We start from the raw sequence: 55,673 nt of genomic DNA, 5'->3' as shown, positions 1-55,673 counted from the left end.
GGAGAAGCTCTACATACGGCCTGAAAGCGACCCTGATGCGCTCGTCAATGGCTCGAACGTGTCGATTGAAGTGCGTTTCTACGCGGAAGACAGCATTTACACGCGGACGACATCCGACGGTGTCGTGAGCCTCGCGGGACTGCCGGCTGACGCCCGATTCGCAGTCGTCGTGTCCGCAGATGGCTACTACCGGCGGCGGGCGATCGTCGATTCACTCTTTGAGCAGCAGTCCGTGTATCTGCTCAACGACTCTAAATCGGCCGTCGAGAAGCAGTTCGTACTCAACGACGTAAGTGGCACCTTCCCAGCACAGTCGACGCGCATCTACATCCAGCGGAGCATCAGTAACTCGACCGACTACCGTACCGTGGCCGCCGATTACTTCGGCGCGACATCGGCGTTCTCGACGTTCCTCCAGACAGATCAGCGCTACCGAATCATAATCGAGAACGACCAAGGCGACCGGCGAACACTCGGGAGTTACACGCCCGTCTCTGCCAGTGTCGAGCGACTCAAAATCGAAGGCGTGGGGCTCTACGAAGAGAGCCAAGACGGATATATCGCGAATTCGTCGACGCGGCGGCTCGACAGTGGCCAGCGACAGGTCATCGTCCGCTACCACGATCCCGCAGCGGCGACCAGCCGATACGAAGTGCGCGTCCACGAGCGAGGCGACCCATCGAACGTCACCTTCGAGGAGACGGTCCGCGACGGGCCGATTCAGAACTACTCGGCGTACGTCGACGTGGCGAACGACACGAGCTACGTCGTGAACTGGACCGCAACGCGGAACGACCAGCAAATCAGCGGCGCACGTCCCGTCGGCGGCGGCGACCTCGGTATCCGAATCCCGCTGCCAGAACAGTGGCTCGGGACCATCGGGCTCGTCATCATCGTCTTCGTCGGGTCGCTCGCCGGCGAGCGCTATGCCACGCACCTCGCGCTGGCGGTCGTCGCGTTCGCGGGCGTCCTGATGTACCTCGCGGTGATTGACCTGTTCATCCCCGGCTGGTGGGGAGCGCTGCTCATCGCGTCTGGTGGCCATCTCGCCCAACGGAGGCCAGCATCATGATACAGGGAATGCGAATCGGCGTGACGATGATCGCGCTGGTGCTCGCTCTCTTCACGCTGAACGCGCTCGGCATCAGCGCCGTCGCTGGTGTCGATCCGGGAGCGGGCGGACTCCAGCGCGAAGACGTCGGTGCAATCAACGAGCAGGGGAAGAACGCCGAGATTCAGGGTACGGGCCAGCAGGACCCCGGCTTCTTCGGCGTCGCAGCGGCATCGATTCGGACGTTCAGTCAGCTCTGGACACTCATCACGAACACGAAAGGTATCCTCATGTCCTGGTCCGTGCCGTGGCCCATCGCGTGGTCGGTACAGGCGATGGTTGACTTCGTGTTCATCTACGGACTCTACCAGATCGCTCGCGGGGTGAACCTCTGATGCAGACCGACTGGTTCGAGCTGTGGCGCGACGGGCAGTGGTTCGAGGCGACGTTCGGTCCCGTCCTGAGCTTGCTCGGTGAAGAGGGAACGATTCTCTTGCTGGGCGTGCCGCTGACGCTGGCGCTCTGGATACAGACCGAATCGCTGTACGTCCCGGCGACGATACTCGTACTGTTCGCCGGATTGATAATCAGCGGTGCGCCCCCAGCGGCGGCGTTCGTCGGCTACATGATAGTCGTCACAGCGACGCTGCTGGCGTACCGCTCGATATACTCCTCGGGGAGGCCGATGTGAGATGTCACGAACACCGCGCTGGTGGCGGGCACTTCCGACGTGGGCACAGGTCCTCTGGCTCACGACGTGGCTTCCCGGTGCCGTCTGCCACGAACTGACGCACGCGCTCGTCGCCGAGCCGTGGGCATCCTCGACGCTCGATTTCGATGAGATAGCCTGTCGCTTCGAGTGGGATGGCGACTACTTCCTCGCGCGTGCCGTCGCGTACATCGCCCCGCTGGTCGTGGGCAGCGCCCTCACCGTCGGCCTCTGGCTGACGGTGGCTGGCCAGCCGGGGACGCTCGTCGAACTCGGCATCGCGGCCTACGTCTACGTCAATCTCGGCGTCTACACGGTGGCGTCGGCCGTCGACCTGCATCGATGCGCTATCTATCTCTTTGCCTGGTTTCGCTCGCGAACAACGACAGCGACACACACAGAATAATGGTAGACGATAATACACCAACGACCGACACGATTGCAGAGGGTGGCGGCGAACAGGCGCGACCAAATCTGCAAGAAATCAACGAACGGCCTGGACAGACGAGTGCGCTCGAAGCGCGGCGCGCGGTGGCCAACGAATCCGACCGCTATGGTACAGACGACTTGGTCGTCGAGGACGGCGAGGTCCGTGTCCGCGACGAGACGCTCAGACAGCAGGCTGCGGAGGACAGCATCTACGACGAGGACGAGTTGCGCGTCACCGAGGACGGCGCCGTCGAGGCCAAACGAGAGCCTGCGCCCGAGCAGGTGGACCTGACGCTGTGGGAGCCCGGCGACGGCCAGGGCGAAGTGACGTGGGTCGGGCCGGACGGTCAGCGAATCGAGACGAAAGAGAACGCTGGCGCGACCGAGGAGGACCCCTATTTCGCGAGAGTCGACGTCCCCGAAACTGAAGGGAAGTGGCGGCTGCAGGTTGGTGGCGAGACGGTCGACCGCGTCGATGTCGGTCCAGCCGGCGCAGCCCGCGACGTCAGTAGTGCCGAACTGAATCGTGGCTGGAACGGCCAGGTCATTAACCTCGACGAGGATGAGGGGACTACGACATCGTACAGTTCCCAGTCGGCGTACGCCTCGGAGAGCGACGACCCCGACACCGTCGCTGGTGCCGGTGCCGCCGAGGCACTCCAAGCTGGTGCCGAGCCCGAAGCGTTGAGCCAGCGAGGGCCGATTAGCGAGGCCGAGGGCGAACGCATCGCGGCACAGATGGCCGAGCGGCAGTCGGACTCGTCGAGAGAGACTATCAGCGACCCGAGCGACCTCGCCGACGCAGACGAGAACCAGCAGATTCGCGACCGAATCGCGAGCGACGTTGAGGGGGTCTCGGCTGACGAACTCGATATCGTGGCGACCAGCGGAGGCTACGAGGTCGTGGGTCCGGGTGGCGGCACGATATCGTCGGCCGGGAGCGGCGCCGGGGTGCCGGGGCGCCAGCCGACCGACGCGACGTACTCCGGCCCAGGGCGCTCCGTGGGGGACCGGAGTACCGGCGCTGGAACCACGGCCGCCCTCGAGGCCGCCCGCCGACAGGTCCGTACCGAGGTGGCTGGCCAGTCCGACCGCATCGACGAGCGCGACGTTCGGACAGAGGTCACCGATGGCCGAGTGCGTGGATACATTCCTGAGACAGAGGAAGCCAGAGACAGCGAGAGTGGCCGCCGTATCATTCGAGGCGAGGGAGGAGCTATCGGCGACAAGCCCCCTCGCCGAGAGGCGTACGCTGGTGGCGTGGACGTCCTACTGGGCTCGGTAGATGATGCTGTGGGTCGCGCACTTGAGGCGAACGCAGAGGCACAGCCCGGTGGAGCACCCTTCGAGGCTGGCGACGAGATGCTCGGGTCAGTCGACGAGGCGGTCGGTCGTGCGACGCGCGCCAGTGCGGCCGGGAATCGTGACGCCGCGGTGAGCAATCTCACTGGCGGGCTGGACGAGACCTACGACACGGTCGTCTCAGACACGCGCCGACTGCTTGCTGACCCACCGAGCGCGCCAGAGAGTGAGAGCACCATCGTCCCCGGTCCGACTGGAGGCGCAGTAGAGGTCGGGGCAGCGCTGGGAGAAGAGATGCGGTCTGCCGAGGTCGAGCGCGATACGACCGACCGCGTCACAGAAGGCGGGGTGCTGTCCGAAGCCGACGAGGAGCGGCTCCGGGATGCCGGCAACCAGTTCGAAGCCGACTCACAGGTCGCCATCGACGAGTATGTCAGCTCGACGCCGACAGTCGTCGCGAACAGATACATTCGCGCCGGTCTCGAAACAGTGGGTGTCGACACGGACGTCGAAACCACCATCCAAACGCCAATCGGCGAGGCGACGGTCGATACGGTTCGTGACGGTGAGGGGCCGACCGAGAGACTCAGCGAAGGCGCAGGCGAATCCGTCGCCCAAGTGACGAACGTGTTCAACATCGCCCAGGGGGCCGAGACCGGCACCGAAGTGGCGTCGAACGTCCCAGACGAAATCCAGCAGGACAACACAGCTGTCGTCGGTGCAAGCGCGCTCGCAGTTGGACGCGAAACCGGCGAATCCATCGCCACCAACGCTCGGACGGACCCGACCCAATTCGCCGGGTCGATAGCTGGTGAGGCGATCATCGGTGGTGCGGCCGGGCGTGGTCTCGGGATGGCTGCTCGGCGCACGGCCGACCGCGCTCGGACTGCTGGCGGGACCGAGATCGACCTCGGACAGGTGACCAATCCGCAGACGATGGCGTACTACCGCGGTGAGTCCGACGCCGAGGACGCGACGTTCCCCGGCGCTGACGACCCGCCGCTGTACGAGTCCGACCCACCCGAAGCCGTTCGTCGGCAGTCTGAGCGGTACACGCCGACCGTGATTGAAGACCAGTTCGAGCAGGCGGGTGTCACCGAAGGCGCTGACCTCAAGAAAGCCATCGAGACCGAACCCGACGGCCCGGGTGCGTCGGATTCCCGGATCGGCACTGGAACCGGCTTCCGAACGCAAGAAGGGGACTACGAGAGCCCTGGTGGATTCTTTGGGCCGGAACTCTCGCCGTACTTCTTCGAGATGGGCGAGCGGTCCTACAGTCCTGTGCCGGGCCTCCCGAGCATGGGTGGTCGACCAACGGGCGTCGTTGCACGCACTGACGTCGCCGCGGCAGACGTCGACACGATGGACGAGTTCAACTCCAGACTCCGTGATGAGTGGGCGGGAAGCACGACCGCGCGCACCAAGCCGCCGGGGACAGACGACTTCAACACTGGCGAGGCCGAGGTGGTCGTCCCTCCCGGGGCCGACTTCCGCGCCGTCGACGGCGTGGCCAGTGGCGGCAATCGCTTCGGTCTCGGCACGAACTTCTACACCGAGGTCGAGGGGCGTCGCGTGCCGCTTCGCCTCGTCGCGCCCGAGGACCAAGTCGACACCGGTCCCAGCGGGGCGGTGCCGGACACCGACGTCGGCGCTCAACCGCTGGAGTCGTACTACCGCGCTGCGGGCGACAGCGTCGACCGACCAGCACCGACGCCGAGTTCGCCGACCTCGCCCGCGCCGAGTCGTGGCATGTCCGGAGGCGACTCTCGCGGCGTGAGCGGTCCCATGAGCGATTCGCTGTCGGACGCGTCGCGACGGTCGGACCGTGACTCGCGTCGCGTGACCGACCCGGTGAGTGGCGGCCTCGGCGCGGCTGGTCTCGGCGAGCGGATTAGCTCTCCAGATAGAGACCGCGGAAGCACGATCACGTCTGTCGGGACGCCGGGTGGGTTCGATGAGGATCGAGTTCCGACGGGTGGCTCTGATATAGGGACTCGCGAGGACTTCGGTGGCGGTAGTACATTTAATCTCGGCAATGGTGGCGGGAGTACTGGGGACGATAGAGATTGGGGGGATGGCGGATTGGGTGATAACCGCCGTGACTTCGACTTGGAGTTCGGATGGGACACAGATGATCGGGAATACGACTTGGAGTCGTCAGTCGCACCAGTCACCTTCGCCAACCGAATCGCCTCTCCCTCCGATTTCCTCTTCTAACTCTAACAGAAGTTTTGCGTAGCGTATACGCGCACCTCTCCGTTAATCTGAGTGATGTAGATACCGTGGCCGACATTTTCCCAAGGCTCTCGGAGGATGTTCTCCTTGTGTGGTGGAGAATTCATCCAGTTGTTCGCGAGATGTCGGGCAATCTCTTTTTCTGTTGTGAGTAATACAGTTCCCTCTGTTGGACTATCTACTCGGGAAAAAGCGACCGTGTACGCGATGTTCTCCGCACCCGACAGGTAACGGTCTCCACCAGTCGACACTCGACACTGGTATCCAAATTTCTCGTAGCGATCCTCCATCGTCCCGCCACCAGGAGATTCGTGAGCGAAGTAGCCCAGTCTGGCCATATCCCTCGAATGGTATCGTGCGATTTCGATCAAGTCGCTATCCCGATCCAGCTTTCTTAATCCCCGGTTCGTTCGCTCTTCATTGATATATCTCCGCAGGTAATGCTCGATTTCGCTCCGGTTGAGATTTTCACCAGCTGTGTTTTGGTCTGGCGTCGCCGTCGCAGTAGGCGTCGCCGTTGCGTTGGTCGTGGCGGCCGCGCCGCCAGCGGAACTCAGCGCCCCACCAGCAGAGATGGAGATGGGCGTGAATAGGAGGACGCAGGCCAGCACGATGACTCCGAGGCGCTTCCATGTAATCGAGCGCCGGAACTGTCGAGCGAACACCGAGCGCGTGAACAGACGCGTGACGGGCCAGCCCTCGACCCAGTCACACTGTTGTTCGGGTTTTGCAACGTGAGGGTGCTGGTTGATGCGGTGGTAGCATCGAATGACGGTGTCGCCTGCACGCCGGGACACGCGGCGCCCACATCGCTGGCACTGCCGAGAGTGACGGGTGTCGTCGCGATGGTACCAGTATTTCGTTCGGTAGTAGGTCGCGATGAGGGCGCGGATGCCGACGTAGACGAGCAGGGCGGTCGCGACGGCGACGGTGAGACTGGCTCCGTCAGCATAGAGCATCGCGGCCGCAGCGAGGGCGAGCGCGGCAGCGAGGATAGCCTGTCGCCAGCGCATACGCAGGCGTACTGGTCAGTTGCGTGAAAAGGTAACGCTAGGTTGATTAGTGGTCGCCGGAGCTGGGAGGACTATCGCCATTCGATCGGAGAAGAGATCGCGTTTCCCAGAGGTTGAGTAGGAGTGCAGCACCGCCGATGACCATGCCAGAAAACCCGATACCCATATACAAGGCGATCAACCAAGGGCCATCTATCTGGTTCCCGATCTGTGCGGCCCATTCTACTTTCGGAGCGGTGGCTAATCCGTAGGGGAATACGCCACCGAGAACCACCCAGATAGAGTACGTGAATATCTTATTTCGCTGGCTGAATGTTTCTCTATTGATGGCAATTGGTACAAGAATCAGGCCGAGTATCGCCGGAATAACCCCGAGCGATCCAGTCAGACCTGTGATTGGTGCGCTTGCCCAAACTGTGCCTACAAGCAAGAGTGATGCAGATAGGTAGAGAAGCTTCAAACTGTTCTCTTGGTTGGTTTTTCTCACCATAGACAGATGGCGTGGGTCGATTGACATAAGAAATCCCCAAAGAGCGAAAGTAAAAACACCTAACCTACGTTTCGTCTGTTTCAACTGGAGCGACGCTTCAGGTGCGATTTGAGGTGTGCGGTGTATTTTGTTGGGTGTGACCTTCGTCACACTCCCGAAGGGGATAGTCCCGCCCCGCGGGACAGACCCGACCGCGGAGGCAGTCGGCGCCGCCGCTCCTCGATGTCGCGACGCCCACCGAACACAACCAGAGTAGACCTACGGCGCCGGAGTAACGAAACCTAATTTGCAGAAAACCGAAACCGAGATGGTGTTGCCACTCACCAGTCGTGCGCTACCGGCGCATCGAAACCTCGTGAGCTAACCGTTCAGAATCCTCACGGACGAACTCACCGTACACTGTCTCGAACGCGACGGTGTCCGGAAACCGATGCAGCGGTCGCCCCGACTTTCGCCACGCGATACGACCCCACTTGATCACCTCGGGTGCCCATTCGTAGGAGTCGGACTTACGCATCGAGAGCGCTGTACGAAGTCGCAGCTGCTCGCCATCGGCAGCATCCTCGATCTCGGCAGCGTAGCGGTTGACCCACTTCTGCCACGCTTTCCCCTTCCGGTCCAAGTCACGCGGGTCCATACCGGCGATGCGCTGGAGCGCGGCCGTCGCAGCGTCGACGCTCCGATTCATCACGTCCAAGACGTCGCGAATCTCGTCGCGAATCTTCCCTGAGATGAACTCGATCTTCCCGTCGTCGAGTCGTAGGATCTCGTCGAGCTGCTGGAGATGCCGATAGATAGTCGACCGAGACCAGTCTGTCTCCGAGCGAACCTCGTCGACGTTGGTCCCGCCGTCGGATATCGCAGTCTGCTCGAGGATGTCCTCGGCAGCACTGTCGGGATCAAGTTCGGAGAACAGCCGCATGATGGTCGTCTCTTGGCGTTGCTCGATCTCCGGCGTCGGGTCATCGACAAGCGCGACCTGTCGGCGCTCGTCAGCGAACCTGTCTCCGGAGAAGTGCCAGTCCGAAACCCACCACGGACCCGGAGAGACGGCGATGCCGGCCCATGAGGCGACGTTCAGTGCGTAGCTATCCAGTGCCTCGACCAGTTCGTAGCGACGGCGCCACGGCACGGACTCGTCGCCGTTCAAGCCCTTCTTGAACAGTGCTCCGAGCTTCGGATGGGCGAGCGGGTCACCCTCTTCGCGACCGCCAGGGTGCTCGGGTTCGTACAGCTTCAGTTGCGTTCCGATGGCGCCGGGATCGTCGTCCAAGTCGTCGTTTCGACGCTCGGCGTCGGTTGGCTCCCCCGCGCCAGTAGATGTCGAGTTATCCCCAGGATCGAACGCCTTGCGGACGGCACTCTTCGTCAGCCGTAGCTGGTGGTTCCAGCCGACGACCTTCCGGTTGTCCGCTGAGTAGACGACCTTGCTCCCCTCCTGGTCGGCGAGGAGTTCGAACAGCGATTTGAACACGCCGTCCGACCGCGTGATCTTCTCCGCGACGTCGCTCGAGGGACGAACGTACCGCTCGTGCTGGGTAATCGTCGAGTACGGATGCAGGTCACCGCAGAAGTACTCGTCATCCCAGGAGCGCCCGAGTCCCTGCGCGATCCCGCGGAGCAGGAGCGGCACGAGGTATCGAATCTGGTCCAACTCGATGTTCACCGAGTTGTTGATGTGGACCGCGACCGCCTCGCCGAGATCATTCGGTACGGACTGGGGACGACGGTCTGGACACTCGTCCCAGCCGAGTCGGGGCTTCACCTGAATCGGAAGCTTGCGTTCTTGGTCCGCGTAGGCGGTGATGTCGAACTCGTAGAGCTGGTCGACGTCGTCGCTGGGGCGTGGCTCCATCCCGCTCTTGTGGTACGAGAAGGTCACGCTCCAGGAGCGGTCACCTTCGCCGCGCCACTTCGGAATCTCGATTTCGAAGCTCTTCGAACCCTCTTCGAAAGACATGAACAGCGACGACAGCGCCCAGTAGGGTCGGTCACCGTGCTCGTCGAAAACGAGGTCACCACGGGTCTCGTGGGGCGCCGGAGCGATGTGGTCGGCGTGGTCGTCCCCCTCAACGCGGAGATGGCGCAGGGGCGACTGGAGACCGGGTTGCCCGGACGCCGGCGTGACTTCGATCACGCACTCTCACCTCGATCCACTGCGTCGAGCACCTGTTGCGCGCGCTGGCTCGGCTCGTCGCCGGTGATGAATCCGCGATGGGCCCCCTCGGCGAACGGCGGCAACTCGACGGCCGGCATCAGCGGCAGGCTCAGGTCGATCCACCGGCGCTCCCCGTCGGATTCACGAAGGAACCAGTGCGTTCCCTCGAGGTCGTCGTCGACATCGCTCCAGGAGAGACAGTAGACCTCGTGCTTGCAGCCGGTCGCGTGATAGTACGACTCGGCAGCCGGGTAACACAGCTGGCCCAGCGGATCGTCGACGTCGTCCTGAGCGTACTCGTCTTTCCGGAGCTCGGGATGTGCACGCAGGTACTGCCGAATATCGAAGGCAGTCTGGTCGGGGATAACCAGCACTTCCTCAGGCCGGACGTACCCCTCGCCGTGGCAGAACGAACACGAGTCGTCATGCATACAGCGCCCGCGCCCACGGCAGATGTCGTCCCAGCAGTTGAACCCGCGTCCGCGACAGGAGGGACAGCGCCGCGTCAGGCCGCAGTGACACTGCGGTGTCGGCTGGTTGCAGCGCCGACAGACGTTCATCGGTTCGAAGTGGTCCGTCACCGCTCGTCACCTCGGAAGATATCGGCGCCGTCGAGATCTGTCCCACACGACGAGCAGAACGAGTCGCCGTAGAGGACGCGTTGCGAGCACTCGGGACACTCGCCCTCGCAACTCTCGCGATACGTCACGCGTCCTCACCTCCGTCGGTCGCGGCGCGATAGCGGTCGGAGTCGACGTGGTTGAGCTTCCGCTCGCCACCATCCCGGTCGACCCACGTCGCTGGCGTCGACGTCGACGGCGTCGCCTCACGTCGCGCCTCGATATCGACATCGGCCATCCGCTCATCACGGTCGCCGAGCTCCTCGAGTTCCGACTCGCGCTCGTCGAGCCACTCCATCACTTTCGTCCGATGGTGCTCAGAGACGACCCCAGTCGAGGCGAGGTTACGCTCGACGGCCTTCCAAGCTCGCAGGGTCGCGATGAAGTCGATACCGCGGATGCGCGCCCGAGCGAGTTCGAGGTCTTCGAGGCGGTCGACGTCCAGGAACCGCGCAGGGTCCTCGCCGATATCCTCGGCGACGCTCGGGAACTCCTCGCGGTCCGATTGCGACCCGCCCATCATGGGCGACCACGCTCCTCGACCTCACACACGTCGAAGACGTTGGTCCACGCCAGTTGCGAGTAGTCGCTCCGACCGTCGCCGCCGTCGAGCCACGAGGGGATGAGGTCCTCGAGGACGGTCGCCGGAACGATCTTCAGCGCGAGCACGTCCCGGTCGTCGGAAGTGCAGACGGCGAACAGATACACGCCGCCGGCGTCGACGAGTGCCTTGTGCTGTTCCGGGCGGAGGTAGAATCGACCGCGCTCGCCGGTCGACATCCGGCGAACAACGCTCTTGATTTCGACGGGCGTTCCGCGGTTGACCACGCAAAGGCCGACCATCGGCAGGTCGGACGCGGGGTACACGGCGGTCGTCGCGACGGCGTCGTACTCGATGGCGACGTCGTCGGGAACGAGATTCAGTTCCGTGACGCGACTGACGACGTGCGTCTCGACACGTTCGCCCGCGCGCTTGTTCGCGGCGACGGTGCGGCTCACCGTCGCTCACCTCCCGACTGCTCACTGTCCGGAATTACTGACCGGTCGATGTCGATACAGTCAGCCAGCGCAGAACGGCGCTCACAAATCCGTTCTTCCACTCGCTCTTTCGCATCTTCGTCGATGTGCTCAGTAATCGCATCTTCGACGAGGTCTTCGAGGTACTCGCGCTCGAACTCTTTCAGCGCGTTCAGCTCGACGTTGGTGTCACGTCCCTCGGAGACGTAGCGCTGGAACCACTTCTTGATAGTCGCATCCTTGTCCGAGGACGAAGGTACCGGATTCTCGGGAAGGTCGAACCGCTCGATGTGCTCGGTGTTGAGCGCTTTCCGCTCCATGGCGAACGTCCCGTCTGCATTTGACCACGAGAACGGAGCACCGTATTCGGCGTCGTAGTATCGCGGGTCATCCGACTCCGGGAACTCGCGGGCCATCGGGATACCGTAGTACCCCATCGCATCGAGGATGCTGACGGGGGCGTGGAATCCCGACGGATTGTAGTCTCCGAAGTAGAGGATTCGAATATCTTTCCCTTCCGCGAGCGGCTCCTTCAGGCGCTCACACGCTTGGTAGACTTTCGAGTCGGACCAATCGCCGCGCGTGGCTTCGAGCCGGATGTTGTACTGCTGGCAGACAGGTTTGAACACCGACGCGAGACTCTGCTTTTCGAGCCACACCTCGACGTAGGTCTCCTGTTCGCGCCAGAAATCCTCCCAATAGTCGTTCCAAACGTCCTCGACGCGGTCAGCGAGGAAGTGCTCGGGGTCATTCCAACCGGACGACTGCGTGTGTTCTGCTGTCCGTGAGGCATCGACAATCTGACCAGGATCGATGTATCCGGCACGTCGCCCTTTCTTCACTGCCCGCTTGATGTAGCGGTACTCCCACTTGTGGCCACGAGATTCGAGGGCGTAGTAGCAGTCACGGACAGTCCGCTTCTCGCCCGAGGACAGCACGTCCTGAATCTGGGTGAGGATGGTCCGGTACTTTTTGCCCGGATTCCAGTCGCCTTTGCTGGATTCAGAACTCATCCGAAGGTCACCCCCAAGCCGTTGAATTCGAACTCGTGCGGATTGCCACACTCGGGGTAGTACACCGGCTCAATAACGCTTCCAGAGTGCTCGCTCACCGTCGCTCACCTCCCTCTATTTCGAGGTCGGCAACATCGCCGAGACATCGAAGCGCCCGCCGGAGCTTCGGCTTCGCGCTGTCGGCGTCGATGACAGTGACGAGATATCCGTCGCGATTCAGAAGGACGGTGCCGCTCGGCCGATGGAAGCGCACTTCGTCGGCCTCGAGGCCGTGTGGCTCTGGGATGACGCGGCCCTCCCTCCAGGCGACGACCGGACCGTAGCCGGTGTCGTCGCTCCGAGCCGCCCACCGGTCGGCGGCGTGGTCCGTGAGACGAACGTAGTCGTCCGTCATGTTCCCACCTCGAAGGTCTCGAAACCGCAGTTCGGACACTGATACTTCCAGTCCTCTCCGAGAGACGGGCCACCGTGTAGGTGCCGCTCGTCCCAGTCCTCGCCGCCGTTCCACGGCTCGCCGCAGTTGTGACACTCCGCGTCATCGAGTTCGTTCTCGGGCGGCAGTGGTTTCGAGCGCGGACGGAGCTTCCGTAGCTCGTCCACGGTGAGGTACTCGACCGCCAGTAGCTCGTCGACGGATCGTTCAGTACTGCTTGGCGAGTGATCGCTCACCGTCGGTCACCTCCCTCGAGGATGTCGCGATAGCGCTCGGGGATGCTCGTCCACCCGCGCCGTTCGTCGACGAACCGAATCCACTTCTCGACCGTCCCTTTTCGGAGGAACTTCCGAGGTGCCGGCTCGGTGCCCGGCTCGTCGAGGACATCGAGAACGTGGAAGAACGCACAGCGCTGGTGCAGATGGAACGCGCCTGTTTCGTCTTGCCCGATGACTTCGTCGTAGCGCGTCACCGAATCGATCTGGAGTGCGCGGGCGAGCGTCGCCGTCTCGATACCCGGCCCTGCGACGAGCGGGCCGTCCTGACCGACGTCGACGACAGTCGCGAACGTCCGCTCTTCGAGTTCCCCAATCGACCGACTGACGACGACCACGTCGCCGACCTCGAGGTCGTCCGTGGGGACGCCCTCGGATTCGACGGTGGTGCTCACTGGTCGTCACCTCCGTCGGTCGCGACCCGCTCCGACGACTCGTTTTGAAAGACTGGACCTCCGTTAGGCAGATGATCTGGTCGTTGCGAGCACCAAGACTTGTGGCCGTACTCGATGTTCTTCGTGGGCGAGCGAGTGCATCGCGCGTTGCAGTCGGTGCACCGGAATTCGCCTTGCCCGTCAGTCGGAAGCGGACCGTGCTGCCGACTCCGAAGCTCCTCGGCGGCGATATCGAGGAGCGTCACGGACGACACCTCCCGTCATCGCGGGCAGGACAGTCCTGTGGCTCCTCTTCGATACGGGTCCCACAGTACCAGCAAATGGGGTCGGGAAGATCCTCGAGTCCGGGGTCGCGGACACCCCGGCTCATTGAGTCTCACCCTGACTTAAGAAGGTACTCGCCGTGTGGCGTTTCGGGTTTATAACCGAGTGGGACCGCCCGGATTTGAACCGGGGTCACGGGCACCCAAGGCCCGAAGTATACCAGGCTAACCCACGGTCCCGCGTCTTGCTCTGCGCCGCGCGGGCGCTAAAGGATTTCGTTCAGTCGGCGCTAATCGCACACCCGTCGGTGTACTCGATGTCCTCGATGGAGTCGATAGGGTCGTCGCCACAGACGGGGCAGTCGGGGTCTTCGGCGTAGGGGACCGTCTCGAAGCTCATGTCCATGGCGTCGTAGAACAGGAGGCGGCCGACGAGCGGGTCGCCGGCGTCGAGCAGGACCTTCACGGCCTCAGTCGCCTGAATGCAGCCGACGGTGCCGGGGAGGACGCCGAGGACGCCGGTCGTCGCGCAGTCGGGGACGGTGCCGGGTTCGGGCGCTTCGCGGAACAGGCAGCGATAGCAGGGGCCGTCGGGGTGGAGCGTCGTCACTTGGCCCTCGAACTTGTAGATGGCGCCGTGGGAGACGGGAATACCGGCGAGTCGGCAGGTGTCGTTGACCAGATACCGCGTCGGGAAGTTGTCGGAGGCGTCGACGACGATGTCGTAGTCGGTCAGGAGGTCGGCGTTGTCGGGGTCGAGTCGCGTCTGGTAGGTTTCGACGTCGACGTCGGGGTTGAGGTCGGCGACGAACTCCTTCGCACTCTCGACTTTCGGGGCGCCCACGTCGGCGTCGCGGTGGATGACCTGCCGTTGCAGGTTCGAGCGCTCCACCACGTCGTCGTCGACGATGCCGATGCGACCGACGCCCGCGGCCGCGAGATACTGGATGACGGGGGCGCCGAGACCGCCGGCGCCGACGACGACCGCACTCGAATCGAGCAGGCGCTTTTGCCCCTCCGGCCCGACTTCGTCCATGATGATGTGTCGGGAGTAGCGGTCCAACTGCGTGGCGTCCAGCGAAAGCTCACTCATACCACCTACTCCGTGGTCGAGGAGGATAAATCCGCGCCGTTCGCACTCGATAAATCACATGCTACGATATGAAATCGGAATAGCGCCAGCGCGCGCCCCCATCCCAGAACGGTTTTATGGATTTAGGCCAGCCTAAACGACATGGAGCAAGAGGACACCGGGCGGTCGGCGCTGACGCGACGCGACTACGTGACTTACGGCGCCGCGGCCACCGGCTTGCTCGCCGGATGTGCGGGCACCGCCGGGGAGTCGAACGCGGGCGAATGGACGGGAGAGACGTACGAGGCGACGCTGGCGCCGGTCGGGACGGTCGAGTTCGAGGCCCCGCCGGAGAGCGTGATGGTGTACAACCTGCTGTATGCGGACATGGCCGTCGCGTACGGCCACGGCGACGCGGTGAACTCGCTCGGCTTCAGCACTGAAGTGGCGGGGGCGCTCGACGCCTTCTACGAACGGCTCGACGGCATCGCGTTCGACCACACTGGGCTCGCACAGCTCAACTCGGAGTCGGGCGGGCTGACCGTCGACCGGGAACTGTTCTACGAACTCGACAGCGACCTCCATCTCGTCGACCCGGCGCTCGTCTGCTCGTTCGACGGGTGGGACGTCGACGACGTCGAGACCATCCGAAACAACGTCGGGCCGTGGTTCGGCAACAACTACAGCCGCAACAACACTCAGCCACCGGAGCCCTATCGCGACGCCTACGAGTACTACACGCTCTGGGAAATCGCGTCACAGGTCGCCACCGTCTTTCAGGCCCGCGACCGCTACGACGCCCTGAAATCGATACACGCGGACCTCGTCGACACCATCCAGTCGAACCTGCCGCCCGAGGCGGAGCGACCGACGGTCGGCTCCGTCCTCTACATGGGGGAGACGTTCTACCCCGCGGAACTCAACACCGCCGGCTTCGCGAAGGCCCACACCCGCCCGCTCGGTGCCAACGACGCCTTCGCCGGGGACGACGTGTCCTACGAGTCGTCGTACGACTTCGAGACGCTACTCGATATCGACCCGGATATCCTCCTCCACCGCTACGGCTACTCGTACTACGACGTCGACGGTATCAGGGAGGAGATTGCGGACCACTCGGTAGGGGGCCAGCTCTCGGCCATCGAGAACGGCCGGTTCTACGCGGGCGGCAACCCGCTGCAGGGCCCGCTGATGAACCTCTTCCAACTCGAGATGACGGCGAAACAGCTCTACCCCGAGCGGTTCGGCGAGTGGCCGGGCTACGACGGTGGGGCGTACCCCGAAATTCCGCCGGACGAACGGCTGTTCGACCGCGACCGAGTCGCTAACATCGTCGGCGGCGCGTAGTCAGGAGAGAAAGCGGTCGCTGACGTCTTCGTCCGGGACGCGACACCCCTCGCGCTTTCCGAACCAGTCGTAGCGGTTGGCAGCGATGCGGTCGTACAACCAGTCCCGAACGTCTGTGGGGAGGAGCCGCGCCACTCGCGCCACCCGATACGGCCAGCCGAGATGCTCGGCGATGCGAATCGCGGCCGCGGATTTCGTGTACGCGCGGCCACCCTCGACGAGAACGACCGAGTCAATATCGCGGAGCCCGTGACGCGCGAGCAGTTCCTGTCCGGCCGCTGATTGCAGGGCGGCGAACCGGAGCCGACCCTCGGAATCGTGGTCGAGCAAGAAGTTCACGAACCCGTTACAGAGGTTACAGACACCGTCGAAGAGGACGATTGGACGGTCGGTCACGCGCGCTGGCTCCGCGACGCCACGACGTCGAGGCCGGGGCTGTAGTAGTACACCGGGTCGGTGTCGGGCCGGGCAAAGCCGTTGGCACGCACCACGGTGTCGGTGTCGACGCTCGCCTCCGCCTCGTACAGCGTCCACGGGTCGTGTCGCACGTCGGTGTAGCGGAGCGAGCCGTCGGACGCCTCGGTGTAGAACCGATAGCGCTCGACGAGGAACTCAGCCAGCGGGTCGTCGGGGGCGTCGAACGGGTCGCCGGTCGGGGCGTACGTGGCCGCGTAGCGAGCGGGGCGGGCGCCGGGGTGGCGCCGCCGACTCCGGAACCGTACCTCGCCGTCCGCTGTCTCCAGCGAAATCCGGGCGTAGTAGTAGGGGAGGTGATGGAACAGGCGAGCGCCGACGACGCTCGCGAGGCCCTGTGCGTCGAGGCTGAAGAAGTAGACGCTCGGGACGCCGTCGCGGGTGACGTAGGTCCGGACATTGAGCTCCGGGAGTCTGACCCCGAGCGCCCGGGGCGCCCCTCGCGGCCGGACGGCGACGTTGGTGAAGGGAACGACGGAGAGCCACGCGGCTCCGTCGTGCCGGTCGGCGTCGAGCGACTCCGGAAGGTGGGCGTCCATCAGGTCGGGGTCGACGGGCCAGTTCTCGAACAGCAGGTGCCGCCAACCCATCTCCAGCGGGCAGACCATGTGGCTACGTCGGGACGCATCGAGAAGAGTCCTCGCCCGTACTCTCTTGACCCCGGCGCGAGACGCAGGCCCATGTCCCTCCACGAACGCCTCCGACCGTGGCACGGCGTCCTGCTCGCCGTCTTCCTCGCCGGAACGGCCCTCATGCTGTGGCGCGCCGACGCCCTGACTACCAGAACGGCCCTCTCGGCGGTGCTCTCCGGCCTGTTCGGCACCGTCGTCTTCCAGTTCACCGTCGGCAACGTCTGGGGGTACGCCGTCGAGTATCACAACGCCGGCGGGCAGTGGACCGACTGGCCGTTCCTTCTCCCCTTCGTCGCCGCCGCCGTCTCGGGTGTCGCCGTCGCCGTCGTCACCGGAAGTGTCGCCGCCGGAGCGTGGACCGCGTTCTGGGCGTTCGTCGTCGTCGCCGGCCTCGTCGCCGTCGGGACGTGGCTCGTCGTCGGCTACCGCGAAACTGGCGCCGGTCAGTAGACGAGCGCCCGCCAGACGAGTTCGGACGGCCGGAGCGCGCCCAGCGCCGACGGACGCGCCACGTCGACGCCGACGGCGAACTCGTGACGGACGCGCGAAGCGACACGCGTCGAGTCGTCCCCCGACACGACCGTACCGTCGAACCGAACGTCGATTCGTTCGAGCGTCGCCGTCTCGGTGTCGACGACGGCGCGAACGTGTGCGGCGCTCACGTTCGAGAGACGGTCCGGCCCGTTCGGATGCGTGGCCGCGAACACCGCCTCGGGGTCGGTGAGTTCGAGGACGAGTCGGCCGTCCCCGCGCTCTGCGACGCGCCAGCCGTCGACGCCCGCCGCCGGCGGCTTGAGGCCGCCACCGGGCGCCCAGTCGTAGCGGTCGGCCCACGAGACGTAGTCCGGCGTGGCCCGGACCGTGTGCCCGTCGGCGGTCCGCGACCCGAGCGCGACGATATCGAGGCCGCGAGTCGGCGGCGACCCCGTGCCCGCCGAGGCGTACACGGACGGTCCGTGCGCCCGGCCGTCCGTCGTCTGCCGGTACTGGCGGTCCGTCCGGTCGATTCGATGCTCCACGACGAAGGGGTCGGCGTCGGGGGCGAGGACGGCGACGCGGTAGCGGTGGTCGGCGCGGAACGTGTTCGCGCGCGCCGTCGCGTAGGCGGCGTCGGGGTCGTCGGGGAGCGACGCCGCGTGTGTCGCAGTCGGGCGCAACTCCGCCGCCCGGACGCCGCCGACAGCCGTGCCGGCGGCGACGAGGACGACGAGAATCAGGGCCACGCGGCGCCAGTCGGGCGGCGACGCCTCGGCGGGCGCGGCCGCGACCGACCGGGCGGCGAGAACCGCGAGCGCGAACGCCGAGCCGAGGACGGCGATAGCGACGCCGAGTGCGAGGCCGAGGCGGCCCCCGGCGCCAATCGCCGTCGCGACGGCGACGACGAGGAGGCCCGCGAACGCGAAATGGACCGCGAGTAGCCTCGCGACAGCCGGGGGCGACTCGCCGGCGCCCACGAGCGCCGCACCGAGCGCGCGACCCGGCGAGTCGCCGGCGACGACGCGGCCGACGGCGGGAGCGGCGACGACCCAGCCGAGGAGGGTGCCGACGCTGACGCCGAGGATGGCCCCGCCGACCTGTACCGAGAGCGACGTGAGCGCGTCGCCGTATCCGAGCCAGTACAGCGCGGCGCGGGCGGGCGTATCCAGAAGGAGGAAGCCGGTCGTGCCGACGGCGACGGCGAGGGCGTGGCCACCCACCGCGACGGCGAACAGCGCCGGAAGCGACGGGCGGCCGGTGTCGTCGGAGTCGAGAGAGGGCGAGAGCGCGGCCCGAACGCTCGGCGCGGCGAGGCCGAGGACGACGACGCCGACCGGCGGGCAGAGGACGGCGAGCGGAATCGAGTCTACCAGGATAGCGCCGACCCGAACCGCCGTCTCGGCGACGGCGGCGAGCGCGGCGAGTGCGAGTAGACGGGGGCTGTTCAGGGTGGCGCGGACGGCCGGACGGAGGGCGGACACGTTTGTCAGTCGGCGAGTTCGGCCATGTCGAGGGCGTCGAGACGCTCGGGGGTGGGGACGCCGTCGTCGTCCCAGCCGCGGAACTCGTAGTACTCGTCGAGCATCGCGTCGAGTTCCTCGGGCGGGCAGTACATCCCCTCCGCCGGGCCGTCGGGGATGGGTTCGTGCATGACCCGATGAGAGAGGGTGTCCGTCTCGCGGCGGGCGACGCCGCGCTCGACGTTGATGAGGCGTTCGAGGTTGTAGATGCGCTCGCCGATGCGCTCGACGGCGGCCGTCGAGAGGTCCCACCCCGTCGCGGCGTTGATGGCGTCGCGATAGCGGTCGGTGACGCGTTTCCCCCACCCGGCCTCGCTCACGAACCGACACTGGGTGAGGGAGTCGCCGAGTGCCGTGAAGTGTTGAGTTCGGGCGGCGAACTCGGGCGTGCCGTCGGTCGTCTCGGAGTGCTCGCCCTCGTACTGGAGCGTGGGCCGGGTGTCGTGGTGTGAGCCGCCGCGGGTGGCGGTGGCGTAGCCGATGCTCATACCCTTCAGGCCACGTGGGGAGTGGGCGGCGAACTCCAAGCCTTTGACGCCGTGGAGGTATCGCTCGGCCTCGTCTGCGAGGTCGGTAGCGAGCCGGAACGAACCCTCGGCGAGTCGGTCGCCGAAGTCCTCGCGGTGGGCGGTCTGTCGGGCGAGTTCGACCAGACCCTCTGCGTCGCCGAAGTCGAGATGCGGAATGTCGTCGGGGAGCAGGCCCTTCTCGGCGCACTCGCGGGCGAAGGCGACGGAGACGCCGAAGGAGATGGTGTCCATCCCCAGTCGGTCACAGAGGTCGTTGACTTTCACCACGCGGTCGAGGTCGAACACCTCCGTCATCGTCGCCGTGCCGAAGAGGCTCTCGAACTCGGGAATCTTCGCGTCGGTGACGCCCTCGTTCTCGACGGTGACGTGTTTCCCGCAGGCGACGGCGCAGTTCGCACACGTCGTGTCCTCGGTGACGTACTCCTCGCGCAGGCGCTCGCCGCTGATGGCCTCGGCCTCCTCGTCGGCCGACTGCTCTCGCTGGTTGTTTCGGCGGCCGAGTTTCCCCATCTCGTTGATGGGGTTGACGAGGCCGCTCGTGCCGTACTCTTGGAGCATCTCCGTCTCCTCCATCAGCGGCCCCATTCGCTCGCCGACGAGACTTCGCAGGTCGCCGTCGGCGGCGACGTCTGGCTGGAAGTCGCCCTCCTCGACGACGACGGCCTTGACGTTTTTCGAGCCGAGGACGGCCCCCGCGCCGCCGCGGCCGGCCACCCCCTCGCGCATCTCGGAGTCGTGCAGGAGACAGGCGAATCGGACGAGGTTCTCGCCGGCCGGTCCCGTCGCGACGACGTGGACGTCGTCGGCGTCGGCCGCGACGCGGGATTCGACTTCCGCACACGTCTCGTAGGTGTCGAGGCCCGCGAGGTCCGGCGCGGGTTCGACGCGCGCGCCGTCGGCGTCGACGTAGACGTACGAGAGTTCGGGCGCGGCGCCGTGGAGGACGATGCTCTCGAAGCCCGTCGTCTTCTGGGCGCGGGGGAAGGTGCCGCCGAAGGTGCTGTCGAAGAAGCCGTCGGTCTGGGGGCTGACGAAGCCGACGACGCCGCGACTCGTCGACTGAAACGGCGTCCCGTTCATCGGGCCGACGGTGAAGGCAACGACGTTCTCGGGGTCGAACGGGTCGGCCTCGGGCGGCACGTGGTCGTGGACGGCCTTCGCCGCGAAGCCGTTGCCGCCGAGGAAACGCCGCGCGTCGGCGGGCGCGATGTCCTCGACGCTCGCCTCACCCTCGTCGAGGCGGACGTGAAGCGTCTGCCCGCCGTAGACGGATGGCAGGTCGGACACGCTAGGCCTCCCCCGACGGGTCTCGTCGGGTCGCGGTGGTCTGGCGTTGCATACGCGAATCTGAACGCTCCGCGCACAAATCGTTTGTCGGTCGCGGGTGGTTCGGTATAGCGATATGTGATATATGACCGGCTCACGGCAGGCGAAGTTCCTTTGGCACGCGCGCGAAAGGCCGAGGCATGGCCGACGATATCGACGACGTCGACCGGGCGATTCTCCACGCGCTACAGGAGGACGCGCGGAACATGTCCTCGGGCGACATCGCCGAGCGGACCGGCACCTCCGACAGCACGGTCCGCAAGCGCATCCAGCGCCTCGAATCGGAAGACGTCATCAAGGGGTACAGCGCCGCCATCGACTACCAGCAGTCGGGCTACCCGCTCCGGATGCTCCTGTTCTGTACCGCCTCGATACCCGAACGGGGCGACATGATTCCGGACATCCTCGACATCGACGGCGTCGTCTCCGTGCAGGAACTCGTCACGGGCGAGCAGAACCTGCTAGTGACCGCCGTCGGCGAGGAGGACAGCGACATCACCTCCGTCGCGCAAGCGCTTCTCGATATGGGCCTGACCGTCGCCGACGAGGTACTCGTCCGCAGTCACGAAACCACCCCGTTCGGCGACTTCGCTCCAGAATAACTATAACGTTCTATAATACAGATTTCAGGAACAAACTGGTAAAATAGAAGCTCTTAATAACCAGAACGTTCGTTGTATGGGTAGAGACGACGCGCCGGGAGAGTCCCGGCGGGTCGACAACCTGAACGATGACAGAACGGGAACACTCGACGGTGGTCGGACAGTTGCCGAGGACGGACGTGTCGTCGCCGCTCACGCCCGCGATGCTCACACGGCTGGTGTGGGCGCTGTGGATGGCGAGTCTGGGACTGCTCGCCGTCGGCGCCACGTGGACGGGACCGGGCGTCGCCGTCGACGGCCTGACCGTTCTGATGTGGGTCGTGGTGACGTTTTTCAGCGGTATCGTCCACAGCTACTCGCGACGCTACATGGCGGGGAGCGACCACCTCGGCCGCTTCTTCTACCGCCTGTTCGCGTTCACGCTGGTCGTGATGACGCTCGTGGCGGCCGACCACGTCGCGCTCTTTGCGCTGGCGTGGCTCGGCATGGGACTCGTGATGGCCGACCTCATCGGTATCGTCCGTGGCTGGCCGCAAGCGCGTGCCGCCGGAGCGCTCGCCCGCCGTTACTTCGTCGCGAGCGGCGCCCTGTTGGGTGCGGTCCTCGCGCTACTGGCGTGGGCGACGGGCGAGACGACGATTTCCGGTATCGGCGCGCAGGCGGACGCGCTCTCGATACCGGTGTGGGCCGTCGCCGTCGGCGGCCTCATCCTCGTCGCGATGGCCCAGTCCGCACTCCTGCCCTTCCACGCGTGGCTCCTGTCCTCGATGACGGCGCCGACGCCAGCCTCGGCGCTGATGCACGCCGGCTTCGTCAACGCGGGCGGGATTCTCCTGCTTCGCTTCGCCCCGCTGGTGACCCTCGACGCGATGGCCATGCAGATACTCGTCGTCGTCGGTGCAATCAGTGCGCTCGGCGGCAAACTCCTGAAGACGGTCCAGACCGACATCAAGCGCCAACTCGGCTGTTCGACCGTCGGGCAGATGGGATTCATGATTATGCAGGCCGGCCTCGGCTTCTTCGGCGCGGCCATCACCCACCTCATCCTGCACGGCTTCTTCAAGGCCTACCAGTTCCTCTCGGTGGGTGACGAAATCGAGCGCACCCAGCCGACGACCGACCACGAATCGTCCTCGATGGGCGTCGCAGGCGCCGTGACGACCGGTCTGACGGCGCTCGCCGGCGGTGCCGTGTTCGTCGCTCTCACCGACAAGGGCACCCACTTCGGGAGCGGGCTGGTGCTGGTGGCGCTGGTCGTCCTGACGACGCTCCACGCCGTCCGGTCGGTCGTCGGAGCGGCGTCGGTGCCGGCGGCGGTGCGTTTCGTCGCCGTCCCGCTGGTCGCCGTGACGGCGATTGCCGGCTACGGACTGGCGTACCGCGCCGTCGACGTCGCGCTCGCCGACCTGCCCGTCGTGACGGCGCCCGCCGACCTCACCATCGTCCACGGCCTCGTCCTCGCCGCGTTCCTCGCCGCGTATCTCGCCATCGAGCGCGGCGTCTACGAGCGCAGCGAGTGGCTGTACGTGACGCTTTTGAACGCGACCCAACCCGACCCCGAGACGCTGTTGACGAGTCAGGAGGAGTACAATGAGTACTGAACCCGCAATCCGCGAGAGCATCGAGCAGGCTGCATCGACGGTCGGCCGCGTCTGGCCCGTCCACTCCTTCGTGGCGAACAACCCCCTCGCCGACTTGGAGGACCAGCCGTTCCACGAGGCCGTCGCACAGGCCGAGGCCCACCTCGACGCCGACGGCTACCCCGACACCGACGTGTTCCGTCGCGCGTGGAACGAGAATCGAATCGACCCCGACGAACTCGCCGCGGAACTCGCCGAACACGGCTACGACGCGGACCCCGCGGAGTTGCTCGACCGCATGGAGCGCGAGCAGTCGACGACGGCGAGCGACCCGGACCCGGTCGACCGTATCGTCACGAAGTGGCTCGCGGCCTTCCTCGACCAAGGGCACGCGAAGTGGTCGATGCCCAACCGCGAGGACGGGTTCTACGCCGCGTTCCGCAGTCTCGCCCCTCACGACGACGAGATACCCGACGGCGTCGCCGACGTACCGGACGACCCAATCGAGGCCATCCGCCACCACCTCGACGACAGGCCGGTCGGCGAGTGGCACGACGTCTTCGAGGCGCATCTGACCGCCCTCCCCGGCTGGACCGGGTTCATCAAGCGCCGCGCCGACGAGGGCGACGCGTGGCAGTCCGCACACCCGATTACGCTCCCCGGCTATCTGGCCGTCAGGCTGGCGCTTACCGACCTGCTCGACGCCCCGACGCCGGAGCCACCCGAGGAAACCGACGACGGCGTGCCGCTCGCCGAGTGCTGGCTCCGAGCGTGGGAGGCGACGTACCGCGAGACGCTGACCGACGCCGTCGCCGACGCGAGCGAGGCGCGCGACCCGGACGAGGAGCGCCCCGACGCCCAACTCGTCTTCTGTATCGACACGCGCTCGGAGGTCATCCGCCGCCACGTCGAGCGCGCGGGCGCGTACGAGACGTTCGGCTACGCTGGGTCGTTCGGCCTCCCGATACGCTACGAGGGCTACGACGCCGACACCGCAGTCGACGCGTGTCCGCCGGTCGTCGACGCCCAACACCACGTCACCGAGCGCCCGACCGACGAGGAGAAGACGGCGCGTCACGACCGCTGGCAGTCGATACGCGGAGCGGGGGCGGAGATAATCGAATCCCTCGAATCCAACGTCGCGACGGCGTTCAGCTTCGTCGAGAGCGCGGGACTCGGTTACGGGGCGGCGCTCGCGGCGCGGACGCTCGCCCCCGCCCGCGCCGCCGGGTTCGATATCGGCCCTGACCCCCACGAGTTCTGTACGCCCGGGGTGGACCACGACCCTCACGCGGACACGGACCTCCCGTCGGGGCTGACCCGCGAGGAGAAAGTCGAGTACGCCGCGGCGGCCTTCGAGACGATGGGCTGGGAGACGTTCGCCCGCCTCGTCGTGTTCACGGGCCACGCGAGCCAGACGGCGAACAACCCGTTCGAGGCGAGTCTGGACTGTGGCGCCTGCGCCGGCAACCCCGGCGGGCCGAACGCCCGCGCCCTCGCCACCATCTGCAACGAGCCTGCGGTCAAGGCCGAACTCCGTGACCGCGGCATCGAGATTCCGGAGGACACCGTCTTCCTCGCCGCCGAACACGACACCACGACCGACGCGATGACGCTCTACGACGGCGACGTGCCCGAGAGCCACCGCGAGGACGTCGCGGAACTGCGCGCGGCGCTCGACGAGGCACAGGCCGGCGCCGCCGCGGAGCGCGACGGCGACGTGAGCGAGGCAGAGCGTCGCGCCACCGACTGGGCGGAAACCCGCCCCGAGTGGGGGCTGGCCGGCAACGCGGGCTTCGTCGTCGGGCCACGTGACCTCACCGCCGACCTGAATCTCGACGGGCGCTCGTTCCTCCACTCCTACGACTGGGAGACGGACTCGGAGGGCGACGCCCTCGAAGCCGTCATGACCGGGCCGATGGTCGTGACCCAGTGGATAAACCTGCAGTACTACTTCTCGACCGTCGACACCGCCGTCTTCGGGAGCGGGTCGAAGGTCACGCACAACCCCGTCGGCAACCTCGGCGTCTATCAGGGCAACGGCGGCGACCTGATGGCCGGCCTGCCCCAGCAGTCCGTCTTGGCTGGCGACGACGACCCGCACCACCAGCCGCTCCGCCTCTCGACGGTGATTCACGCGCCCGTCGACCGCGTGACCGACATCTTGGCCGCCAACGAGAACCTGACGACGCTGCTCGATAACGGCTGGCTGTCGCTGACCGTCGTCGACCCGACGCGCGACCACCGCGCGTTCCACTACGAGCGCGAACTGGAGTGGGCGGCAGCCGCGACGCCCGAAGCGGCGCCCGTCGCCGACGACTGAATCGCGGCGCCGTCGCTACGGCGGCTGAAAAACGGAAAATTTGGAAGCGAGTTACTTGCCGCGGCGTCGGTCGCCGCCGATGCTGGGTCGGGTGTGTTCCGTACCCTTGCCACGCTTGCGCTGGCCGCGACCCTTCGCGCCGGCGCTGGTCTTGCCGCGGAACGCTCGGCCGCGGTGGGAGTCGTCACAGACCCAGTTCAGGTCGTCGTCGCTCTCGATGGCGGGGTGTTCGGGGTCGACGAGAATCACTTCGTGCCACTTCTGCGACCCGTCTTCACCCACCCAGTAGGAGTTGAGCACGCGAAGGTTGGGGTACTTTCGCGAGGTTCGCTCCTCGGCGATGCGCTGGATGCTCTTGCGGCGACCGATGCGGTTGACACCCTGTCGCTTCGAGCGTCGGCCGGCCTTGAATCGGCGCTTGCGAGCCCCGCCCTTGCGGACCGAGGTTCGCACGACGACGATGCCCTGTTTGGCCTTGTAGCCGAGGTTGCGCGCCTTGTCGAGGCGGGTCGGGCGCTCGATACGCTCGATGGCGCCTTGCTCGCGCCACTCCTGTTTTCGTTGCCACTGCAGTTCGGCGAGTGCCCCGTCGTCGGGGTTCTGCCACGCGTCTCGGATGTGGGAGTAGAAGCTTCGTGCCATAGTTTACCCACGGGCGCTTGCGATTCAACGCCGCCGTCAGGCGGGTCACATATCGTCCCGACGAGTCGGGTGCCCGCTGGGGCCCGTCGACCAGCGAGTTAGCGGACCTACCGCTCGGTTCCGCTTAAGAACTTCGACTCGGCGCGAACGCCCGGACCGTCTCGAAGTCGCCGTCGACGATGGCCGCGGCAATCCGGTCCGTGTCGACGTCGGGGACGAGCGCGGGGTGTTTCCGGCCGAAATAGCCCACGAGGTTCGCCACGTCGCGTTCGAGGAGTTCGTCGGCGTTGGCGTGGTCCGTCGGCACCGACTGCGGCCAGTCGAAGATGGTGATACCCGAGGGCGCGACGGCGACGTTGTGTTCGCTGAGGTCGGCGTGCACCATCCCGGCGTCGTACGCAGTCGCCACCTCGTCGAGAATCAGGTCAAGGATGGCCACCACCTGCTCGTCGTCGAGTTTCGCCCGCGCGAGTTCGACGCCCTCGAACTTCGTCATCAGGATGGCATGGCGGTTGTGGTCGACCGGCCGCGGCACCGCCACGTCGGGATAGAGCGTTTCGAGCGCCTCGTGTTCCCGCTCCGCGGCCTTTCGTGCCGTGTAGAGCCACGAAACGTGGTCGTTGTCGGCGGTGTAGTCTCGCTCCTTGTTCACCTCGCGGAAGTTGGTGTAGCCCTCGCGGTGGAACTTCAGCGCCAGCGGGCGGTAGGATTGGGCCTCGTAGACGTCGCTCTCCTTGCCGACACCGAGTGGGGCGCCGACGCCCTCGATTGATTCGCGCTCCGCGAACGTGTGGAGCGCGAGGGCGTCGTACCCCTCGAAGGTGAGTTGATAGCCCTCGTACTGGATGGTTCGGCGCTCGACCAAATCGCGTTTCATACACCGGTCGAGCCGATACTCGACCTCCTCGGGCGTCAGGCCGGCGTTTTCGGGGAGTTTGCTCCGGTTGACCCACTCGCTGAACCGCATCCCCTGCTCGACGCCCGAGAGCAGATAGAAGTCCTCGGGTTCGAGTTCGGCCATCACGCCGGCGACGTTTTTGACCATACTCGTATACGGCGCGCGAGGGACAAAAGCCCCCCGCGTCGGGGGCGTAAATCGTATGTCGCGATAGGAAATATCTCGACTACTGCGTTCGGAAGCGACTGCAACGTGTGTATCGAGTCGAACTCGCGGCCGTAGCACGTAGCGTGAGTCACGTCCAGAATGGACCGCGTCTGTCGCCGAACAGGGTGGCGGGGGAAAGTTTCTCAGCGCCCGACGCGCCATCGATTAGTACGGGCTGGTTCTCTAAGTGTTCGATAGTCTCGTCGACGGGAGCATCCGAATCGACGAAGATAGCCCGTCCCCCGTCGGTCACACCATCTGGTTTCAGTGCAGGGAGCCGATAGTATGCGTCCGAGGTGGCTACGTAGCCGGTATCGTAGTCAGGGTCGTCGGACCAACAGAGTTCGGCTCGCGTTCCCGGCGCGCGGGCGACCGTGGTCGAGAGCACCACCGCTTCTCGGACCGTCTCGGGAGAGGCAACGTCTTGCGCCGCGAGTGCGGCGTCGAGTGCATCGCGGCCCGCGCTGCTCGTGCCAATGTGAGTCACCCGAACCCCTTTCGTCGGGGTCGGGTCGAGCCGCGACCCGTCGGCAGCGTCGACCAGTGCAGCTCCCCGTTTGGCGGTGTCGCTCCGAATCGTGTCGAAGCCACGAGTCAGCGCATCGTCCGTGACGCCGGCCCGTGAGAGCAGCTCCCGTGCCACACGGCGAGTCTCGCCATCGACATCGAGTGTTACCACGGGAAGCGCATCGATGCGGCGGGGCAGGCTCGACAACCGTTCGACGGTAACCGTCACGTCGTCCGGGTCGCCTCGCGGGTGTTGGAGCGCCCTCTGGACCATCGACTCCGCGGCGGACGCGATTTCCTTCGAGACTGCAGCCGACGGGCTTGGTTCGCCGGCCGTGTCGCGAGCGACAATCGTCTCGGCACCCGAAACGTGGTCGTCCCCGGCACTCGCGCGCATCCGGACGCTGAAGGCGTCTACTGTGTGTCGCGGTGCTGTGTCGGTGACACTATCGTCTTCGCTCATGGGGCCTCCTCGCGAGCGTGCTCGGCTATCGGAAGGACGGCAGTTGAAAGGTGGTCCGGGACTTCTTCGACCGGCGTTGCGGGACTGTCGATATCGAGCGTCGGAAGTGTCTCGACTGGACAGCCAGTCATCTCGGCAATGGTACCGGGATTGGTGCGTTCAGCGAGTGTCTCGCCCGTGTAGTCGTTGAGCACCACGCCAGTTACTTCGATGTCACGCCGGCGGAGCGCCTCGACCGTAAGCGCAGTGTGATTGAGCGTCCCCAAGCCGGGGCGCGCCACTACGACGGCAGAGAGATTCAGGTCGGCCACGAGGTCGATTACCTCGTGACCGTCCGCCAGCGGGACGCACAGCCCACCGATGCCTTCGACGACGCCGACGGTCGCAGCGTGGATGGCCCGTGCACAGTCGTCGCGGATGGCGTCGTAGTCCAGCGTCTCGCCCGCCTGTTCGGCGGCGACAGCGGGCGCTAGCGCAGGTTCGAGCCGTCGCAGACAGGTCGCCGCGGCCTCGCTTCCGCAGGCGTCGGCGACGAATCCTGCGTCGTCGTCGGCTGGGTACCCGGTCTGGGCTGGCTTGACGCCGCAGGCGTCTACAGCCGCCTCGCGTAGCGCACCCACAAGTCCCGCGGTCACGACGGTCTTTCCCACACCGGTACCCGTCCCGACCACCGCGAAATCGTCAATGTCGAATGCATCGGGAGAGCCGACGATGGACGCGAGAGGTGTCCCTGAAGAGTCGGGACCTGACGTCACAGTACGCCGACCTCCGTACCAGCCGCCTCGAACGCGGTCAGACACCGTTCCAAATCGTCGTCGGTATGCGTCGCCATCGGTGCGACCCGGATGCGACTGGTTCCGTCGGGGACAGTCGGCGGGCGGATAGCGGGTGCGACGACGCCTCGCTCCTCGAGTTCGTTCGCCAGCACCACGGCGTCGTCCCGTTCGCCAACCACCACGGGGAGCACCTGCGTCTCACCGAGCACCTCGTAACCCATAGATTCGAGACCGTCGCGAAGCCGTTCGACCGTCGACCAGAGCGCCCGGCGGACCTCGCCCTCGCGAGCGATACGGAGTGCCTCGCGGGCTGCGCCGACGGCTGGCGGCGCCAGTCCCGTGGAGTAGACGAACGAACGCGCCTCGTTGGCGAGGAGTTCCACGAGCGCTTCGTCGCCGGCGACGTACCCGCCTTGGCTACCCAGCGCCTTCGAGAGCGTGCCGAGTTGGACGTCGACGCGCTCCGAGAGACCCTCACGCTGAACCAAGCCACCCCCGTTGCCGTAGAGACCAGTCGCGTGGGCCTCATCGACCATGACCCACGCGCCGTGGCGTTCGGCCGTGTCGCAGATGGCCGCCAACGGGGCGATGTCGCCATCCATGCTGAACACGGAGTCGGTCACGACCAGCCAGCACTCGTCCGCAGCACCGTCTCTCGCGGCCATCGCTCGTGCGAGTGCGTCTGCGTCGGCGTGCTCGTAGACGACCGTCTCGGCATCCGAGAACCGGCAGCCGTCCACGATGCTGGCGTGGTTCAACTCGTCGGAGAAAATCACGTCCGGTGACAGTGCGGAGATAGTCCCGAGGTTCGCGGCGTAGCCCGAGGAGAAGACCAGCGCCCGGTCGGTCCCCTTGGTGCCCGCGAGGTCGCGTTCGAGCGCCCGATGGAGGCCAGTGTCACCGGTCACGAGCCGGCTGGCCCCGGCACCGGTGCCAACCTCTCGCGCGGCCGCCGCGGCCGCGCGCTGAACCCGCTCGTCGGTGGCGAGACCGAGGTAGTTGTTCGCGGCGAACACCAGTTGCCGCTCGCCCTCGAACTGCGGCGGCTCCCCCTTTGGGTCGGCCGCGAACCGCGTCCGGGCACACACGTCTCGGGCGGGCGAGCGGTCGCGACGAAGGCCGCGCGCCTCACGGGCAGCCAACCGGGATTCGAGGCTGAACCCGTGGTCCTCGTTCGGCTCTGCTCGCCGCTCCCGGTCGGGAGAAGTAGCGTCTGACGGCGTCGAATCGGTCATCGCTAGAACCCCGGCAGGAGTTCGGCCGGTCCGAACACGCCGTAGTCGCCGGCGCGGTTACACCGGACGCCGGCTTTCAGATAGCCCAGCGCCGGCCCGTTCACGTTGGCGGCCATGCTGGTGTCGTCGTCGAGTTGGAAGGTGTTGGTCCCGCGCTCACCGTCGAACGTGCGGCCGGTCACGCGCACCGTCGTCGTGGTTGGCTTGTCGTCGTGGCGGACGTCGAGGATACCGCCGACGTGGACGTCTTCGGCGTCGCAGATGCCCGCCCGCTCCAGTAGCACGTCGTCGGCGTGTTCCATGTCGTCGAACTCGAGGACGCCGTCGTGTTCGTCGATGACGTCCTCGATTTCGTCCTCACTCAGACCGCGAGCGGTCTCGATGTCGTAACCGTCGAGATGGGCGATGTCTTCGCGGACGGTGCCTCGGTTGTCATCGTATCCCGACTTGAGGCCAACGCCCCACCAGATTTCGACCTCCTCAACCTCGATGAACGACTGGGCCGCCAGCGCAGCGGCGCCGGTGAGGAAGCCGGGGGTCGCCCCCGCACCGCAGACGAAGGTGATGCCCGACTCGACGAGTGTCTCCTCGCGGTCTTCGAGCATCCCAATCACGCGCGAACGCTTGAGTACGTCGACGAGGACGCCCTCGAAGTCGGCGTCGGCGAAGCGCTCGGCTATTCGCGGAATGAAGTCGTGTTCGAGGTTGGGAAGCGCGATGACGACGGCGTCGACGGATTCACAGAGTGCAATCACGTCGTCGATTGGCGTCTCCGTTCGCTCACCCTGAGCCGAGGCGACCACGCCAGCGTTCGCGCCGCGTTGCTTGACGGCCGCCCCGCCGTCGGGAGCGCCGGCTGCACCCGCGCCACTCGTCTCGCCCTCGTCCGTGTCGCCGGTCCCGTCCCCGGCGATGTTGCCTGCCGTGGCTTCGAGTAGTTCCGTAACGTCAAGCCCGTCGGGGTCGAATGCAACGCCGTGACGGTCGCAGGCGGCGACGGGGACGAGACCGTCCTTGTGCGTGCTGACTTCGAGCGTTCGTCTGCCGATACCACCGGTTCCCAGTACTGCGAAGGTTACGTCATCCATTGGTTTGTCTGTGGATAATCGACGCGAATCAGTTGTCTGCAGTGTCGGTCGACGTACTCGTCTCCGAGGCGTTCGCGTTGCTCGTCGCAGAGCCTGCAGCGGTGTCGACGGCGGAGGCGCAGTCGCGCGACCGCGCCTTGACCGCCTCCGGGTCGAAGTCGTTAGCCTCGGTATTGGGGCGTAAGCCCGCGCGTTCGATTACCTCGATGTCGTCGGCGGGCGTCTGGCCCTCGGTCGTGAGGTAGTCGCCCGTGAGCATGCCGTCGGCGCCGGCCTCGAACGGGCGGTGCTGTTGCTCCGTGTCGAGGTTGACCTCCCGGCCGCCGGTGAGACGCACCCGGGCGCGCGGGAACAGCAGGCGATAGACGGCAATCGTTTTGAGGAGTTCCGTCGTCGAGATGTCAGCCGCATCCCGGTCGCCCAAGGGCGTCCCCTCGACGGGGTTGAGGATATTCACCGGAACCGAGGAGACACCCACGTCACGGAGCGCGAGCGCCGCGTCGACGCGGTCGGTCGGTGCCTCCCCCATGCCCAAGATGACGCCCGCACACAGGTCCATCCCCGCGGCCTTCGCCCGCTCTAACGTCTTCACCCGGTCCTCGAAGTCGTGTGAGGAGACGATTTCCGGGAAATATCGCGGCGAGGTCTCGATGTTGTGGTTGTAGTGGTTGACGCCCTCTGCGGCGAGGATTCGAGCTTCCTCCTCGGTGAGCAGCCCGAGACTGGCGTCTACCTCCACGTCAGTCTCGTCCCGTACTAACCGGATGGCTCGCAGCACGTCGTCCCACTCCTCGGGCCGCTTTCGCTTGCTCACGCCTTTCTCGGCGACCACGATACCGAAGCGCTGGGCGCCGTCGCGTTCGGCGCGTTTGGCGGCCGCGAGAATCTCCGCCGGGTCGAGAAACCCGTAGGTGTCGATACCGGTGTCGAAATGTGTCGACTGCGCGCAGAAGCCACAGTCCTCCGCGCAGTTTCCGGCCTTCGCGTTCACGATACTACAGGCATCGACCGTGTCATCGCCGAACTGCGCCCGCACCGCGTCCGCGGCGGGTGCAAGCTCCGCGACCGGCTGAGCCAGCAATGCCAACGCGTCACGCCTGGTGAGACGTTCACCGTCAACCACGCGTGTGACTGCCTCGTCAACCGTTCGATTGTCCGTCTCGTAAACCACGATTGGCGGAGTGGTTTACGAAACCAAAATAGTTGGGGATACTGGGGGCGCTGGGTCGGAGTCGATGTAGACAGCAGAGCCGATGCCGGAGCGGCCGACACGGGCCGTCGAGAGTCAGTCGTCAGCGTGTGAGTCTGCCGGCGTAAACGTGACACCGCCGATTTCGACTTCGTCAGGCACACGACTCGTGTCGTGGGTGCCGACCGGGGGGAGGTTCACATCCGCGGACGGCGACGCGTCAAGGTCGGTCTCGTCAGCAATCGAAGACATCTCGCCGTCGGCATCCCGTGCGTCGTGGTCGATTCGCATCGAGCAAAACTCGACACCGCACATCGAGCAAAAGCGAGCCTCCTTGTAGTTGTCGCCGGGCAGGGTCTGGTCGTGATACTCTTGGGCACGCTCGGGGTCCAGCGCGAGTTCGAACTGCCGGCGCCAGTCGAACTCGTAGCGCGCTTCGGACAGCGCGTCGTCCCAGTCACGCGCACCCGGATGGTCGTTCGCGACATCGGCGGCGTGGGCCGCAATCCGATAGGCTGCGAGACCGTCTCTGACGTCCGCTTCGTCGGGGAGACCGAGGTGTTCCTTCGGCGTAACGTAACACAACATCGCAGCACCGGCACGCGCGGCCTCGGTCGCCCCGATGGCGCTCGTGATGTGGTCGTAGCCCGGCGCGACGTCGGTGACCAGCGGACCGAGGACGTAGAACGGTGCGCCGTCACAGACCTCCTGTTGGCGGTCGACGTTATCGGCAATCTCGTCCATCGGGACGTGTCCGGGGCCTTCGACCATGACTTGGACACCGTGGTCCCACGCCGTCCGTGTCAGTTCGCCGAGCGTGTCGAGTTCGGCGAACTGGGCGTCGTCGCTCGCATCTGCGAGACACCCGGGACGGAGACCATCGCCCAACGAGAACGTCACGTCGTGTTCCGCAAAGATGTCACAGATGTCCTCGAACGTCGTGTACAGCGGGTTCTGCATCCCGTTCTCCTCCATCCACTGGGCCAGAATCGACCCCCCGCGGGAGACGATACCGGTCTTTCGGCCGTCCGTTAGTGGAAGGTGTTCCATCAGCACGCCCGCGTGGATAGTCATGTAATCGACGCCCTGCTCGGCTTGCTTCTCGATGATATCGAGCAACAGGTCGTGGGTGATGTCGGCGGGGCTGTCGACGCGCTTGACCGCCTCGTAAATGGGGACCGTTCCGACCGGCACGGGGGAATACTCGATATTGGCGCTCCGGATGGCATCGAGCCCCTCGCCGGTCGACAGGTCCATCACCGTGTCGGCACCGTAGTGAACCGCCGTGTGAAGCTTCTGGAGTTCACCGTCGATGTCGCTGGTCGTGTCGCTGTTACCGATGTTCGCGTTGACCTTCGTAGAGAATTCGCGCCCGATAATCATCGGGTCGAGCGATTCGTGAGCACGATTGTTCGGAATGACGGCCTGTCCCTCGGCAACCTGTCGTCGAACGACGGCCGAATCGCAGTTTTCGCGCTCGGCAACGCGTTCCATGGCGGGAGTGATTTCGCCTGCTTTGGCCCGCTGAAGCTGAGTCTCCGACATCAATAACTAGGTTATATTACTAGGTGATATATCCTCTGGGAGAAACGAGTCGTACTCGGCGCTCCGTGAGCGAGCGAGTCGAATCAGCAAATAACGGCGCACACCGGCCCGTCCTCGGGGGTCGTGTGCGAGACGGCTACTCGTCGTCGAGGCTCGGATGCGTCGGCTGGTCGGACGGATGGGGTTCCGCGAACCGCTCTCGAAGCAGGGCGCGGGCGCTGTCCTCCCGCCGGCGGCGCTCTTCGTCGTCGATTTCCTCACAGCCCGGCGGCAGGTCCCGCCCGCGGTCGGTGAAATAGCCCTCCGGGGCGACCCAGTCGTGATAGAACGGCTGGTCCGCGTCCTCCAAGAGCGTCACCGCCACCTCGGCGCCGTGGCCGGCGTTGACGATGGCCTGATGGGGCTTGCCGGCGAGGCGTCCGGCGGCGTACAGCCCCGAGACGTCAGTTCGCCCGCGCTCGTCCGTCTCGACGAAGGGCTTGCCCCGGTCGACGACGGACACCGCCTCGGGCAGGTAGTCGACCGCGTTTTTCGTCGCGACGATAACGCGGTCGGCGCGGTACTGCTCGTCCCCCGCCGTCTCGGCGACGAAAGGGTCGTCGGCACGGAGCCGGGTCACTTCGGCCTCGCGGCGCTCACACCCCGCGCGGTCGGTCCCCTCGGCGAACAGGTCGAGGAGCAGTCGGGCGTTGACGCCGGCGGGGAAGCCGGGGTAGTTCTCCAGATGCGCGTTGCGCCGGAGGATGGAGTCGCCGGCGTCCAGCACGAGGGTATCGAGACCAGCGCGAGCCGTGAACGTGGCCGCCGAGAGGCCGGCGACGCCACCACCGATTATCAGAACGTCGTGCATGAGACGCGACAGACGGGGTACGCACTTGTAATCGCCGTTCGGTCGGCGCGGAGCGCGAGGCGCTCAGGCGTCGGGACGCACGCCCGACCGGAGCGCGACGGTCGCGACGTTGCCGCCACACTCGGCGGTGCGGCGGAGGAGGGCGACGATACGGGAGAGGGCGTAGCCGCCGGGCGGCGCCGACTCGAAGAGCGCCCGGTCGAGGGCGCGGACGTCGTCGACGACGGTATCGCGCTGGTCGAGCGCCTCGTGGGCGCGGCGCGGCGCGAGTTCGAGGACGCCCGAGGTGGCCGTCTCGACGACGTCTCGCGCCGCCGACGCCAGCGCTGTGAGTTCGGCGAGGACGTCCTCGTCGGGGTCGATTCGGTCGGCGAGTGCGCCTATCCGGACGGCGTGGTCCGCGACGCGTTCGAGTTGCTGGGCGACGAGATAGTACTCGAAAAGCGTCGAGCGCCGGACGTCGAGATGGTCGATTTCCTCGAAATCCGCGAGCGACCGGGTGAAGTGGCGGGTGAGCATGGCAAAGAGGCGGTCGACCTCGTCGTCGCGCTCGGCGAGGCGGTCCGCGCCTGCGCCGCTGATGGCCTCGACGGCGGTCCGGTGCATGGCACACGCCACGAACTGAAGCTGGACGACGGACTGCCGTATCGACACCTCGCTGGCGTCGAGAAACGTCTCGACGGTGAGTCGCTCTGCCGACTCCTCGGTGACCGACAGGCCGACCATGGTCTGGACGAATCGGCGCACGACCCGCCGTTCCTCCGCGTCGAAGGTGGTGGAGTCGGGCGGTTCGAGCGTGACCGACTCGTAGCCGACGGCGTAGGCGGCCCGGAGCGCGCGCTCGACGGCGCCGGCGTCGGCAGTCGGGAGGCTGATGGTAGTGGACCCGAGCGCCTCGCCGTCTCGCGCGCTGCGGACGACGAGCGAGCCGTCGGTGTGAGGATAGAGGTGGATGGGCATCCCCGCTTCGAGGTGGTGTTCGGTCGCCCACTCCTTCGGGAGCGAGACGGCGTAGGTCGAGCCACCGACCTTCTGGAGTTTTCGAGTTTCCATGTCAGACGAGGGCCGGGTCGCTTTCGACCATGTAGAGGGTTCGGGCGGCGATGTTGACGGCGTGGTCGCCGACGCGTTCGAGGTCACGGACGATTAACAGGAGCCGGGACACGTCGTCCATCATCTCCTCGACCGCCCACGAATCGCCGTCGTCGACCTCGCGCTCGATGAGTTCGCGGACGACGCGCTCGCTCGCGCGCTGACACAGCGCGTCGAGTTCGTCGTCGCGGTTCGCGACCGACCAACACAGCGCGGCGTCGTCGGTCCGATAGGCCGTCATGGCGTCGTCGAGCATCTCGCCCGCGAGGTCGCCGATAGCGGAAAGGTCGACCTCCGCGAACCGCTCGTCGTCCGCCGCGAGCGTGTACTGCGCGAGGTTGACGGCCAAGTCGCCGACGCGTTCGAGGTCCGTGATAATCTTGAACGACGCGGCGACGAATCGGAGGTCGCTCGCGACGGGTTGCTGGCGGGCGAACAGTTGGATGCACGTCGATTCGAGGTCGAGATAGCGCTGGTCGATTTCGTCGTCCGCCTCGGCGACGTCGCGCGCCGCGTCCTCGTCGACCGTCTCCAGCGCCGTCAGCGCTCGGTCGAGGCGGTCAGCGACGAGGTCGGCCATCTCGAGGACGTCGGTGCGAAGGTCGGCGAGCGACTGCTGGAAGTCGTCTCGGGTCACGGCTACCCGAACTTGCCGGTGATGTAGTCCTCGACGCGCTGACTCTTGGGATTCTCGAAGATTTGGTCGGTGTCGCCGTACTCGACGAGTTTGCCGCCGGTGAGGAACACGGCGGTCTGGTCGGAGATGCGCGCCGCCTGTTGCATGTTGTGCGTGACGATGACGACCGTGTACTCCTCGGAGAGGTCGTCGATGAGGTCCTCGATTTTCGCCGTCGCGATGGGGTCGAGCGCCGACGCCGGCTCGTCCATCAGGATGACGTCGGGGTCGACAGAGAGACAGCGGGCGATACAGAGCCGCTGTTGTTGTCCACCCGACAGCCCGAGGGCGTTGTCGTCCAGCCGGTCGTGTACCTCGTCCCAGAGGGCGGCCTGTTTGAGCGCCCGCTCGACGAGTTCACGTTCCGCCTCGCTGTCGTCACGGCCGAGCAACCGCGCCAACAGCCCCGTCTCGATGTCGCCGTGTTTCCGCGGGCCGTAGGCAATGTTGTCCCGAATCGACTTGGGGAACGGGTTGGGCGACTGGAACACCATCCCGACCCGTTTGCGGAGTTCGACCAGATTGATGCCGTCCTGATACACTTCCTTCCCGTCGAGTTGGACCGACCCGTCGACGCGGGCGGCGTTGATACGGTCGTTCATCCGGTTGAGACAGCGGAGATACGTGGACTTCCCACACCCGGATGGCCCGATGAGCGCGGTGACGCTCTGCTCGGGAATCTCCATGGAGACGCCTTTCAGCGCGTGGTCGTCGCCGTAGTACACGTCGAGGTCCTCGACGGCCAGTTTCGTCGTCCCGTCGAAATCGAACTCGACCCACTCCGCTCTGGTCTCTTCGACCGTCTCGCCGCTGGTGGTTTCGAGGGGCTGGTCGCTGCCTGTCGTCTCGGTCTGTGTCTGGGTCTGACTCTGGGTCTGTTGTGAATTACTCATAGTTATTCGTGCTTGAGTCGCTGTCGGAAGTAGTAGCGCGCGCCGATGCCGATGGCGTAAAAGGAGAGGACGACGGCGAGCAGGACGAGCGCCGTCGCCCACCGGAACCCGTCGGGGTCGGCGACGTTGCTCCCCAGCCCCACGCCCGCGGTGATGAGAGCGTACAGCTGATAGGGGAGTGCGGACGTCGCCTGCAGGAGTTCGGGGTTGGCGACGAAGGGTGGCGAGCCGGTGAACTCGAAGCCGCCGATGACATCTACCGTCTGTCCGCCGGGGACGAACGTCCCGCCCGCCATCGTCAGCAAGATGGGCGCCGTCTCGCCCGCGATGCGGCCGACGCCGAGGATGACGCCCGTAATGACGCCCGGCAGCGCCGCCGGGAGGACGACGCTCCGTATCGTCTGCCACTTCTTCACGCCGAGCGCGGCGCTCGCGTCGCGGTACTCGTCGGGCACCGAGAGCATCGCCTCGCGGCTCGTGATGAGCACGAGCGGCAGGAGCATGAAGCCGAGCGTGAGCATCCCGGCCAGCAGCGACTTGCCGTTGCCGAACCGGGGGATGAGGAAGGCGAACCCGAACAGCCCGAAGACGATGCTCGGCGTGCTCCAGAGGCCGTTGGTCGCCACCTCGACGGCCTGCGTGAACCGCCCGCGCTCGGCGTACTCCGTGAGGAAGACGGCCGCGCCGACGCCCAGCGGCACCGCAAACAGCACCGCGCCGATGACCAGCCAGATAGTGCCCACGATTGCGGGGAGGACCCCCTGAAAGTCGTTCAGGAGCGCGACGCCGTTCATCACGAACGGGACGTACACCGGCAACTCGAACGCCCCGAACACCTGCGGGCCGACGCCGGCACCCACCCGAACGCCGTTGAGCAGGCCGGGAACCCCCTGAACGACGACGAAGGCGATGAGGATGAACAGGAAGGCGACGATAGAGAGCGCGTTGAGATAGACGAGGACGTACGCGCCCATGTGTCGGCCGCGTGCGCCGAAGCGGCCGTAGGCCTTCGCGGCCGCCCAGCCACCGTAGAGGGCGCAAAACAGCGTCGCGACCGGGACGAGGAACTCGGCCGTAATCGAGGCCTGTTGCTCCCAGCCGAGATTCCACAGCCACGTCGGCCCAATCGTCCCGGTGAGGAAGACGACGCCGACGAACGCGAGCAAGGCGCCGAGCGGTACCGTCGACCCCACGTCTTCACGGGGAACGGCAGTCGCGACGAACGCGAGGCCGCCGACGAGGACAGCCCCGCCGACGCCGCCGAGCGTGCCGAATCCGAGCGTCTGGGAGGCGACGCCGCCCCCGATGACGAACCACGGCACCGCGGCGCCGCAACTCGCTATCAGACCGGCGCTCGCGTCGGGTTGGGTCTCGACGTAGCCCACCCGCGAGCCGAGGCCGAAGACGGCCACCGCGACGCCGAGGCCGAACAACAGCCCACCGAGCAGGGTCACCGTCCGCAGGCCGGCGACGGTGCCGGCGAGGCTCACCTGCTCGAACAGCGCCGCCACCGCGAGGACGAACAGAACCGCCGAGAGGCCGACCGTCGCCGCGGCGACTGCGTCGGTCGCCGTCGTGTCGCCCTCGACGAGTCGGGACCGGGTCGCGCCAGCCATCAGGCCCCACCCCCGAGTTTGCTCCGCATCCGCCATTCGATGTACTGCGCGCCAATCGAGATAGCGAGGACGGTGATAAAGAGGATGACGCCCGCGACGAACAGGGCGTCCATCTGGAGGCCGTCCGCTTCGCCGTAGTTGCGGGCGATAAGCGACGTGAGCGTCTCCTGCCCGTAGAAGACGTTCATCAGCGGTTCGGTGAGTCGCGGGACGCCGCGCAGCATGACCGTCGCGGCCATCGTCTCGCCGATGGCGCGGCCGACACCGAGGAGGACCGCCGCGGAGACGCCGGAGAACGCCGCGGGGAGGGTAATCGAGGTCATCGTCTGCCAGTCGGTCGTGCCGACGGCGAGGGACCCGCTTTTCATCGACTCGGGGACGCTACTGAGGGCGTCTTCGGCGACGGAGACGACCGTCGGAAGCGCCATCAGTCCGACGACGATGCCGACGAAGAGGTAACTCCCCTGCCCGGTGGTCTGGAACTGGTCCGACGCCCACGGGCTGAGGATGGTGAAGCCGATGAAGCCGTAAACGATGGAGGGGATGCCAGCGAGGATTTCGACGCCCGGCTTGACGAACTCCCGGATGACGTCGGGGGCAATCTCGGACAGGAAGAGCGCGGCGGCGACGCCCAGCGGTCCGGCGACGGCCGTCGCGACGACGGTCACCATCACCGTCCCGTGAATCATCGGTACCATCGAGTACCGGATGGGCGGCGACACCGCGTCCCAGTTGGGCTGGATGAACATCCGAAGGCCCGGCACGCTCACGCCGAACACGGTCGCGCTCTCGTACTGGATGACCGGGACCGACTCCCGGAAGATGAACACGATGATGAGTCCGAGAATCAACAGCGTCGAGACGGTCATCGTCAGCGTCAACACGAGCGCCGTCTCCTCCTGATGTCGCACCCAGCCGTACCCCGTCGCCGCGACGAACACGGCGAAAGGCAGGATTGTCAGGTTCGAAACCGCGAGAAACCCGATAAACGCCGTCAGCAGGGAAACGGCGAGTGTCGAGACGACGACCAGCGCCGCGGGGTCGGTGTCGTCGACGAACTCGCGAACCCGCTGTACCTGCTGTTCGGCGGCCGCGTTCAGTCGTTCGCTACGTGTGTGTGAGGCCATAGTGGGTGATGTCGTGATGTGAGAAGTGTCATAGAAATTGGCATTCCGTGCTCGGAGACGGCGAGCCGATGCGGCCGGCCCGCGGGATTAGGGCATCACCAGCTCTTCGGTAGCGAGTGCCGAGACCTTCTCTTTCATCGACTGCAGGTCGCTCGTCGGAAGCGGGATGTAGTTGTTGCCCTCGACGAAGACGGTCTGGCCGAACTCGTTGAGGAACATGTTGATGAACGCGGCTTCGCGGGCGTCGTACCCGCCGCCGTTGGGGTTGTCCTCCTCGATGAGCGTGTACATGTGGAGGTCACGGTTGAGCGGGTAGTCGCTGTCGAAGATGGTGTTTTCCGCGTCGCGGTCCGGCTCGTAGAGCGTGCCCTCGAAATTGATGCCGACCGGGACGACCGTCTCGCTGGTGAAGGCAAGCGCCATGTACGCGATAGCGCCCTCGTTCTGGGAGACGGCCTGTGCGACCTGCTGGTTCTGTCCGAATCGGGTGTCGACGCCGGGCATTGCGGCGTCCGCGCCCCCGAGCATGTTCAGGCGGAACGAGGTGTCCGTCCCGGAGCCTTCGGCGCGGCCGATGGCGTAAATCTCTTGGTCGTAGTCGACCCCGTCGATTTGGTTCCAGTTGGTGATTTCGTCCTGATAGATACCGCGAATCTCCTCGCCGGTTAGCTCCGTGACGCCGGCGTCGACGACGTCCGAACTGACAACGACGGGCTGGCCGTCGCGGCCGACGACGTTGTCGACGACCGTGTTCTGGGCCTGCTCCTCGCTCCAATCGAGTTCGGCCGTAATAGGCCCGGAGGAGTTGCCGATGTCGACGAGGCCCTCAGTAACGGCCTCACAGCCGGTGCCCGAGTGGCTCAGGCCGACCGTCGTCGGGAACGGCGGTTCGGAGCGCTGCTCGGTCGGCTCGAAGCCGAACTTCGAGGCGAAGTAGTCCGCGATGAGCATGTCCGGTTCGCCGAGCTGTTCCCACCCGGGGACGGTGCTCTCGGAGTTCGACCCCCAGTACTCGCCGTCGCTCGGCGGTGCGTTGGAGTTCCAGTAGGAACTGCCGGTGTTCGAGATGGGGTAGACGGTCGAGGAGCCCTCGGCGTTGAGCAGCGAGGTGCTCAGGCCGCCGTCACTGGAGCCCGTGTCGGAATCGGTTGGGGTCGCCTCGGACCCGGACTCGCCGCCGGACTCGCCGCCTCCGCCCCCACCGCCGCCCGACTGGCCGCCACAGCCGGCCAGGCCGGCGACACCGACGGTGCCAGTCGTTGCAATGAACGTCCGCCGTGAAACGCGACTGTCTCGGTCTGAGTCGTCAGACATCACCTGAAGAAGCCGTACGTCCAATAAAGACGGTTTATATGAGGGGTAAGTACCGTCGCCATGGTACAGTGTACCGAAGCGACCACTACATACACATCAATAGTCGTTGTATGAGCGAGGCGGAAGGTATAACGCCACCTCGTGGAAAACGGCGCCTGTGACCGACCACGACGACTCGCTCGACGGGCAGTCGCTCGACGCGGCCGTGGATAGGGTCGCCGCCCGGACCGGCGACGACCCCGACGCGATTCGAGCGGCGCTCGGACGGGTGACGACGGACGGCATCGTGCGCCGGGACGCGGTCGACGACGCACTCGCCCACGTCTCGAAGGTGGTGTCGACCCCCGAGACGCGCGTGGAGAACGCGGGGATGCTCATCGACGACGCCCGCGAGGCCGCCGCCGCGGTCGCTCACCTCGACACCGTCGCCGAGCGCCTCGCCGACTTCGAGCGGCGACACGAAGCGGTCGCATCCCGCGTCGACGACCTCGGCGACCAACTCCAGTCCGTCATCGACCTCGCCGAGTCCGACGATATCTACGAGACGGCAGTCGAGATTCGCCGTCTCAACGCCGCAGCCAACTCGGCCCAGCACACCGCCGACGAACTCGGCGTCGACGCCGAGGAGTTCGAGGCGTGGGTCCGGAACCCCGACCGTCGGCTGCACGCCCTCGACGACGACGCCGACGCGGTCACCGATTTCGTCGAGGGCGTGGGAGAGACTCTCGATGCGGTGGCGGCCGAAGACGTCGACCCCGCCGCCGTCCGGTTCGACGCCACCCTCAGACACCGGGTGGCCCGGCTCCTACTCGCCGACCTTCGTGCCGAAGTCGAGGACCTCCACGCGTGGCCCGACCCCGGTCCCGACGACGCACACGGCGCCGTCGACGCCGACGCCCTCGCCGCCCTCGACGACCGTCTCACGGACCTCGAACAGCGGTGGCAGTCGCTCGGCGACCGCTTCGACGCGGAGTCGGAGTGGCGGGACCGCTACGGCGACCGACTGGCCGACTTCGAGGCCGCGCTCGACGACCACTCGCCGCCGGTCGACTGGGGAGCCGTCGAGTCGCTGCTCGGCGAGTACCGCCCGGAGACGGAGGGTGCGGCGTCGGCCTGAGCTATCCCCCGACTGCCCCTTTCGCCTCGCGAAACCCATTTGCTGACTGGTGCCGACCAGTGTGTATGGACGGGAACACCGGCCCCCTCGCCGACCGCGAGTGGCGACTGATTCGGGAAGAGGCGTGGTCGGGGCCGATGAACATGGCGCTGGACGAGATTGCTGCCGAGACGGCCGCCGACGGCGGGCCGCGAACCCTCCGGGTGTATCGGTGGGCTCCCAGCACGCTCTCGCTCGGCTACCAGCAGGACCCGGCCACCGTCGACTGGGCGCACTGCGAACGCGAGGGCATCGGCGTCACCCGCCGCCAGACGGGCGGCGGCGGCATCTATCACGACACGGACGGCGACATCTCCTACAGCATCGTCGCGCCGAGCGACGAACTCCCGAGCGACCTGCTGGACTCCTACCACCTGCTCTGTCGGCCGGTGCTGGACGCCTTCGACCGGTTGGGCGTCTCGGCTCACGTTGCGGAGACGGAACGGCCGGCGCTGTACCCGCCGGCGTGCTATCTCCGCGAACTCCACCCGGCACACGACGTGGTCGTGGGGACGGAAACGGAGCGCAAGGTAAGCGGTAACGCCCAGCACCGGCGGACGAACGCCATCGTCCAGCACGGCTCGCTCACGTACTCGGCGTCGCCGGCGCGGCATCTCGCGGTGTTCGACGACCCCGGCGTGAACCCGGAGACGTTTCGCGAGCGAGTGACGGGTATCGACGACCACGCCGACGTCACGCGGTCGGAGGCGGTCGAGTCGCTCGAATCGGCGCTCCGCGAGTGGGCGGACGCCGACGAGGGGTCGTGGACGGACGACGAACTGGCGCGGGCGCGAGAACGGGCGAGCGAGAAGTACGCGAGCGACGAGTGGACGCGACGGCGGCCGGGCTAGAAGCCGAACGTCTCGGTTTCGGGCGTATCGAGTTCTTCCGTGATGGCGTCGTGAATCTCGCCGACGGGCGGGGTGTCACGCGTCGGGTCGAGCCAGTGTTCGCCGAGCCAGCGGTAGCGGACGGTCAGGTCCGAATCGAGGAGGAAACAGGAGCGGCGGGAGCGCCGAGAGATGCCGAGCGCCCGGTAGGAGACGCCGAAGGCGTCCGACACCGTGAGGTCGGGGTCGGCATAGAGCGGGAAGCTCAGGCCGAGATAGTCGATAAAGCGGCGGTGGAGACCGGCGCTCGATTTGCTGCACCCGACGACTTCGACGTGTTCGCCGCTGGTGAACCAGTCGAAATCGCGGAACGAACACCACTCGTCGATGCAGTCGGGGCTGAAATCGACCGTATAGAAACTGAGCAACACCGGGCGGTCCGTCGTCAGGTCACTGAGCGGGACGTCCGTCGCCGTCCCGTCCGGGCGGACGAGCGTCGCGCTCACGTCCGCCACGGTTTCGCCGACGTCTACCGGGTCCATGCCACGCCGTTCACGCGGCGATACCAAAACCGTTCGCCTCAGAGTCGAAGCGCCTTTGCGCGCCTACCGCCACCAGACGGTATGCGAGTTGGAGCACACGTCTCGATTGCTGGCGGCGTCGACAACGCCGTCGACAACGAACTCGACGTCGGCGGCAACTGCGGGCAGATATTCACGCATTCGCCACAGGTCTGGCAGAACCCGAACATCGGCGACGACGAGGCGACGAAGTTCCGCGATGGCACCGACGCGTCGCTCGACGGCCCGTGGGTGATTCACTCCTCGTACCTCGTCAACCTCTGTACGCCCAAAGACGACCTGCGCGAGAAGTCAATCGACAGCATGCAACGAGAGGTCGACGCCGCCGCGAAACTCGGCATCGAGTACGTGAACGTCCATCTCGGGGCGCACACGGGCGCGGGCATCGACGGCGGCCTCGACAACGCCGTGAGCGCGCTCGACGAACTCGACGTGCCCGAGGGCGTGACCGTCCTCGTCGAGAGCGACGCGGGCAGTGGGACGAAACTCGGCGGCGACTTCGAACACCTCGCCGCGGTACTCGAAGCGAGCGACCACAACCTCGGCGTCTGTCTCGACACCGCCCACGCCTTCGCCGCGGGGTACGACCTCTCGACGCCCGCCGGCGTCGACAGCGTGGTCGACGAGTTCGACGACGTGGTCGGCATCGAGAACCTCCACTGTATCCATCTCAACGACTCGAAACACGCCTGCGGGACCAACAAGGACGAACACGCCCACATCGGCGAGGGGGAAATCGGCGTCGATGGGATGCAACGAATCGTCAGCCATCCCGACCTGACCGACCTGCCGTTCGTCCTCGAAACGCCGACGGAGAACGGCAAGAGCTTCGAGTGGAACATCGAGCGCGTCCGCGAACTCCGCGCCGAGGCGTAGTCCGCGTCGCTTTTGCCGGGACCACCCATACCGGGAGACGAATGAGCGACGGATTCACGAGACGGGGCGCGCTCGCGGCCGGCGCGAGCGTCGTCGGTGGGCTGGCGGCGTCGGGGGGCGCCCGCGGCCAGTCGGCGGGAGTGACGGTCGGCACGCGCAACTGCTATCTCGGGGCCGACCTCTTTCGCCTCCTCGCCACGGCGGCGACGGGCGACCAGACGGTCGAGGCGGCCGTCAGCGACCTGTTACAGTCGGTCGACCGGAGTCAGGTGACGGCGCGTCTCGACGCCATCGCCGCCGAAGTCGGGCGAGCGGCGCCGGCGCTAGTCGGCGTTCAGGAGGCGGCGCTGATACGGACGGGCGAGCCGACGGCGGATACGACGCCGACGGCGACGGAGGTGCGCTACGACTTCCGGGAGCGTCTGTCGACGGCACTCGACGACCGGGGATTGCCCTACCGCGTCGTCGCCGCGGTGGAGACGACCGACTTCCAGTTGCCGACGACGATAGACGGCGAGCGACGCGCGGTGCGGCTGACCGACCGCGACCTGATACTCGTCCACGAGCGTGTGTCGACGACGGGCGTCACGACGGGGACGTTCGACGCCACGGCTACGCTGGCCGACGACGGGCGCTCCATCTCGCTCGAACGCGGCTACGGCGTCGTCGACGCGACGGTCGGCGACCGGCGGCTGACCTTCTGTAATACGCATCTCGAATCGGTGTCGGCGGAGACGCGTCGGCAACAGGCGGCGGAACTCGAATCCCTGCTCGCCGAGCGACCCGAACCGGTCGTCCTCGTCGGCGACCTCAACAGCGGGCCGGGTGACGGCGCCTACGACCGCCTCACGGAGACGTTTCGCGACGCCGCCGCGGGGGTGGGCAACACCTGCTGTCACGCCGCCGACCTCCGGAACGACACGGCGTCGCTCACGGACCGCGTCGACCACGTCCTCGTCCGCGGGCCGCTCCGAGCGGCGAGCGCGGAACGCGTCGGGGCCGACCCGGAGGACCGAATCACCGTCGGGGACGACCGCCTCTGGCCCTCGGACCACGCGGGCGTGGTGGCGACGCTTGCCGAGGGAGCGCCGACAGCGACGAACACGTCGACAGCGCCGGCGACCGACACCTCGACCCCGACCGTCGCGTCGACGGAGCCACCGGCCAGCGGCGACACGACGGCCGAACTGCCCGGGTTCGGTGGCGTCACGGGGCTGGCCGCCGTCGTCGTCGCGGCGCTCGCCGCACGGCGACGGACCGAGGACGACTGATTTTTGGCACGCGATGGGGTAGAGGGGGTCGTGCGCAACTTCTCGGCGGACTACCTCCGGCGGACGCGGGCGGGGCTGTGGTCGTCGCGCGCGGCGCTCGAGGACTTGGAGTTAGCCACGCGTGACCGCGTCGTCGACGTCGGCTGCGGGACGGGCGAGTTCACGCGCGTCCTCACCGAGGAGACGGATGGGACGGTCGTCGGCGTCGACGCCGACCCCGAACTCGTCGGCGTCGCTCGTGAGGAGACGGGACTCCCCGTGGCCGTCGGCGACGCCCTCCGTCTCCCCCTTCGTGACGACGCCGCTGACCTCGTGACTTGTCAGGCGCTGCTCGTCAATCTGCCCGACCCGGCCGCGGCGCTCCGGGAGTTCCGACGCGTCGCGAGCGACGCCGTCGCCGCCGTCGAACCCGACAACGCCGACGTGGCCGTCGAGTCGACGGTCGACCGCGAGGCCGAACTCGACCGCCGGCTCCGAGCGGCGTATCTGGAGGGCGTCGAGACGGACGTCGCCCTCGGCGAGCGTGTCGAAGCGGCGTTCGAACGCGCCGGCCTCGTCGACGTGACGACGCGGCGGCACTACCACCGGAAAGTCATCGAACCGCCGTACAGCGACGCCGACCTGCAGGACGCGACGCGGAAGGCGACCGGCGCGGGACTGGCGGACCACGAGACCGAACTGCGCCGGGCGGTCGGCGACGCGTACGACGACCTGCGGAGCGCGTGGCGAGAGATGGGTCGGGACGTCGTCGACGCGATGCAGGCGGGGACGTATCGACGGGCCGAGGTGGTGCCGTTCGACGTGACGGTCGGGCGCGTTCCGAACGCCTGACGGCTGCGTGTCTTACACCACGTCGCCACGGACCGACCGCCCGGTGGCCTCGGCGCGGCGCGCCCGCATCACGTCGGCCGCCTCGGCGGCCTCGTCCTCGTCCAGTCCCAGCATTTCGAGCGCGCCCGTGAGCGTCGGGAAGGCGAGTTCGCCCGCCCGAAGTTTCGCCATCGCGTCGTCGTCTCGCTGGCCGTCGGCCCACAGGCAGACGCCCCGCGGGTCGAGAATCTCCGCGTACGCGTCCCGGGCCATCGCCCCGCGGAGGCGCTGTGTGACGTTGTCGGAAAAGGAGGCGTTACACACTTCGAGATGTATCGGTTCGTCGTCGTCGACGAGGTGGGCGGCGAGACACTGCTCGGGTGCGGCGTGGCCGTTCTCGTTCGCCCGCAGGTGTTCGGGGTGGGCCGCCGCCCAGTCGGCGTCGACGGTTTTGCCGACGCCGGCGACGCCGTACTCCGCCTCGAAGTCGGCTTCGCGGTCGGTGTCGCCGCGCATGTGGAGGTCCTTCGTGACGTAGACATCGAGGCGGTCGATTGGGTCGAGTCCGAGTGCGACGTCGCCGTACACCCACACCTCGCGGACGGGAACGGGGAGGTGGGCTGACCCGGTCGTCGCTCGCTCGACGTGGTCGACGATGTCGGCGGCGCGGTCCAGCGCGGCGTCTCGGTCCATCACCCACCCTTGCGCCCGGTCGCACAAAGCGGTTGTCCAACGAAACCGTGATACGGCCCGACTGGCAAGGGAGCGCCGATGGAGTGCGACAGTTGCGGCCGCGAGGCGGTGATGCACGCGGCCTACTCGGGGGCGCATCTCTGTGACAAGCATTTCCGCGCCTCGGTCGAGAAACGGGTGCGTCGCCGCATCCGGGAGGACGACCTCCTGTCGGCAGACGCCACCCCGGACGACCCCGAGACGTGGGTCATCGGCCTCTCCGGCGGCAAGGACAGCGTCGTCCTCACCCAGATTCTCGACGACACGTTCGGGCGCGACCCGCGGGTCGAACTGGTAGCGCTCTCGATTCACGAGGGCATCGAGGGATATCGCGACGAGAGTCTCGACGCCTGTCGGGCGCTGACCGAGGAGTTGGGCCTCCGCCACGAGGTGGTGTCGTACGCCGACGAACTCGGCGTCGAGATGGACGACGTCGTCGAGAAAGACCCGGAGAACATGGCCGCGTGTGCGTACTGCGGCGTGTTCCGGCGCGACCTGCTGGAGTCCTATGCCGAGGAGTTGGGCGCCGACAAACTCCTCATGGGCCACAACCTCGACGACGAGGCCCAGACGGCGCTCATGAACTTCTTCGAGGGCGACCTGAAACAGATGGCCAAACACTTCGACGCGAGTCTCGGCCCGTTCGACCGCCGCGCCGAGAGCGCCCACTTCGTCCCACGGGCCAAACCGCTGCGCGACGTGCCGGAGAAGGAGGTGGCGCTGTACGCCCACCTCGCGGACCTGCCGGCCCACATCACGGAGTGTCCTCACGCCAGCGAAGCGTATCGGGGCGAGATTCAGCGTCTCCTCCTCGAAATGGAGGAAGACCATCCGGGGACGCGCCACTCGATTATGGCGGGCTACGAGGAACTCGCGGAACTCGCGGCCCAGCGCTACCGAGACGGCGAGACGACCGACCTCGGCGAGTGCGAGCGCTGTGGGTCGAGTACGGGCGGTCGCATCTGCCGGAAGTGCCGGCTCGTCGAGTCGATAGAAGCGGTGTAAGACACGCCGAGCAGAAAGGTGTGGTCGCGGCGGTTAGCGGATGACGTCGACGCCGTTGCGCTTGTCGACCTGGTCGCGGCCGCCGTCTGACCAGGAGGCCTGGTCCTGTTCTTGGGAGACGTTCTCGCTCGCGTCGAACTCCGAAACGTCCTCGCCGTTGAGGCTGCGCCGGGACTTCTCCGCCTGACGCTGGGTCGACGGACCGAGTACCTGCGCACTCTGGACGCCCGTCATGATGGCCATGACGCGGACCTTACCCTTGTACTCCTCCTGAATGCGGGCGCCCCAGATGACGTTGGCGCTCGCCTCCAGTCGCTCGGTGATGTTGTTGGCGATGCCCTCGGCCTCTTTCAGCGTGAGGTCGGGACCGCCGGTGATGTGGACCAGCCCGCCGGACGCACCGCGGTAGTCGACGTCCAACAGCGGGTGGTTCATCGCGTCGCTCACCACCTCTTGGGTCTTGTTCTTGTCCTGCGTCTCGCCGACGAGCATCACCGCGACGCCGCCCTGATTCATAATCGTGGACATGTCCGCGTAGTCCAGATTGATGAGCGAGGGCTGGGTGATGGTCTCGGAGATGCCCTTGACGGTCTCGGCGATGATTTGGTCCATCACGGAGAACGCCTTGCCGATGGGCAGGTTGGGCACGTAGTCCAGCAGGCGGTTGTTGTCGAGGACGATAATCGAGTCGGCCTCACCGCGGAGCTTTTCGAGGCCCTCCTCGGCCTTGACGGTCCGGGCGCGCTCGACGTTGAACGGCGTCGACACCATGCCGACGACGATGGCGCCCTGTTCTTTGGCAATCTTGGAGACGACGGGCGCGGCGCCGGTGCCGGTCCCGCCACCCATGCCGGCCGTCACGAAGACGAGGTCGGCCTCTCCGAGGACTTCCTTGATAGTCCCCTGCGCCATCTCGGTCGCTCGCTCACCCATGGAGGGGTCGCCACCGGCGCCCAGCCCCTGCGTGAGCGACTTGCCGACGAGGATTTTCGTGTCGGCCTCTATCATCTTCAGGTGCTGTTTGTCGGTGTTGATAGCGACCGTCTCGGCACCGTCGACACCGATGTTGTACAGTCGGTTGACGGTGTTGTTGCCCGCGCCGCCCGCGCCGACGATGACGATTCGAGGGTTCCCGAACTCGTCGTCGTCGTCCGCGCTCCGCTGTTCCTCCTCCTCGTGCCGCATGGCCTCGTCGATGAACCCGTCCATGGTTACACCTTGGCCCAGCTTCGGTTGCGGTTGCGCTTGTCGTCACGGGACTCGCTCTGTTCGTTGAGCATCTCGCGGACTGCCGAGCGGATGGCCTCGCTTCGGTTCGGGAACTCTCCCGTTTCGACCATCTGTTCGACCTCCTCGATTTGCTGCTTCGGAATTCGTAGTGTCACACGCTCCATTGTTACATTCCCCCGGTAAGACGGCACGGGGCATCGCCCCATCTCGTGTCTTCAGGCTCAGACCGGCCGACAGCGGTGGGTTCACCACCCGGCCAGCGACCTGTAAGACGACCGTCTTACGCAGACGTACCAAGCAACCAATACCTTATAAAATTAACGGCCGTTGTAAGACAAACGGCCGTGTTCGCTTACGGTTTGTCGAGAACGTCCGCCGCTGGCGTCCGACGCCCACAGCTCGGACAGAACGCCCAGTCAGAACGGATTTCGTCGCCACAGTCACAGAAAACCCGGTGAGAGCCCTTCTCGCCGCAGTTCGGGCAGTAAACGTGTCCGCCGGACATCGTCTCCCCACACTGCGAACACGTGTTACGCGACTGTGTCTGCTCGCCTCGCTCCGTCCGCTCCGTCTTACGCGGCGACGCGGCGGCGCCACGGTCGACGGACACGTCCGACGGCGTGGCGTTCTCACCATCGACGGTGACGTTTACGGTTATCTCCGGCGGCTCGGGCGTCGAAAACGCGTGTTCCGCGAGGAGGGCTTCGAGCCGGTCCACTCCCTCACCCGAGTCGTCACGCTCCGCGTCGTCGAGGTAGGTGCGCAACGCATCGCGCATCACCTCGCTCTTCGAGGCGTCGAACGCCTCGAGGCGCTCGACGAGGTCATCGTCGGCGCGGAACGTGATTTTGCTCATGGTACGTGGTCACGACCCCCTGTCATATCAAACCTTCGCGGATGTCTGACGGATGTCTGTCGCCGCCCCGACCGCGACGGTCAAGTGGCTCCGCGCCAATCTTCCGAAAACCGTGCCCGTGTCGTTCGACCTCTTCGGGACGCTCGTCACGGCGACGATGCCGCCCGACCCGGCGGCCGCCGTCGCCACAGAGCTTCGGGACCGCGACGTGCCCGTCCCCGACGACTGGGCAACCGCCTACGCGACGCCGCAGATGGACGTGCCGGCGACCGCCGAAATCCCCCTCCCGGCCCACGTCGCCGCGGCCCTCCGGAGCCGCGACGTCGAGGCGTCCGACGGCGTCGTCAGACGCGCCGTAATCGCCGCGTTCGACCCCGACGTGCGACGCCGACCCGGCGTCGACACCGCCCTTCGGGCCGCCCGCGAACGCGGCCCCGTCGGCCTGTGTTCGAACTGCAGTGTGCCGGAACTCGTCTCGCGAACGCTCGTCCGCGCCGACCTCCGCGACGCGTTCGACGCCGTCGTCACGAGCGCCGCCTGCGGCTTCCGCAAGCCACACCCCCGCCCCTTCGAAACGCTCGCGACCGAACTCGACAGCGACGCCGCCGACCTGATTCACGTCGGCGATAGCGAGGCCGACGAGGGCGTGACGAGCGTCGGCGGACGGTTCGTCGACGTGACCGACACGCCGCTCACCGACCTCGACGCCGAACTCACCGCCGGAGGCGACGACTCGTGTCGCTGATGGCCGCCGGAAGCGTCGCCATCGCCGCCGGGCTGGACCGCCTCGTCGCCGAACCGCCGGGGCGACTCCACCCCGTCGCGTGGCTGGGGCGCCTGCTTCGCCCCCTCGACCGCCAGTGGCCGCGTCCCCGACTCGCCGGCGCCGCAATCGCCCTCCTCGTCCCGCTTCTCGCCGCTGGGAGCGTCGCCACCGTGGTCGCGCTGTGCGAGCGCGTCGACCCCCTTCTCGGCGCCGCCGTCGCCGGCCTCGGCTGTTTCGTCGCCACCAGCCGGCGGATGCTCCTCGACGAGGCGCGCGCCGTCGTCACCGCGAGCGAGACGGACCTCCCCGCGGCCCGCCAACGCTTGCGGTCGCTCGCCGGACGCGACGCGACCGACCTCTCGGCCAGCGAGGTGCGGAGCGCCGCCGTCGAGAGCGCCGCCGAGAACCTGAGCGACGGCCTCGTCGCCCCGCTCGCCGGCTTCGCCCTCCTCGCCCCGCTCTCACTGCCCGCGGCGGCCGGCGCCGCGGCGTGGGTCAAGGCCGTCAACACCCTCGATTCGACCTTCGGCTACCACAGCGTGGCGATTGGGTGGGCGCCCGCTCGACTCGACGACATCGTGATGTGGGCGCCCGCACGCGCGAGCGCCGCCCTCCTCGCCGTCGCCGCCGGCCGTCCCGCCGCGCTCCGCGACGCGCGCCCGTTCGCCCGGCGCCCGGCGTCACCCAACGCCGGCTGGCCGATGGCGACGCTCGCCGTCTTGCTGGGCGTCCGACTGACCAAAGCCGGCGCGTACGACCTGAACCCGAGCGCGACGCTCCCGACGCCCGCCGACGCCGACCGGGGCGTCACCGTCGTCTCGCGGGCGGGGTGGCTGGCCTTCGGGCTGGCGGGGGTGATTGCCCTGTGTTGACCGCCGTGCGCGGCGCGCTCGCCTTCCTGACGCGACTCCCTGTCGGCGCCAGCGAGGCGGCGTGGGACGCCTTCCGGCGGACGCCCGTCGCCTTCCTCGCCGCGGGCTACGTCGTCGGCGCCCTCGCCGCGCTCCCCCTCTCGCTCCCGGTGCCCGTCTCGACGGCCGTCGCCGGCTACCTCCTCGTCCTCTATCTCGTCACCGGCGTCACCCACGCCGACGGCCTCGCGGACTGCGGCGACGCCGCCGCCACCCACGGCAGCGACACGGACCGCCGGGCGGCCCTGAAAGACGCCCAGACGGGGGTCGGCGGCGCGCTCGCGGTGTCGCTCGCGCTCGTCACGCTCGCACTCGGGGCGCTCGGTGTCGCCGGCGCGGGCCCCCGCGTGGCCGTCCGCCTCGCGCTCGCGGCCGAGGTGAGCGCCAAGGCGGGGATGGCGACGCTCGCCGCTCTCGGCACGCCCGGACACGAGGGCCTCGGCTCCGCCGTCGTCGGCGAGAGCGATGCCATCGGCCTGCTTCCGGTCGTCCCCGTCGCGGGACTTGCGGCAGTCGCCGCCCCGACTGGAAGCGGCCCGGCGCTCGTCGCGACGCTCCTCGCCGGCCCCGCCGTCGCCCTCGTCGTCGGTCGATGGGGCGCGCGCCGACTGGGCGGGGTGACGGGCGACGTCCTCGGAGCGGCGAACGAACTCGGCCGGGTCGCGGCGCTGCACGCGGGGGTGGTCGTGTGGACGCTCTGGTGATGTGTGGCGGGCGCGGCACGCGACTGGGCGGCGAGACGGAGAAACCACTGGTCACCGTCGCGGGTACGCCGACCGTCGATAGGGTGTGTGACGCCCTCGCGACGAGCCGCGTCGACACCGTCTACGCCGCCGTCTCGCCGCACACGCCCGAGACGCGCGCCCATCTCAGCGAGCGCGACCCGACCGTCATCGACACGCCGGGCGAGGGCTACGTCGCCGACCTGACGGCGGCGCTGGACCGGGTCGGTCGACCGGCGCTCACCGTCGCCGCGGACCTCCCGTTGCTCGCCGCCGAGGCGGTGGACGACGTACTCGACGCGGCGACGGGGTCGCTCGTCGTCGCCGTCCCCGTCGCCCTGAAGCGTCGACTGGGCGTGAGCGTCGACACAACGCTGACACACGCGGAAGAGGAACTCGCGCCGTCCGGCGTCAACGTCGTCGCGGAGACCGACGACGACATATACGTTAGCGACGACCCACGACTCGCCGTGAACGTGAACCGACCCACCGACCGCTGGGTTGCGGAGGCGCTGTCGTGACGCGGTTCGTCCTCGTCGCCGGCACCACCGCGACCGCACGCATCGACGGCCTCAGCGCCGCGGGCGCCGACGAAGACAAGATGCCGCACACGCCGAGCGCCGACGCCGAACTCATCGAGTATGGCCATCTGGTGCGCGCGCCGGCGCTCCCCGTGAGTCCGTCGGGGTGTCCGACGCCGGCGACGGTCACCCGCGCCGTCCGCGAGGCAGTGGGGTTCGAGACGCTCGTCGTCGACGCCGGCCTCAACGCGCCGACCGGCGCCCCCACCGTCGACGTCGGCGCGAAACCGGGGCGAGACGTCCGCGAGACCGACCCCGTCCCCACCGCGCCGGGCGCGTGGATGGCCGCCCGTGACCTCGGGCGAGCGCTTCCCGACGACGAACTCGTCGTCGGCGAGACCATCCCCGGCGGCACCACCACGGCACTCGGCGTCTGCCGGGCGCTCGGCGCCGACGTGCCCGTCTCCTCCTCGCTCCCGTCGAACCCACTCGACCTGAAGGAATCGGTGGTAGCCGAGGGACTCAGCGCGAGCGACATCGACCCCGGCGACGCCGCCTACCGACCCGAACTCGCCGTCCGATTCCTCGGCGACCCCGTGCTGGCCGTGGTCGGCGGCCTCGCCGCCGGCGCACTCGAATCGGGGACCGATGTCGTCCTCGGCGGCGGGACGCAGATGCTCGCCGCGACGGCGCTGCTCCGCCACGCCGGCGTCGCGGAGCCGGTGACGGTGGCGACGACGCCCTACGTCGCCCGCGACGTCGACGCCGAGCGGGCGGCCGCCGAACTCGACTGCGAACTGGTCGTCACCGACCCCGGATTCGACGAGCGAGACGGGGGACTCGCCCGCTACGCCGCGGGCGAAGCGAAGGAGGGCGCGGGGATGGGCGGGGCGCTCCTACTCGCCGACCGGGCCGGAGAGTTGGGGAGCGTCGCGGACGGAACGCTTGAGGTACTGGAGCGCACTACCGACAGGCATGGAACCTGACGCCGTGGCCCGCGTCGACCGCGTGCCACATGGGGGGGCGTCGGACGCGACGCTGCTGGATTTCAGCGCCAACACGAACCCGAACCGGCCGCGAGGGGTCGCCGGCGTCTACGAATCCGCACTCGGCGCGTCCACCCGCTACCCCGGCGACGACTACTGCGAGTTTCGAACCGCGGCCGGCGAGTATCTGGGCTGTGAGCCGCTGTACGTGGTGCCGACCGCCGGCGCGATGGCCGCAATCCGTCTCACCGCCGAGACGACGCTCTCGGACGGCGACGACGCGCTCCTCCCCGAGCCGAGTTTCGGCGAGTACGAGCGCGAGGTTCGGCTGCAGGGCGCCGACCCCACCTTCGTCGCTCACGACCGCATCCTCGACGTCGACCCGGAGCCCTACGAACTGGTCGTCGTCTGCAACCCGAACAACCCGACGGGCGACGGGTATCCACACGCCGACCTCCGGTCCTACGCGGAGCGGTGTCGCGCGGCCGACACCGTGTTGCTCGTCGACGAGGCGTTTCTCGATTTCACCGACGCGCGGACGCTCGCGGGCGAACCCAGTGTCGTCGTCGCGCGCTCGCTGACCAAGGTGTTCGGGCTGCCGGGCCTCCGGATGGGGCTGGCCGTCGCGACGGACGGCCTCCGGGAGCGTCTCGACGCCGCCCGCCCCCCGTGGGGGGTGTCGACGCCGGCCGCGGCCGTCGGCATCCACTGCCTGCGCCAGACTCGCTTCGTCGCCGAGACGCGCGACCGGGTGCGCCGGGAGCGGAGCCGGATGGCCGACGCGCTCGACGCCCGATTCGACGTCCGTCCCTCGGACGCCCCGTTTCTCCTCCTCGGCGTCGAGGACCGGCCCGTGAGCGACGTCGTCGACGCCGCCCGGCGCGAGGGCATCGTGATTCGGGACGCGACCACCTTCCGCGGCCTCGACTCACACGTCCGGGTCGCGGTCCGACGCCCCGACGAGAACGACCGCCTCCTCGACGCGCTGTTGTGATATTCGAAACGACGGTCCGGGACGG

General features: G+C 67.0%; 59 protein-coding genes and 1 tRNA gene (2 of these 60 cut by a window edge). 23 read left to right on the top strand and 37 right to left on the bottom strand.

Features of this window, described 5'->3' with window-relative positions:
- The 5 genes in view from ACQUSQ_RS06350 to ACQUSQ_RS06330 are tightly spaced (at most 1 nt apart) and all read left to right on the top strand, a layout consistent with a single transcriptional unit that may run on beyond the window.
- A protein-coding gene (locus tag ACQUSQ_RS06350) for a hypothetical protein (protein ID WP_435067697.1) crosses the window boundary here: on the top strand, positions 1-1,072 show its 3' portion. The gene continues 1,355 nt to the left of window position 1, outside the view; 1,072 of the gene's 2,427 nt are visible here — the last part of the coding sequence; the start codon falls outside the window, past its left edge; the stop codon is at positions 1,070-1,072.
- The gene (locus ACQUSQ_RS06345) at positions 1,069-1,446 is read left to right on the top strand and encodes a hypothetical protein (protein ID WP_435067696.1); all 378 of its coding nucleotides are present in this window, start codon (positions 1,069-1,071) and stop codon (positions 1,444-1,446) included. The genes ACQUSQ_RS06350 and ACQUSQ_RS06345 overlap by 4 nt, the downstream gene beginning before the upstream one ends.
- The gene (locus ACQUSQ_RS06340) at positions 1,446-1,742 is read left to right on the top strand and encodes a hypothetical protein (protein ID WP_435067695.1); all 297 of its coding nucleotides are present in this window, start codon (positions 1,446-1,448) and stop codon (positions 1,740-1,742) included. The genes ACQUSQ_RS06345 and ACQUSQ_RS06340 overlap by 1 nt, the downstream gene beginning before the upstream one ends.
- 1 nt (position 1,743) lies before the next feature.
- Positions 1,744-2,166 carry a hypothetical protein gene (locus ACQUSQ_RS06335; protein ID WP_435067694.1) on the top strand — a complete coding sequence of 141 codons (423 nt, stop codon included), beginning with the start codon at positions 1,744-1,746 and terminating at the stop codon, positions 2,164-2,166.
- Positions 2,166-5,708, top strand: a complete 3,543-nt coding sequence (locus ACQUSQ_RS06330; RefSeq protein WP_435067693.1) for a hypothetical protein — start codon at positions 2,166-2,168, stop codon at positions 5,706-5,708. The genes ACQUSQ_RS06335 and ACQUSQ_RS06330 overlap by 1 nt, the downstream gene beginning before the upstream one ends.
- Positions 5,709-5,710: 2 nt before the next feature.
- Here ACQUSQ_RS06330 and ACQUSQ_RS06325 read toward each other — a convergent pair whose 3' ends face one another.
- The 13 genes from ACQUSQ_RS06325 to ubaA form a co-directional block, all read right to left on the bottom strand.
- Positions 5,711-6,739, bottom strand: a complete 1,029-nt coding sequence (locus tag ACQUSQ_RS06325; protein ID WP_435067692.1) for a CAP domain-containing protein — start codon at positions 6,737-6,739, stop codon at positions 5,711-5,713.
- A gap of 46 nt (positions 6,740-6,785) precedes the next feature.
- The gene (locus ACQUSQ_RS06320) at positions 6,786-7,256 is read right to left on the bottom strand and encodes a hypothetical protein (protein ID WP_435067691.1); all 471 of its coding nucleotides are present in this window, start codon (positions 7,254-7,256) and stop codon (positions 6,786-6,788) included.
- Positions 7,257-7,563: 307 nt separating this feature from the next.
- Positions 7,564-9,366: a MarR family transcriptional regulator gene (locus ACQUSQ_RS06315; protein ID WP_435067690.1), complete on the bottom strand. Its 1,803-nt coding sequence runs from the start codon at positions 9,364-9,366 to the stop codon at positions 7,564-7,566.
- A complete protein-coding gene (locus tag ACQUSQ_RS06310) occupies positions 9,363-9,968 on the bottom strand; it encodes a hypothetical protein (protein WP_435067689.1) in 606 nt (201 codons plus the stop codon). Before ACQUSQ_RS06310 ends, ACQUSQ_RS06315 begins: the two co-directional genes overlap by 4 nt.
- Positions 9,965-10,096, bottom strand: a complete 132-nt coding sequence (locus ACQUSQ_RS06305; protein ID WP_435067688.1) for a hypothetical protein — start codon at positions 10,094-10,096, stop codon at positions 9,965-9,967. Before ACQUSQ_RS06305 ends, ACQUSQ_RS06310 begins: the two co-directional genes overlap by 4 nt.
- On the bottom strand, positions 10,093-10,527 hold the full coding sequence (locus ACQUSQ_RS06300; protein WP_435067687.1) for a hypothetical protein: 435 nt from the start codon (positions 10,525-10,527) through the stop codon (positions 10,093-10,095). Before ACQUSQ_RS06300 ends, ACQUSQ_RS06305 begins: the two co-directional genes overlap by 4 nt.
- Positions 10,527-11,006 carry a hypothetical protein gene (locus ACQUSQ_RS06295; protein WP_435067686.1) on the bottom strand — a complete coding sequence of 160 codons (480 nt, stop codon included), beginning with the start codon at positions 11,004-11,006 and terminating at the stop codon, positions 10,527-10,529. The genes ACQUSQ_RS06300 and ACQUSQ_RS06295 overlap by 1 nt, the downstream gene beginning before the upstream one ends.
- Positions 11,003-12,037, bottom strand: a complete 1,035-nt coding sequence (locus ACQUSQ_RS06290; RefSeq protein WP_435067685.1) for a hypothetical protein — start codon at positions 12,035-12,037, stop codon at positions 11,003-11,005. Before ACQUSQ_RS06290 ends, ACQUSQ_RS06295 begins: the two co-directional genes overlap by 4 nt.
- Positions 12,038-12,131: 94 nt before the next feature.
- Positions 12,132-12,431 carry a hypothetical protein gene (locus ACQUSQ_RS06285; protein ID WP_435067684.1) on the bottom strand — a complete coding sequence of 100 codons (300 nt, stop codon included), beginning with the start codon at positions 12,429-12,431 and terminating at the stop codon, positions 12,132-12,134.
- A complete protein-coding gene (locus ACQUSQ_RS06280) occupies positions 12,428-12,706 on the bottom strand; it encodes a hypothetical protein (protein WP_435067683.1) in 279 nt (92 codons plus the stop codon). The genes ACQUSQ_RS06285 and ACQUSQ_RS06280 overlap by 4 nt, the downstream gene beginning before the upstream one ends.
- Positions 12,703-13,140, bottom strand: a complete 438-nt coding sequence (locus tag ACQUSQ_RS06275) for a hypothetical protein (protein WP_435067682.1) — start codon at positions 13,138-13,140, stop codon at positions 12,703-12,705. Before ACQUSQ_RS06275 ends, ACQUSQ_RS06280 begins: the two co-directional genes overlap by 4 nt.
- A gap of 430 nt (positions 13,141-13,570) precedes the next feature.
- A tRNA-Pro gene (locus tag ACQUSQ_RS06270) sits at positions 13,571-13,643 on the bottom strand.
- Positions 13,644-13,683: 40 nt separating this feature from the next.
- Positions 13,684-14,496: an SAMP-activating enzyme E1 gene (ubaA, locus tag ACQUSQ_RS06265; RefSeq protein WP_435067681.1), complete on the bottom strand. Its 813-nt coding sequence runs from the start codon at positions 14,494-14,496 to the stop codon at positions 13,684-13,686.
- Between the two features lie 141 nt (positions 14,497-14,637).
- Between ubaA and ACQUSQ_RS06260 the strand changes: the two genes are divergently transcribed.
- Positions 14,638-15,819, top strand: a complete 1,182-nt coding sequence (locus ACQUSQ_RS06260) for an ABC transporter substrate-binding protein (RefSeq protein ID WP_435067680.1) — start codon at positions 14,638-14,640, stop codon at positions 15,817-15,819.
- On the opposite strand, the gene ACQUSQ_RS06255 is transcribed toward ACQUSQ_RS06260, so the two are convergent.
- Both ACQUSQ_RS06255 and ACQUSQ_RS06250 read right to left on the bottom strand, forming a co-directional pair.
- Positions 15,820-16,215, bottom strand: a complete 396-nt coding sequence (locus tag ACQUSQ_RS06255; protein ID WP_435067679.1) for a thiol-disulfide oxidoreductase DCC family protein — start codon at positions 16,213-16,215, stop codon at positions 15,820-15,822.
- The gene (locus ACQUSQ_RS06250) at positions 16,212-16,901 is read right to left on the bottom strand and encodes a YqjF family protein (protein ID WP_435067678.1); all 690 of its coding nucleotides are present in this window, start codon (positions 16,899-16,901) and stop codon (positions 16,212-16,214) included. The genes ACQUSQ_RS06255 and ACQUSQ_RS06250 overlap by 4 nt, the downstream gene beginning before the upstream one ends.
- A 72-nt stretch (positions 16,902-16,973) precedes the next feature.
- Here ACQUSQ_RS06250 and ACQUSQ_RS06245 point away from each other — a divergent pair, with 72 nt between their 5' ends.
- Positions 16,974-17,375: a hypothetical protein gene (locus ACQUSQ_RS06245; RefSeq protein WP_435067677.1), complete on the top strand. Its 402-nt coding sequence runs from the start codon at positions 16,974-16,976 to the stop codon at positions 17,373-17,375.
- Here ACQUSQ_RS06245 and ACQUSQ_RS06240 read toward each other — a convergent pair.
- Together ACQUSQ_RS06240 and ACQUSQ_RS06235 are read right to left on the bottom strand one after the other, a co-directional pair.
- The gene (locus tag ACQUSQ_RS06240; protein ID WP_435067676.1) at positions 17,369-18,883 is read right to left on the bottom strand and encodes a hypothetical protein; all 1,515 of its coding nucleotides are present in this window, start codon (positions 18,881-18,883) and stop codon (positions 17,369-17,371) included. The two genes, ACQUSQ_RS06245 and ACQUSQ_RS06240, sit on opposite strands and share 7 nt — an antisense overlap.
- A 5-nt stretch (positions 18,884-18,888) precedes the next feature.
- Positions 18,889-20,739, bottom strand: coding sequence for an aldehyde ferredoxin oxidoreductase family protein (locus ACQUSQ_RS06235; protein ID WP_435067675.1), 1,851 nt, complete (start codon positions 20,737-20,739; stop codon positions 18,889-18,891).
- A 179-nt stretch (positions 20,740-20,918) separates the two neighbouring features.
- Here ACQUSQ_RS06235 and ACQUSQ_RS06230 point away from each other — a divergent pair, with 179 nt between their 5' ends.
- The 3 genes from ACQUSQ_RS06230 to ACQUSQ_RS06220 all read left to right on the top strand — a co-directional run bounded on the left by ACQUSQ_RS06230 (position 20,919) and on the right by ACQUSQ_RS06220 (position 25,283).
- Positions 20,919-21,380 carry an Lrp/AsnC family transcriptional regulator gene (locus tag ACQUSQ_RS06230; RefSeq protein WP_435067674.1) on the top strand — a complete coding sequence of 154 codons (462 nt, stop codon included), beginning with the start codon at positions 20,919-20,921 and terminating at the stop codon, positions 21,378-21,380.
- 128 nt (positions 21,381-21,508) lie between these two features.
- Complete coding sequence (locus tag ACQUSQ_RS06225) at positions 21,509-22,981, top strand: proton-conducting transporter transmembrane domain-containing protein (protein ID WP_435067673.1); 1,473 nt, start codon at positions 21,509-21,511, stop codon at positions 22,979-22,981.
- A complete protein-coding gene (locus ACQUSQ_RS06220; RefSeq protein WP_435067672.1) occupies positions 22,971-25,283 on the top strand; it encodes a DUF2309 domain-containing protein in 2,313 nt (770 codons plus the stop codon). Before ACQUSQ_RS06225 ends, ACQUSQ_RS06220 begins: the two co-directional genes overlap by 11 nt.
- 51 nt (positions 25,284-25,334) lie before the next feature.
- On the opposite strand, the gene ACQUSQ_RS06215 is transcribed toward ACQUSQ_RS06220, so the two are convergent.
- From ACQUSQ_RS06215 to ACQUSQ_RS06145, 15 genes are all read right to left on the bottom strand, one after another.
- A complete protein-coding gene (locus tag ACQUSQ_RS06215; RefSeq protein ID WP_435067671.1) occupies positions 25,335-25,925 on the bottom strand; it encodes a 50S ribosomal protein L15e in 591 nt (196 codons plus the stop codon).
- Positions 25,926-26,049: 124 nt separating this feature from the next.
- Positions 26,050-26,970 carry a serine/threonine-protein kinase RIO2 gene (locus ACQUSQ_RS06210; protein ID WP_435067670.1) on the bottom strand — a complete coding sequence of 307 codons (921 nt, stop codon included), beginning with the start codon at positions 26,968-26,970 and terminating at the stop codon, positions 26,050-26,052.
- A 148-nt stretch (positions 26,971-27,118) separates the two neighbouring features.
- Positions 27,119-28,000 carry a 6-carboxyhexanoate--CoA ligase gene (locus ACQUSQ_RS06205; protein ID WP_435067669.1) on the bottom strand — a complete coding sequence of 294 codons (882 nt, stop codon included), beginning with the start codon at positions 27,998-28,000 and terminating at the stop codon, positions 27,119-27,121.
- Positions 27,997-28,650 (bottom strand): dethiobiotin synthase, encoded by a 654-nt coding sequence (gene bioD, locus ACQUSQ_RS06200; RefSeq protein WP_435067668.1) that lies wholly within the window; start codon positions 28,648-28,650, stop codon positions 27,997-27,999. The genes ACQUSQ_RS06205 and bioD overlap by 4 nt, the downstream gene beginning before the upstream one ends.
- Before the next feature lie 101 nt (positions 28,651-28,751).
- The gene (locus ACQUSQ_RS06195; protein WP_435067667.1) at positions 28,752-30,011 is read right to left on the bottom strand and encodes an aminotransferase class I/II-fold pyridoxal phosphate-dependent enzyme; all 1,260 of its coding nucleotides are present in this window, start codon (positions 30,009-30,011) and stop codon (positions 28,752-28,754) included.
- Positions 30,012-30,013: 2 nt separating this feature from the next.
- On the bottom strand, positions 30,014-31,099 hold the full coding sequence (locus tag ACQUSQ_RS06190; RefSeq protein WP_435067666.1) for a transcriptional regulator: 1,086 nt from the start codon (positions 31,097-31,099) through the stop codon (positions 30,014-30,016).
- Between the two features lie 28 nt (positions 31,100-31,127).
- The gene (gene bioB, locus ACQUSQ_RS06185) at positions 31,128-32,270 is read right to left on the bottom strand and encodes a biotin synthase BioB (protein ID WP_435067665.1); all 1,143 of its coding nucleotides are present in this window, start codon (positions 32,268-32,270) and stop codon (positions 31,128-31,130) included.
- A gap of 114 nt (positions 32,271-32,384) precedes the next feature.
- The gene (gene thiC, locus ACQUSQ_RS06180) at positions 32,385-33,833 is read right to left on the bottom strand and encodes a phosphomethylpyrimidine synthase ThiC (RefSeq protein WP_435067664.1); all 1,449 of its coding nucleotides are present in this window, start codon (positions 33,831-33,833) and stop codon (positions 32,385-32,387) included.
- A 136-nt stretch (positions 33,834-33,969) separates the two neighbouring features.
- Complete coding sequence (locus ACQUSQ_RS06175) at positions 33,970-34,683, bottom strand: FAD-dependent oxidoreductase (protein WP_435067663.1); 714 nt, start codon at positions 34,681-34,683, stop codon at positions 33,970-33,972.
- 63 nt (positions 34,684-34,746) lie between these two features.
- Positions 34,747-35,736 carry a PhoU domain-containing protein gene (locus tag ACQUSQ_RS06170; RefSeq protein ID WP_435067661.1) on the bottom strand — a complete coding sequence of 330 codons (990 nt, stop codon included), beginning with the start codon at positions 35,734-35,736 and terminating at the stop codon, positions 34,747-34,749.
- A gap of 1 nt (position 35,737) precedes the next feature.
- Positions 35,738-36,412: a phosphate signaling complex protein PhoU gene (phoU, locus tag ACQUSQ_RS06165; RefSeq protein ID WP_435067660.1), complete on the bottom strand. Its 675-nt coding sequence runs from the start codon at positions 36,410-36,412 to the stop codon at positions 35,738-35,740.
- A 2-nt stretch (positions 36,413-36,414) separates the two neighbouring features.
- Entirely contained in the window at positions 36,415-37,344 is a 930-nt protein-coding gene (pstB, locus tag ACQUSQ_RS06160) for a phosphate ABC transporter ATP-binding protein PstB (protein WP_435067659.1), read from the bottom strand.
- 2 nt (positions 37,345-37,346) lie between these two features.
- Positions 37,347-38,960, bottom strand: a complete 1,614-nt coding sequence (pstA, locus tag ACQUSQ_RS06155; protein ID WP_435067658.1) for a phosphate ABC transporter permease PstA — start codon at positions 38,958-38,960, stop codon at positions 37,347-37,349.
- A complete protein-coding gene (pstC, locus tag ACQUSQ_RS06150; RefSeq protein ID WP_435067657.1) occupies positions 38,960-40,087 on the bottom strand; it encodes a phosphate ABC transporter permease subunit PstC in 1,128 nt (375 codons plus the stop codon). The genes pstA and pstC overlap by 1 nt, the downstream gene beginning before the upstream one ends.
- 87 nt (positions 40,088-40,174) lie before the next feature.
- Positions 40,175-41,401, bottom strand: a complete 1,227-nt coding sequence (locus ACQUSQ_RS06145; RefSeq protein ID WP_435067656.1) for a PstS family phosphate ABC transporter substrate-binding protein — start codon at positions 41,399-41,401, stop codon at positions 40,175-40,177.
- Between the two features lie 157 nt (positions 41,402-41,558).
- On the opposite strand from ACQUSQ_RS06145, the gene ACQUSQ_RS06140 reads away from it, so the two are divergent.
- Both ACQUSQ_RS06140 and ACQUSQ_RS06135 read left to right on the top strand, forming a co-directional pair.
- Positions 41,559-42,518, top strand: a complete 960-nt coding sequence (locus ACQUSQ_RS06140) for a halo transducer protein (RefSeq protein WP_435067655.1) — start codon at positions 41,559-41,561, stop codon at positions 42,516-42,518.
- A 65-nt stretch (positions 42,519-42,583) separates the two neighbouring features.
- The gene (locus tag ACQUSQ_RS06135) at positions 42,584-43,408 is read left to right on the top strand and encodes a lipoate--protein ligase family protein (protein WP_435067654.1); all 825 of its coding nucleotides are present in this window, start codon (positions 42,584-42,586) and stop codon (positions 43,406-43,408) included.
- Here ACQUSQ_RS06135 and ACQUSQ_RS06130 read toward each other — a convergent pair.
- Positions 43,405-43,929, bottom strand: a complete 525-nt coding sequence (locus ACQUSQ_RS06130) for a redoxin domain-containing protein (protein WP_435067653.1) — start codon at positions 43,927-43,929, stop codon at positions 43,405-43,407. The genes ACQUSQ_RS06135 and ACQUSQ_RS06130 overlap by 4 nt on opposite strands.
- 81 nt (positions 43,930-44,010) lie before the next feature.
- Between ACQUSQ_RS06130 and ACQUSQ_RS06125 the strand changes: the two genes are divergently transcribed.
- The 3 genes from ACQUSQ_RS06125 to ACQUSQ_RS06115 are packed head-to-tail and all read left to right on the top strand — an operon-like array spanning position 44,011 to position 46,946.
- On the top strand, positions 44,011-44,844 hold the full coding sequence (locus tag ACQUSQ_RS06125; RefSeq protein WP_435067652.1) for a deoxyribonuclease IV: 834 nt from the start codon (positions 44,011-44,013) through the stop codon (positions 44,842-44,844).
- Positions 44,845-44,885: 41 nt separating this feature from the next.
- Entirely contained in the window at positions 44,886-46,115 is a 1,230-nt protein-coding gene (locus ACQUSQ_RS06120; protein WP_435067651.1) for an endonuclease/exonuclease/phosphatase family protein, read from the top strand.
- A gap of 30 nt (positions 46,116-46,145) precedes the next feature.
- Positions 46,146-46,946: a class I SAM-dependent methyltransferase gene (locus ACQUSQ_RS06115; RefSeq protein WP_435067650.1), complete on the top strand. Its 801-nt coding sequence runs from the start codon at positions 46,146-46,148 to the stop codon at positions 46,944-46,946.
- Between the two features lie 12 nt (positions 46,947-46,958).
- Here ACQUSQ_RS06115 and ACQUSQ_RS06110 read toward each other — a convergent pair whose 3' ends face one another.
- Complete coding sequence (locus ACQUSQ_RS06110; protein ID WP_435067649.1) at positions 46,959-47,618, bottom strand: DUF7095 family protein; 660 nt, start codon at positions 47,616-47,618, stop codon at positions 46,959-46,961.
- Positions 47,619-47,696: 78 nt separating this feature from the next.
- Between ACQUSQ_RS06110 and ncsA the strand changes: the two genes are divergently transcribed.
- Entirely contained in the window at positions 47,697-48,662 is a 966-nt protein-coding gene (gene ncsA, locus ACQUSQ_RS06105; protein ID WP_435067648.1) for a tRNA 2-thiolation protein NcsA, read from the top strand.
- 33 nt (positions 48,663-48,695) lie between these two features.
- Here ncsA and ftsZ read toward each other — a convergent pair whose 3' ends face one another.
- The 3 genes from ftsZ to ACQUSQ_RS06090 all read right to left on the bottom strand — a co-directional run bounded on the left by ftsZ (position 48,696) and on the right by ACQUSQ_RS06090 (position 50,748).
- The gene (ftsZ, locus tag ACQUSQ_RS06100; RefSeq protein ID WP_435067647.1) at positions 48,696-49,871 is read right to left on the bottom strand and encodes a cell division protein FtsZ; all 1,176 of its coding nucleotides are present in this window, start codon (positions 49,869-49,871) and stop codon (positions 48,696-48,698) included.
- A gap of 2 nt (positions 49,872-49,873) precedes the next feature.
- Positions 49,874-50,056, bottom strand: coding sequence for a ribbon-helix-helix domain-containing protein (locus ACQUSQ_RS06095; RefSeq protein ID WP_157689508.1), 183 nt, complete (start codon positions 50,054-50,056; stop codon positions 49,874-49,876).
- A 188-nt stretch (positions 50,057-50,244) separates the two neighbouring features.
- Positions 50,245-50,748, bottom strand: a complete 504-nt coding sequence (locus ACQUSQ_RS06090) for a double zinc ribbon domain-containing protein (protein ID WP_435067646.1) — start codon at positions 50,746-50,748, stop codon at positions 50,245-50,247.
- A gap of 112 nt (positions 50,749-50,860) precedes the next feature.
- On the opposite strand from ACQUSQ_RS06090, the gene ACQUSQ_RS06085 reads away from it, so the two are divergent.
- The 7 genes in view from ACQUSQ_RS06085 to ACQUSQ_RS06055 are tightly spaced (each overlapping or abutting the next) and all read left to right on the top strand, a layout consistent with a single transcriptional unit that may run on beyond the window.
- Positions 50,861-51,493: an HAD family hydrolase gene (locus ACQUSQ_RS06085; RefSeq protein WP_435067728.1), complete on the top strand. Its 633-nt coding sequence runs from the start codon at positions 50,861-50,863 to the stop codon at positions 51,491-51,493.
- A complete protein-coding gene (gene cbiB, locus ACQUSQ_RS06080; RefSeq protein ID WP_435067645.1) occupies positions 51,484-52,386 on the top strand; it encodes an adenosylcobinamide-phosphate synthase CbiB in 903 nt (300 codons plus the stop codon). Before ACQUSQ_RS06085 ends, cbiB begins: the two co-directional genes overlap by 10 nt.
- Positions 52,380-53,129 (top strand): adenosylcobinamide-GDP ribazoletransferase, encoded by a 750-nt coding sequence (cobS, locus tag ACQUSQ_RS06075; protein ID WP_435067644.1) that lies wholly within the window; start codon positions 52,380-52,382, stop codon positions 53,127-53,129. The genes cbiB and cobS overlap by 7 nt, the downstream gene beginning before the upstream one ends.
- A complete protein-coding gene (locus tag ACQUSQ_RS06070; protein WP_435067727.1) occupies positions 53,129-53,668 on the top strand; it encodes an NTP transferase domain-containing protein in 540 nt (179 codons plus the stop codon). Before cobS ends, ACQUSQ_RS06070 begins: the two co-directional genes overlap by 1 nt.
- Positions 53,665-54,654, top strand: coding sequence for a nicotinate-nucleotide--dimethylbenzimidazole phosphoribosyltransferase (locus tag ACQUSQ_RS06065; protein WP_435067643.1), 990 nt, complete (start codon positions 53,665-53,667; stop codon positions 54,652-54,654). Before ACQUSQ_RS06070 ends, ACQUSQ_RS06065 begins: the two co-directional genes overlap by 4 nt.
- Positions 54,644-55,648, top strand: coding sequence for a threonine-phosphate decarboxylase CobD (cobD, locus tag ACQUSQ_RS06060; protein ID WP_435067641.1), 1,005 nt, complete (start codon positions 54,644-54,646; stop codon positions 55,646-55,648). Before ACQUSQ_RS06065 ends, cobD begins: the two co-directional genes overlap by 11 nt.
- Positions 55,648-55,673, top strand: partial view of an adenosylcobinamide amidohydrolase gene (locus ACQUSQ_RS06055; RefSeq protein WP_435067726.1) — the beginning only. 688 nt of this gene lie beyond the right edge of the window; the window shows 26 of its 714 coding nt (coding positions 1-26); its start codon is at positions 55,648-55,650; the stop codon falls past the right edge of the window. The genes cobD and ACQUSQ_RS06055 overlap by 1 nt, the downstream gene beginning before the upstream one ends.

It is taken from the genome of Haloplanus sp. C73 (assembly GCF_051195115.1).
Lineage (GTDB): Archaea > Halobacteriota > Halobacteria > Halobacteriales > Haloferacaceae > Haloplanus.
Note: the sequence above shows the minus strand (reverse complement) of the source record. Positions and strands in the feature narration are given on the sequence as shown.

Bases quoted from the DNA above. Each gene is read 5' to 3' on its own strand.
- ubaA (WP_435067681.1), bottom strand. From the start codon at position 14,496: ATGAGTGAGCTTTCGCTGGACGCCACGCAGTTGGACCGCTACTCCCGA.
- ACQUSQ_RS06330 (WP_435067693.1), top strand. From the start codon at position 2,166: ATGGTAGACGATAATACACCAACGACCGACACGATTGCAGAGGGTGGC.
- ACQUSQ_RS06300 (WP_435067687.1), bottom strand. From the start codon at position 10,527: ATGGGCGGGTCGCAATCGGACCGCGAGGAGTTCCCGAGCGTCGCCGAG.
- ACQUSQ_RS06120 (WP_435067651.1), top strand. From the start codon at position 44,886: ATGAGCGACGGATTCACGAGACGGGGCGCGCTCGCGGCCGGCGCGAGC.
- ncsA (WP_435067648.1), top strand. From the start codon at position 47,697: ATGGAGTGCGACAGTTGCGGCCGCGAGGCGGTGATGCACGCGGCCTAC.
- ACQUSQ_RS06145 (WP_435067656.1), bottom strand. From the start codon at position 41,401: ATGTCTGACGACTCAGACCGAGACAGTCGCGTTTCACGGCGGACGTTC.
- ACQUSQ_RS06260 (WP_435067680.1), top strand. From the start codon at position 14,638: ATGGAGCAAGAGGACACCGGGCGGTCGGCGCTGACGCGACGCGACTAC.
- ACQUSQ_RS06225 (WP_435067673.1), top strand. From the start codon at position 21,509: ATGACAGAACGGGAACACTCGACGGTGGTCGGACAGTTGCCGAGGACG.
- ACQUSQ_RS06345 (WP_435067696.1), top strand. From the start codon at position 1,069: ATGATACAGGGAATGCGAATCGGCGTGACGATGATCGCGCTGGTGCTC.
- pstA (WP_435067658.1), bottom strand. From the start codon at position 38,960: ATGGCTGGCGCGACCCGGTCCCGACTCGTCGAGGGCGACACGACGGCG.
- ACQUSQ_RS06340 (WP_435067695.1), top strand. From the start codon at position 1,446: ATGCAGACCGACTGGTTCGAGCTGTGGCGCGACGGGCAGTGGTTCGAG.
- ACQUSQ_RS06070 (WP_435067727.1), top strand. From the start codon at position 53,129: ATGTGTGGCGGGCGCGGCACGCGACTGGGCGGCGAGACGGAGAAACCA.
- ACQUSQ_RS06175 (WP_435067663.1), bottom strand. From the start codon at position 34,683: ATGCACGACGTTCTGATAATCGGTGGTGGCGTCGCCGGCCTCTCGGCG.
- ACQUSQ_RS06125 (WP_435067652.1), top strand. From the start codon at position 44,011: ATGCGAGTTGGAGCACACGTCTCGATTGCTGGCGGCGTCGACAACGCC.
- cobD (WP_435067641.1), top strand. From the start codon at position 54,644: ATGGAACCTGACGCCGTGGCCCGCGTCGACCGCGTGCCACATGGGGGG.
- ACQUSQ_RS06135 (WP_435067654.1), top strand. From the start codon at position 42,584: ATGGACGGGAACACCGGCCCCCTCGCCGACCGCGAGTGGCGACTGATT.
- ACQUSQ_RS06170 (WP_435067661.1), bottom strand. From the start codon at position 35,736: ATGGAAACTCGAAAACTCCAGAAGGTCGGTGGCTCGACCTACGCCGTC.
- ACQUSQ_RS06130 (WP_435067653.1), bottom strand. From the start codon at position 43,929: ATGGACCCGGTAGACGTCGGCGAAACCGTGGCGGACGTGAGCGCGACG.
- ACQUSQ_RS06110 (WP_435067649.1), bottom strand. From the start codon at position 47,618: ATGGACCGAGACGCCGCGCTGGACCGCGCCGCCGACATCGTCGACCAC.
- ACQUSQ_RS06095 (WP_157689508.1), bottom strand. From the start codon at position 50,056: ATGGAGCGTGTGACACTACGAATTCCGAAGCAGCAAATCGAGGAGGTC.
- ACQUSQ_RS06215 (WP_435067671.1), bottom strand. From the start codon at position 25,925: ATGGCACGAAGCTTCTACTCCCACATCCGAGACGCGTGGCAGAACCCC.
- ACQUSQ_RS06325 (WP_435067692.1), bottom strand. From the start codon at position 6,739: ATGCGCTGGCGACAGGCTATCCTCGCTGCCGCGCTCGCCCTCGCTGCG.
- ACQUSQ_RS06245 (WP_435067677.1), top strand. From the start codon at position 16,974: ATGTCCCTCCACGAACGCCTCCGACCGTGGCACGGCGTCCTGCTCGCC.
- ACQUSQ_RS06195 (WP_435067667.1), bottom strand. From the start codon at position 30,011: ATGACCGATTCGACGCCGTCAGACGCTACTTCTCCCGACCGGGAGCGG.
- ACQUSQ_RS06220 (WP_435067672.1), top strand. From the start codon at position 22,971: ATGAGTACTGAACCCGCAATCCGCGAGAGCATCGAGCAGGCTGCATCG.
- thiC (WP_435067664.1), bottom strand. From the start codon at position 33,833: ATGTCGGAGACTCAGCTTCAGCGGGCCAAAGCAGGCGAAATCACTCCC.
- ACQUSQ_RS06205 (WP_435067669.1), bottom strand. From the start codon at position 28,000: ATGAGCGAAGACGATAGTGTCACCGACACAGCACCGCGACACACAGTA.
- ACQUSQ_RS06090 (WP_435067646.1), bottom strand. From the start codon at position 50,748: ATGAGCAAAATCACGTTCCGCGCCGACGATGACCTCGTCGAGCGCCTC.
- ACQUSQ_RS06290 (WP_435067685.1), bottom strand. From the start codon at position 12,037: ATGAGTTCTGAATCCAGCAAAGGCGACTGGAATCCGGGCAAAAAGTAC.
- ACQUSQ_RS06190 (WP_435067666.1), bottom strand. From the start codon at position 31,099: ATGGATGACGTAACCTTCGCAGTACTGGGAACCGGTGGTATCGGCAGA.
- ACQUSQ_RS06285 (WP_435067684.1), bottom strand. From the start codon at position 12,431: ATGACGGACGACTACGTTCGTCTCACGGACCACGCCGCCGACCGGTGG.
- ACQUSQ_RS06230 (WP_435067674.1), top strand. From the start codon at position 20,919: ATGGCCGACGATATCGACGACGTCGACCGGGCGATTCTCCACGCGCTA.
- ftsZ (WP_435067647.1), bottom strand. From the start codon at position 49,871: ATGGACGGGTTCATCGACGAGGCCATGCGGCACGAGGAGGAGGAACAG.
- ACQUSQ_RS06250 (WP_435067678.1), bottom strand. From the start codon at position 16,901: ATGGTCTGCCCGCTGGAGATGGGTTGGCGGCACCTGCTGTTCGAGAAC.
- ACQUSQ_RS06320 (WP_435067691.1), bottom strand. From the start codon at position 7,256: ATGTCAATCGACCCACGCCATCTGTCTATGGTGAGAAAAACCAACCAA.
- ACQUSQ_RS06335 (WP_435067694.1), top strand. From the start codon at position 1,744: ATGTCACGAACACCGCGCTGGTGGCGGGCACTTCCGACGTGGGCACAG.
- pstC (WP_435067657.1), bottom strand. From the start codon at position 40,087: ATGGCCTCACACACACGTAGCGAACGACTGAACGCGGCCGCCGAACAG.
- pstB (WP_435067659.1), bottom strand. From the start codon at position 37,344: ATGAGTAATTCACAACAGACCCAGAGTCAGACCCAGACACAGACCGAG.
- ACQUSQ_RS06210 (WP_435067670.1), bottom strand. From the start codon at position 26,970: ATGGTCAAAAACGTCGCCGGCGTGATGGCCGAACTCGAACCCGAGGAC.